Here is a 55,964-nt window from a genome sequence, read left to right as displayed (position 1 = left end):
ACCTCCAGGAAACGATCGATCTCGCCCTGCTCCAGCACACCGTCAGCGAGGGTGCGGAACTTGGCAACGTACTGCGCCCTTGCAAACGGCCGGGCGCCGAGCGGATGCGCATCCGCCACCGCGATCTCGTCGACGATGCGGGTTCCGTCGGCCAGTTCGATCTCGACCCGGCCGCCGAACGCCTTCTCGGCGGGGTCGATCGAGTGGTAGCGGCGGGTCCACTCCGCGTCCTCCTGCGTGGTGACCTTGTTCCAGAGGGCAACCGTGTCCGGCCGGCCGGCACGCTCGGGCGCGTAGGAGTCGACGTGGTGCCAGCTGCCGTCCTGCAGGGCGACGGTGAAGATGTACGGGATCGAGTGGTCCAGGGTCTCCCGGCTGGCCGTCGGGTCGTACTTCTGCGGGTCGTTCGCGCCGGAGCCGATCACGTAGTGGGTGTGATGGCTGGTGTGGATGACGATGCTCTTGACCGTGTCCGCGGTGAGGCCCGGGTGCTCCCGGTGCAACTTGCGGGCCAGGTCGATGAGCGCCTGCGCCTGGTACTCAGCCGAATGCTCCTTCGTGTAGGTGTCGAGGATCGCGCGGCGGGCCTCGCCGCGCTCCGGCAGCGGAACCTCGTAGTGCGCGTCCGGCCCGTCGAGCAGCCAGGCGATCACGCCGTCCTCGCCCTCGTAGATCGGGGTCGGGCTGGTCTGGCCGCGCATCGCCCGGTCGACCGCTTCGACAGCCATCTTTCCGGCGAAGGCCGGGGCGTGCGCCTTCCAGGTGGAGATCTCGCCCTTGCGCGACTGACGGGTAGCGGTGGTGGTGTGCAGCGCCTGCCCTACGGCCTGGAAGATCTTTTCAGTATCAAGTCCCAGCAAGGTGCCGATGCCGGCCGCCGCACTCGGACCGAGGTGGGCGACGTGGTCGATCTTGTGCTTGTGCAGGCTGATCGCCTTCACCAGGTCGACCTGGATCTCGTACCCGGTGACGATGCCGCGCAGCAGGTCTGAGCCATTCCGACCGACATGCTGGGCGACGGCGAGGATCGCCGGGATGTTGTCCCCAGGGTGCGAGTAGTCGGCAGCGAGGAAGGTGTCGTGGAAGTCGAGTTCGCGCACGGCGACGCCGTTCGCCCAGGCGGCCCACTCCGGGCTGACCCGGCCTTCGACGCCGAAGACCGTGGAGCCCGCCTGGTACGGATGTGCCAACGCCTGCGCCCGTGCTGCCACCACCGGCTCGCGGCTGAGCGACGCGGTTGCGACCGCAGCGTTGTCGATGACGCGGTTGATGACCATGTCGGCCACATCATCCGTCACCGCTACCGGTTCTGACGCGACCTCGGCGATCTTCCAGGCGAGCTGGTCCTGCTTCGCCAGGTTGTCCGAACTGGGGTGCACGCGCACGGGATGGAGCTTCATGGTGGTCCTTTCGAGGGGGTCAGGATGCGGTGAGCTGGTCGGCGAACCGGCCGGCCTTCGCGGCTTTCAGGGTGTTCTGCAGGCTTTGGTAGAGGTGGATGTGGGTGGCATGGGCGGCAAGCTCGGCGTCCCCAGCGACGATGGCGTCGACGATGAGCAGGTGCTCGGCCGCTGCGGCGATCAGGCGCTCGCGGTCGTCCTGGGCGAGGCGGCGGATGCGCACCAGGTGGGTGCGCAGGCCACGAAGGGCGGCCACCAGGTAGGGGCTGCGGCTCGCGTCATCCGTTGCCGCATCGATGCGGGCGACCAGGTCGTAGTAGGCGTGCGGGTCGTCGATGAGCGTGGCGGCTTCGCGTAACTCCTGCTGCAGCTGGGTGAAGACCGCCGGGTCGCGACGCTCTGCCGCCAGCGCCGCCGCGCGCTGCTCCAGTGCCTGACGCGCCTCGAACAACTCGGTGATGTTCTCGATCGAGATGGCGGTGACCACCAGGCCGCGTCCGGCCTGCGGCTCGACCAGTCCGTCCGCGGCGAGGCGGGAGAGCGCCTCGCGGATGGGCGTGCGGCTCACGCCGAGCCGCGTGGACTGCTCGACCTCGCCGAGCACGCTGCCCGGGAGCAGTTCCCAGCTGACGATCTCGTTTCGCAGGGCTCGATAGGCACGGTCGCTGGCGCGCATCATCCGCCCTCCCTGCCGAGTTGTGTATACACAGCCTAGTTCAACGAGCGAAACTTGCCAACAAATGCGACTGCTGGCGCCGTTCTGTATACATAGGTCAGGCCCATTGACGGCCTACTTGTTTTTTGCAAGTATGTCTTTCACCAACAATCGGGCCCGATCCCGTCACCTGAAACCACCACGAGGAGCCACCATGTCGACCGAGATCTTCGTCAACCTGACGACCACCGACCTGCCCCGCGCCAAGGAGTTCTACCAGGGCCTCGGCTGGAGCATCAACCCGCTGTTCAGCGATGAGAACGCAGCCTGCGTCGTCATCGACGAGCACATCTACCTGATGGTGCTCACCCGCGATTTCTTCGCCACCTTCACCCAGAAGCAGATCCCCGACCCGCACACCAACGCCATGGTGCAGACCGCGCTCAGCGCGGAGAGCCGGGAGGCCGTGGACGCCATGCTGGAGAAGGCGCTGGCCGCCGGCGGCTCCGAACCGAAGGAGGCGCAGGACTACGGCTTCATGTACTCGCGTGACTTCGAGGACCCGGACGGCAACGAGTTCAGCGTGCTGTGGATGGACCCGAAGGCCGCCGAGGAAGGACCCGAGGCGTTCATGGCTGCCCAGGGAGGGACAGCCTGATCTGAATGGCCGCCCGCAACTACGGCCAATATTGTGGCGTCACCACGGCCCTCGAGCTGGTCGGCGAACGATGGGCCCTGCTCATCGTTCGCGACCTGCTCGTCGGCCCGCGCCGCTATACCGACCTCAAGCAGGGCCTCCCCCGCATTCCCACCAACATCCTGAGCACCCGGCTCAAAGAGCTGCAGGATGCCGGCGTCGTGCGGCGGTTGCCGATGGCGCACGGGCTCGCCTACGACCTGACGGACTACGGGCGGGGCCTGGAAGACGTGGTGCTCGCGCTCGGCCGCTGGGGGTTCGCCTCAATGGGCGAACCGGCTGAGGGCGACGTGGTCACCTCCGACTCGCTGACGATGGCGTTACGCACGGCATTCCGGGCGGATGTCGCCGCCAGCCTCCCGACAACGGCCTACGAAATCCACCTGGCCGACATCGCCCTCGGCCTCCGCGTCGCTCCCGACGGGCTGAGCGTCGCCCCGCTGCGCGGGAGCTCCGGCACGCTTGCGCCCGCCGGGGTCGACCCGCTGGCGGGCGGCGTGGACTTCGCGTTCGAGACCGGTCCGGGCATCCGCTTGCTGATCTCCGGCCAGTTGACGCCTGCCGCTGCGATCGACGACGGCACGGTGAAGGTTCTCGCCGGTGAGCCGGCCCTGCTCGAGCGGTTCGCCGAAACGTTCCACCTCCCCGCGCACTGAGGCCGTCGTCTCAGCTGGTCGTCCGTTCCGGCCAGTAGTAGGAATCGGGCTGGGTGCGCGCTCCGAAGATCGCCTGGCCGACGCGTACCACGGTGGCACCTTCCTCGATCGCCACCTCGAAGTCCCCGGACATCCCCATCGACAGCTCATCCAGCGTGACACCATCCGGCGCCGTCTCCCGCAACTGTTCCCGCAGCTCGCGAAGGCGCCGGAAGCAGGAGCGCACCTGCTCGGTGTCGGAACTGAACACGGCCAGCGTCATCAAACCGCGAATACGCAGGGACTGGTAATTCGGCAACTCACGCACAAAGTCCCGGACCGCATCCGGATCCAGTCCGAACTTGCTGTCCTCGCCCGAGGTGTTCACCTGCACGAACACATCGATGGCGCGGCCGGATGCCTGCAGGCGGCGGTCCAGCGCTTCGGCCAGCCTCAGGCTGTCGAGCGCCTGGAACTCGGAAGCGAACTCCGCAACCAGCTTCGCCTTATTGGTCTGCAGGTGTCCGATCACCGACCACGCAACACCCGTGTCACGCAGTTCGTCCCACTTGCGGTACGCCTCCTGCACCTTGTTCTCGCCGAGCTCGACGCCTCCGGCTTCGATGGCTGGGCGGATTCGTTCGGCAGGCACTGTCTTACTGACGGGCAGCAGGCGCACGGCATCCGCTCGGCCTGCACGCTCGCGGGCCGCGTCTATCCGCCGGCGAACCGCCTCGAGGTTGCGCGCGAACTGCTCGACGGTTTCGGCGTGGGCCTCCGGAACCAGCTCGGCCCCTGCAAACTCCGGCACGGCTGCCTCCTTTGACGTGGTGTCTCTCGATTCTGCCACTGCGCTGAGCCGCAACCTTGACCCCACCGCCCTCTCCGCTGTCGCCAACGACGGATGCTCGGAGCAACCCGCAAACGGCGCCGCAACACGCCGGGCAGCAGCCCGAACATCCGTCCGAAGCGACATGGTGGTTGGCCGGCTTAGCGGAAGCGGCGCCCCTCGTTGCGGCGGAACAGCACGAGGGCGTTCGGGCCGAGCAGTCCGACGATACGACCGGAGTCGATGCGGAGGTGACGTCGTCGCGCGCGACAACATCGCCATACCGGCGGCTCACCTCATCAAGGTGGACGAGGTTGGTCATGTTGGTTCTCCCAGGAGTGATCTCAATGCTTCGGTGTAGTCCTCGAACGCGCGGCGGCCGCGCGTGGTCAGGGCCAGGTAGGTGATCGGGGTGCGGCCCTGATGGGCCTTGGTGACTTCGACATAGCCGGCATCCTCGAGCTTGCGCAGGTGGGTCGACAGGTTGCCTGCGGTCATGTCGAGCAGCTCCTGCAGGCGAGGAAATGCCATCCGGTCGCCCGTCGGCAGGGCGCCCAATGTCGCCGTGATGCGCAGCCGGGCGGCCGCATGGATGACCGGGTCGAGTTCATCCATCACCGCGTCTCCTGACGCAATCGCCACCAGAACCAGGCCGCGGCGACCAGGAACCCACCACCTCCACCGATGGCCATGACGAGGTTGTTCGTCGGCGCACCGAAGAACGGCGCGATCGAGCCGATCAACAGCAGCAGCACTCCGAGCACGAGTTGACTGCGCACGTTCCACAGGGCGGCGCCTGCCAGGTACATGACGCCGGCCATCAGCGCGTAGGCCGAGGGGAAATAGAGGGATGCGAGCTCCCCGGACATGCCGTTACTCACCAAGCCGACGCCCAGAGCGGCGAACGCGATTCCGTTCAGGCTCCACGAGATGCCGTAGACCGCACCCTGAAAGTCGGATGCCCCGCGCACCCCCTTCCCGATGCGGGTTCCGATCACGGCGCTGGCCGCGATCGACGCCGCGATGAGAACGCCGAACACGATGCCGGCGACCGGGAGCGGCACCGTGAACCACGGGTTGCCGCCCTCGTATCCAGACCACAGGAAGAAGAAGCCGACCAGCCAGGCGACGCCCCAGATCAGGAACATCCACGCCACCGGGTTCGCATAGCTGAGCCCAACGGCCCGCTGCTGGCGCTCAGCGAGGGCGAGCATCTCCGCCGGGTCGAGCGGTGCGTCGTCGACAACCGGGTCGTGGTCAGCGGGTCCGTTCCGGGGGTCGGTCACAGTGTCTTCTTTCTCGGGCATCAGGCGACGAACGGCACGATGAGTGCCGGCAGGCTGGTGAAGAGGTTGACGATCAGGTGGGCGATGATGAGCGGCATGAGCCTGCCCTGCTTCAGGTAGATGATCCCTGAGCCGAGACCCCAGACGAAGAAGGCGACGGCGAACACCAGCATCCCGGGCGCTGTGGCCGCGAAGAAGACGTGCTGCAGGCCGAAGCCGATGGCGGGGATGACCACGGCGAGCCACTTCGACTTCAGAGCTACCTGCAGGCCGCCCTGCGCGTAACCGCGATAGACCAGTTCCTCGGTGGGGGCGTTCAGCGGGGCGAAGGTCAGGACGACCACCACCGCGAAGACGACGGCCAGTGCCCGCGGCATGACGAGATAGCCACCCGCCGGCACGAACACCGTCTCGAAACTGGTGAACGCGTCACCGCCGTAGAGGAGGAACATGGTGCCGATGATCGCGCCCGCGAACGGCAGGTAGAGCACCATCAGCCAGAGCAGCCCCCAGAGGGTGTCGCGGCCGAGGCGGGCGCGGCCGAAGCCGATCAGGTCGCGAACCCGGCGGCCCTCGCGGTGCAGCGCCCAGCGGAGCAGCAACAGGCTGGCGACGTTGACCGGCGCCAGGTAGAGGGCCGAGAGCGTGCTGACCGGGAACGCCGCGGCGATCCCGGATGCCGCCAGCAGCCCGACGGTGACCAGCGCGGCGGCGGCCACCAGCGGTACGCGCAGAAATGCGAACGCGAGCGGGAGCACAGAGCCGGCCGGTGGCCAACCGGAGGCCGCCTGCTTGCCGCGAGCGGGGACATCCGCCTCGATGGCTGGTGAACGCATATAGACTTTGTAACACAAAGTACTCTGTCAACACAACTATTTTGTGAAGAGTCTGAACGTAGGATGGAGGGCTCATGATTCCCGCCGCCGTCACCGCCATCAACTACCCGCCGGAGCTGCCCGTCAGTCAGCGGCGGGAGGACATCGCGGCGAGCATCCGCGACCACCAGGTGATCATCGTGGCCGGCGAAACCGGCTCCGGCAAGACCACCCAGCTGCCCAAAATCCTGCTCGAACTCGGCTACCAGAGCATCGGGCACACGCAGCCGCGCCGCATCGCCGCCCGGACCATCGCCGAGCGCATTGCCGAAGAGCTGGGCGAGGAGGTCGGCGGGCTCGTCGGCTACCAGGTGCGCTTCACCGACCGCGTCGGCAAGGGGACCCGCATCAAGCTGATGACCGACGGCATCCTGCTGAATGAGATCCACCGCGACCGGATGCTCCGCAAGTACGACGCGATCATCATCGACGAGGCGCACGAACGCAGCCTCACCATCGACTTCCTGCTCGGGTATCTGGGGCAGCTGCTGCCGAAGCGTCCGGAGCTGAAGGTGATCATCACCTCGGCGACCATCGACCCGGAGAGCTTCGCAAAGCATTTCGCGGATGCCGCAGGCACGCCTGCCCCGATCGTCGAGGTCAGCGGACGCACCTACCCGGTCGAGATCCGATACCGGCCGCTGGCGCCGGATGCCGCCTCCGACGACCCCGACGACGATGACGAGTTCTCCGAAGCCTCCACCCCGCCCCGTCAACAGGATGGATTCGGTGGGCACGGCGCGGCGGATGCCCGGGGGCGGCGCGGCGGCAAGAACAACCTGTTGAAGGATGCGGCCGCGGGCGACGGAGCCGAGCCCATCGACCTGTTCGACGGCATCAACGCCGCCCTCGACGAGCTCGCCCGGGAGAGCAACGGCGACGTGCTCGTGTTCCTCAGCGGCGAGGCTGAGATCCGTGACGCGGAGGACGCGATCCGGGCTCGGGTCTCGACAAGCTCGACCAGCGGGGTTAGCACCGAGGTGCTCCCGCTCTACGGTCGCCTCAGCGCGGCCGACCAGCACAAGGTTTTCCGCACCTCCGCCCAGGCCGGAGTCCGACGCCGCATCGTGCTCGCCACCAACGTGGCTGAGACCAGCCTCACCGTGCCCGGCATCAAGTACGTGATCGATGCCGGCACCGCCCGCATCAGCCGCTACAGCGCTCGGGCGAAGATCCAGCGGCTGCCGATCGAGGCAATCTCGCAGGCATCCGCCAACCAGCGCTCAGGGCGGAGCGGGCGCACCAGCGACGGCATCGCCATCCGCCTGTACTCCGAGGACGACTTCCTGCGCCGCCCCGAGTACACCGAACCGGAGATCCTGCGCACCAACCTCGCCGCCGTCATCCTGCAGATGATTTCCCTCGGCCTGGGCGATATCGCCAAGTTCCCTTTCCTGCAGCCGCCGGACTCCCGGGGCATCAAGGACGGCCTCGACCTATTGAGAGAGCTCGGCGCGATCTCCGGCCCTGCCGGGGAGCCCACCATCACCAGGGTCGGCAAGCAGCTGTCACAGCTGCCGCTCGATCCACGCCTCGCCCGCATGGTGGTCGAATCGGCCAAGTACCAAACGACCCGCGAAGTCATGGCAATCGTGGCCGGCCTCAGCATCCAGGACCCGCGCGAACGCCCCCTCGAGAAGCGACCGCAGGCCGACACAGCCCACGCGCGCTTCACCGATCCCACCAGCGACTTCCTCACCCTGCTGAATCTCTGGAACTACCTGAAAGAGAAAGAGAAGGAGCTGTCGGGCAACCAATTCCGGCGGCTGTGCAAAGCGGAGTACCTGAACTTCCTCCGGGTGCGGGAGTGGGCGGATGTCTACCGGCAGCTGGAGCGGACGGCCAAACCACTCGGCCTTACCATCGGGCAGCCGAGCGTGAACCCGGTCGGCATCCACCGCTCCCTGCTTGCCGGCCTGCTGAGCCAGCTAGGCATCAAAGACGCAGCCTCAGACAAGAAACAGAAAACCAAGCAGGGCGACTACATCGGCGCCCGTCAGATCCGGTTCAGCATTTTCCCCGGGTCCGCCCTCGCCAGGAAGCAGCCCGCCGAGGTGATGAGCGCCGAGCTGGTTGAGACCAGTCGTCTGTTCGCCCGCATGAATGCGTCCATCGACCTCTCCTGGGCTGAACCGATCGCCGGCGACCTGGTCAAGCGCAGTTACGGTGAACCGCATTGGGAGAAGAAGCAGGGGGCCGCCGTCGCCTACGAGCGAGTGACGCTCTACGGCGTTCCGATTGTGGATCGCCGTAGGGTGCAGTTCTCCCGCATCGACCCGGAGCACGCGCGCGAGCTGTTCATCCGCCATGCGCTGGTGGAAGGCGATTGGGACCACGCCGCCCTTGATCAGCGAATGACATCCTTCGACCGCGCGAACCGCAAACTCCGCAAAGAGCTCGCACAGGTCGAAGAACGCACCAGGCGGCGGGACATCCTGCTGGACGACGAAGCGGTCTTCGAGTTCTATGACCGACGTATTCCCGCCGAGGTATGCACCCAGCGCGACTTCGAGAAATGGTGGAAGACCACCAGCAAAGAGCAGCCGGGCCTGCTGACGATGACCGCCGATGACCTGCTGGACGACGAGTCGTCCGCCCCGGTCGTCGAGCTGGTCGAGACGTCCTATCCGAAGCACTGGGAGCAGGGCGACCAGCGGCTGAAACTGAGCTACCGCTTCGAGCCGGGCGCCGAAGACGACGGCGTCACGGTTCACGTGCCCATCGCGCTGCTCGCCCGCCTGTCGCCGCAAGGGTTCGACTGGCAGGTGCCCGGCCTGCGCCTCGACCTGGTGACCGCGCTGATCAAGTCGCTGCCGAAGGCGATCCGCCGCAACGTGGTGCCGGCGGCCGACTGGGCGAAACGGCTGCTGCAGGACCTGCCGGTCGACGCCATGGAGGAGTTGTCGCTGACGGAATACCTCGCGGCGCAGATCCAACGGCAGACCTACACCCCCGTTGCCGCCGACGATTTCGACTTCGACCGGGTGCCGCCGCACCTGAAGGTCACGTTCGGGGTGGTCAACGAGCACGGCACGACTGTCGCCCGCGCCAAAGACCTCACCGCCCTGCAGTCCAAGCTGAAGGCTCGCGCGCGCGAGTCCGTCGCGAAGGTCGTCGTCAAGACTCCGAACGCGCTCGAGCGCGATGGCTTGACGACCTGGGATTTCGATATGCTGCCGAAGCTCATCGACACGAGGCAGGGTGGCAACACGGTTCGCGCCTACCCGGCGCTCGTCGATCGCGGCGCATCCGTCTCTCTGCAATTGATGAGCACACCCGCTGATCAGGCCCGTGCCATGAAGTCGGGACTCAGGCGGATGCTGCTGCTCGCCATCCCCTCCCCCACCTCTTATGTGCAGAACCACCTCACCGCCGCCGAGAAGTTGAGCCTCGGGGCGAGCCCCTACCCGAGCACCCAGGCGCTGTTCGAGGACTGCATGATGGCCTGCATCGACGCGGCGCTGGCCGACACGGAGGTGTGGACGCGTGCCGAGTTCGAGCGGGTTCGCGATCGGGTGTCCGCCACCATCATGGACGACTTGTTCTCGACGGTCTCGCTCGTGGCGAAGGCCCTCGCGGCCAGTCGGGACGCCCAGAAAGCGATCAGTTCAGCGAGCAGTCTGACTTTGCTGGCTCCTCTGGCGGATGCCCGCGAACAGCATGACGGCCTGGTCTTCCCGGGCTTCGTCTCGGCCACCGGCCTGGCGCACGTGCGAAGACTGCCGGTGTATCTGGCCGGTATCAGCCACCGGGTGGGCAAGCTCGCCGAGAACCTCGGCCGCGACCGCGTCTGGATGGGCGAGGTCGCCTCCGCCACCGAGAAGTTCGTTTCTGCCGGTGGCACGATCCCGCTGCCAACGGATGCCGCACCGCACCTGGTGCGCGCCCGCTGGCTGATCGAGGAGTTGCGTCTCAGCCTCTTCGCCCAGCACCTCGGCACGGCAGAGCCGGTCAGCCTGCAGCGCATCCAGAAGGTGCTCTCAGCCGGCAGTTGAGCCGTCAACACCGAGGTCCCGGGCCAGGGCGACGAGGTGGGCGCGGGACGCGGCCCCCAGCTTGCCCATCAGCAGGCTCACGTTGTTCTGCACGGTCTTGGTGGAGAGGAACAACGACGACGCGATGGCTGCGTTGTCTGCGCCGGAGGCGATGCCGGCCAGCAGCTCCAGTTCACGAGACGTGAGCCCGTGTATCGGCGACCGTTCCGGATTTCGGATCGCCTCACGGACCACGCGGCCCGCGCGTCCGGCGAATACCGCGTCGCCGTCGGCCACGCCCCGGATCGCCCGGACGATCGCACCATGCCCTGAACCCTTGAGCAGGTACCCGGCGGCGCCGGAACGGAGGGCACGCAGCAGTGTCGCGTCATCGTCGTGCATGGTGAGGATGAGAATGGCCGCGTCCGGCCACCGGGCGAGCAGGCGCCCGGTCGCGGCGATCCCGTCGAGTACCGGCATTTCCAGGTCGACGACGGCGACGTCGAATGGGGTGTTCTCGGCGAGCTCCAGAAGGGCAAGCCCGTTCGTTGCGGTGCCGACGACCTCGATGCCGTCGGTGGTCTCCAGCAGCAGCTTCAGTCCGTCAAGGAACACCGGGTGGTCATCCGCCATGATCACCCTGGTCGTCATGCGTCTACCACCGGAATCCATGCCGTCACCGTGGTGCCACGACCGCCCGGCCCGCCAGTCACCGAAAGCCGGCCCCCCGATTGTTCCACCCGCTCCCGCATCGCCCGCATGCCGACTCCTGGGCGGCCACCGCCCATCCCGCGCCCGTCATCATCCACTTGAACCACGACCGAATCCCCCTCGTAAGCAATCCGTACGGCGATGACTGTGGGCACCGCATGCCTGGTTGCGTTCAGTACAGCTTCCACGGTGACCCGGAAGATCGCCACCTCGGCATCCGGTGCCAGGCCAGTCAGCTGATCGGGCACGTTCAGGTCGAGACGGACCCCGGATGCGATTCGGCCGGCGGCCTCCTTGACGGACGCTCCCAGCCCCGCTGACCCCATGGACGCGGGGCGCAACCCCTCGATGATGTGCCGGACATCCTGAACAAGGGTTTCCGCATTCGAGCCGATACTCTCCAGCACCGCGTCCAACTGGGCGCTGCGTGCGCCCGGGGCGGCCGATGCCAGGTTGCGCGCCGCCTCCGACTGCATGACGATTCCGGCGAGGCTCGGTCCCAACTCGTCGTGCAGGTCCCGCTGGAGCCGAGCCCGCTCCTCTTCTCGCACCGTCGCCAGACGGGCGAAGGCGCTTCGGAGGTCGGTTGCCAGGCTCTCGGTGCGAACGGCCAGGCCGGCCTGCGTCGCCACCATCGCCAGCAGCCGATGGTCTTTCGCATCAAGCCCCTCCCCCGATGCCCGCTCGTGCGCGACCAGCCAGCCGGTCTCGACACCGTTCACCATCAGCGGGAGCCTGGCCGCCTCAGCGCCAGGCGTACCGGCGAACGCCAGCTGAGCACCGGCGGCATCCTCGAGAGCGACGAAGGGAAGGCGGAGCGAATCGGCGAGTTCGGTGACGACTGTCTGGGATAGCGACGGCGACTGGCGATGGAGCGACTCCGACAGCCGGGTGACAGTTCGTGAAGGGTCGCCGCGCTGGCCGAACAGGATTCGTTCGAGCATCCACTGAAAGAAGTTCTTCACCGGGAGTGCCAGGGCTGCGACGATGACTGCGGCGACGATCGGGGTCGTGGCACCGTCGATGACCAGGACGATGATGAGGTAGCAGCCCGCAAGCACTGCCGTGGCGCCTGCGTACACCAGGGATCGACGAACCACGCGACCGAGATCCCACAGGTTGTCCTGCAGAACGGCGACGGCCAGTGCCGCCGGCAGCAGCAGGTATCCGGCGGCCTCCGCCAGCTGCGGCACCTCGCCGAGACTGGCGAAAGGGGTCACAATCGCGAGGAACAGCGCTGCGGCCAGGATCCACTTCAATTGCTGACGCTCCACCGCGCTGCTCCGAAACCACCGCCAGAGCATGGCGCTGGCACACAGCACCGTGAGCACCGGAATGGCCAGGAAGGTGGGCGTCAGTGCCAGGTTCAGGAACTCGGATGCCGCGTCCCAGCCGAACGGGTTGTCCAGGTGCGCGAGACGGTCAGATCCCAGCGGACCGGGGAGCAGCGCAGTGACGATCATCGCCCACCCACACCAGCCGATGAGCAACACCTCGACGGCACGCCACCACCGGTTCGGCAGTCGACCGGTCGGGAAGCGCAACAGTAGTTCCAGCACCGCGAACTGTGCGGGAATCCACACCCAATTGCTCACCCAGATCATCTCGATCGGGGGCTCGGCACCACGCTGCACCAGCGCGACGATGCCCCCGAGAACCAGGTTGGATACCAGGTTGGCGAGCCCGGCTGCGATCAGCCACCAGCCCATCGGGTGGGCGGCGTCCTGCTGCAGGAGTGCGACCCCGCTGGTGGCGAGCGCCGTGGCTCCCACCACGAACGAGACAACGGCGATGCGGCTGAGCACCGTGTCACCACCGAGCGGGATGCCGATCGCCAGCCCGACGGCGAGAACGGAGATGACGAGACCGGCTACCAGGCTCCACAGCGGCAGCCGTGCCGCGAGCCCACCCCGGCGCATGGCCTCGATCGGGTGGGCTGCAGCACCGCTCATTCCGGCATCCTATCTACGCGAGTGCGCTGACGGGCTCACGCGCCACGCTCACCCGGCGTGACCATGCGGTCCAGGCGAGTGCACCGCCGACCAGGATGCTCCCGATCGCCCCGAAGATCGGAATGACCAGTGACCCGACGATCATGAGCAGGGCGGCCGGCACAGACATAACCTTGCGACGCCAGCCGATGATGGCGAATGTGGTGAGCGCCGCGATCCAGATGACCCAGATGGCGGACATAATGATGGCGAAAGCGCCGCCGTCCTCGGTGGTCAGCGCGACGGGCGCGACCTCGAGCAGGAATGGCGTGACAACGGCCTGGGAGAACAGCGTGCAGGCCTGGAGCGCTGCCGCAGCCGCCATCACCGGCACCAACCAGTGAGGAAGGCGACGACCTTCGCGCCCCACCCAGCTGGTCATCGTGGGCGCTGCGGCGATGAAGACGATCAACGCGGCGAGGTAGAGATAGTTGAACGCGACGTATCGCCAGTCAGCGACGCTGTCCAGGAAGGTGACCTCGGTGGGCGAGGTCCATTCGGAGATGAGCCAAGGGGCTCCGATCAACAGTCCGTTTGCGAGCATCACCACTCCGACAGCTGTCATGGCAGCAGTGCGTGATTTCATGAAGTTCCTCTTATCCCGGCCGGAGGTCGGCCGCCTGCCCTAACGCTAGGCAGCGGGCATTCCCGAGCATCAGGGGCCGCGGTCCCGATTCGCCCGGGAAACCCGAACCGTCTGTCGGCAGCGCATCCACAAGATGCTCAGTACTCGCTGATCCGCAGCACGGGCAATGGTTGTCGAGTAGGTCGCTCAGCGACCGCATCGAGACACAATAGAGTGTCGTCATGCATGCCACTGCCGGGCTCACCGATGTCGAACTCCGCGTCCTGGACGCGATCGATGAAGACACCCTCGTCACCTCCCTGGTCGACCTCATTCGTGTTCCCAGCACCACGGGCACCGACGCCGAGTCCGACCTGCAGAACTCCCAGGCCAGGGAACTCGACCAGCTCGGCCTGGCGGTCGACAGCTGGAAGTTCGACCTCGACGCACTGCGCTCCCACCCTCAGTACCCGGGCGAGGAGACCGATCGCACCGAGGGCTACGGGGTCGTCGGGGTGACCGGTGAAGGCACGCCGGCCCTCGTGCTTCAGGGCCACATCGACGTCGTGCCGGAGGGCGAGCTGGAGAAGTGGGACGGCCGCGATCCGTTTGCCGGCGACATCGTCGGACGGGTGCTGCACGGACGCGGCGCCTGCGATATGAAGGCCGGCGTCGCGGCGAACCTCGGGGTCGTCCGCGCGCTCCGAGCGGCCGGCGTCACCCTCGAGCGCCCGCTCGCCGTGCACTCGGTGATGAGCGAAGAGGATGGCGGACTCGGCGCCTTCGCCACTATGCTCCGCGGTCACCGCGGTGATGCCGCCGTGCTGACCGAGCCAACGACCGGGCGCATCGTCACGGCCTGCGCCGGCGCGCTGACATTCCGCATCGAGGTCGCCGGCAAGGCTGCTCACGGCAGCACCCGGATGAGCGGCGTGAGCGCCTTCGATTCCTTCCTCGGCATCGACGCAGCGATCAAGCAGCTGGAGGCGGAGCGAAACGCCAACCCCGATCCGCTGTTCCGCAACTACGAGCTGCCGTTCGGCATCTCGATCGGCAAACTGCAGGCAGGCAACTGGTCGTCCAGCGTGCCGGAGAGTCTCGTCGCCGAAGGGCGGATGGGCGTTCTGCTCGGTGAAGACCCGGCGGATGCCCGCGCGGCCTTCGAAGAACGCGTCGCCGTAGCGTGTGCGAAGAGCGCTTGGTTGACGGACAACCCGGCAATCGTCACCTGGCCGGGCGGCCAGTTCGCCAGCGGCAGCATCGACGCGCAGCACGAATTCATCGACGAGGTGTCAGCGTCGATCTCCGACCTCACCGGCGCAGCCCCGGAGCGCGCCGCAGCCCCCTACGGGAGCGACCTGCGGTTGTACGCCGGCATCGGTGGGATCCCCACACTGCACTTCGGCCCGGGCGATGTGAAGTTCGCGCACGCCGTGCGCGAGCAGGTCAACCTCGACGAACTCATCGCGGTGACCCGCTCGCTCGCGCTGCTCGCCGTGCGGCGCTGCGGCGCACACCTCTAGGAATCCGTTACAGGACTTTGGAGAGGAACGCCTGAGTCCGCTTGTGCTGCGGGTTGCTGAGCACCTCGGTCGGGTCACCGGACTCCACCACCACGCCGCCATCCATGAACACCAGCGAATCGGCGACTTCCCGCGCGAACCCCATCTCGTGCGTGACCACGATCATGGTCATGCCCGACTTGGCCAGGTCCTTCATCACCTCGAGCACTTCACCGACCAGTTCGGGGTCGAGCGCGGAGGTCGGCTCGTCGAACAGCATCAGCTTCGGGTCCATCGCCAGCGCGCGCGCGATCGCAACCCGCTGCTGCTGGCCGCCACTCAGGTGGGCGGGGTAGGCATCCGCTTTCTCACCAAGACCGACTCTCTCGAGCAGTTCGCGCGCCCGAGCCGTTGCTTTCGTCTTGGAGACCTTCTTCACCAGCATGGGTGCTTCCATGATGTTCTCGAGCGCAGTCATGTGCGGGAACAGGTTGAAGCGCTGGAACACCATGCCGATGTCCTGGCGCTGTTTGGCAGCAACGTGCGGCTTCAGCTCGTAGAGCAACCCGTCGCGCTCCTCGTACCCGACGAGCACGCCGTCAACGGTGAGACGGCCCGCGTTGACGCGCTCCAGGTGGTTGATGCAGCGCAGGAAGGTCGACTTGCCTGAGCCGCTGGGGCCCACCAGGCAGAGTACTTCACCGCGCTTCACCTCAAGGGTGATGCTCTTGAGAACCTGGTTGGAACCGAAGCTCTTGGAGACCTTCTCGGCACGCACCATAGGGACATTGGCCATGGGGATGTCGGTCATTTGTTGTGCTCCGAACCCTTGGAGTCGATGGGCCCCGTGTGGGTCTGGACGGCTCCGGTCACGGTCGCTGTTGAACCGGTCTCGGTGCCTTTCTTCTCGACGGCGCGCCCGATCCCCCGTGAGAACCGCTTCTCCAGGAAGTACTGCCCCACCATCAGGATCGAGGTGAACAGCAGGTACCAGGCGGATGCCACCAGCAGCAACGGGATAGGGTCGAAGATGACCGCAGAAATGTCCCGGGAGCGGCCGTAGAGGTCGAAACTGTACGGCACGGCCGTCACCAGCGAGGTGGTCTTCAGCATCGAGATGACCTCGTTGCCGGTCGGCGGGATGATGATGCGCATTGCCTGCGGGATCACGACGCGCCGCATGGTCTGAAGCCACGACATGCCGAGTGCCGTGGCGGCTTCATCCTGGCCCTTGTCGACTGAAAGGATGCCCGCTCTGACGATTTCGGCCATGTAGGCCGACTCGTTCAGTGCCAGCCCGATGACGGCGAGCCAGAACACGTCGATGACGTCATCCGTCTGCCAGCTGACCCACGGCTCCATGAAAGGAATGCCGATGTCGATCGTCGAGTAGATGGTGGCGACGAGGCCCCAGAACACCAGTTGCACGTACACCGGGGTTCCGCGGAAGATCCACAAATAGAGCCAGGCGACGCCTCGGACGACCGGATTGTTCGACAGCCGCATGACAGCGAGCGTGATGCCCAGCGCGATGGCGATGGCCATCGAGTAGATGGTGAGGAGCACCGTGTTGAGTGCTGCCTGGGAAATGCGCTGGTCGAAGATGTACTTCGCGAAGTTCTCCCAGCCGTAGGCCGGACGCTGCGCTGCGTCGATGATGAACAGTGCGAGGGCGACGACAAGGATGCCCGCGAAGATGTTGCGCCATGGGTGCCGCAACCTGATCGCCTGGATGGCCTCGGCCTGGTCGTCGGGGTTGGTGCTTGTCGCCGGAAGGTGGGAACGGTTCCGGGAGCGGGCGACACCGCCCGGCGAAGCATCACGCTTCGCCGGGCGGCCGCCGTCTGCTGAACTCATGTGCTGGCTACCTAGGAACCGGCGTTGATGGTGACCTTGTCGATCCCACCGGATGACACGCCCCACTCGTCGAGGATGTCACCGTAGGTGCCGTCATCGATCAGCGACTGCAGTGCGGCCTGGAGGGCCTTGCCGAGGTCGGTGGCGTCCTTGGCAATCGCGATTCCGTACGGCGCGACGTCGAACGACTCACCGGCGGCCTCGATCTTGTCGCTCACCTGGGAGATCGCATAGAGCGTGATCGGGGAGTCGGCGCTCATAGCGTCCGCACGACCGAGTGCGAGAGCGTTGGTCGCTTCGTCCTGCGAGTCGAACTTGAGGATGTTGATGGGCTCTTCACCGCCCGCGACGCACTCCTCCGACTTGGCGGGAAGCTCGTCGGTCTCTTCGTAGGTGGTCGCCTGCACCGATACTGTGAGGCCACAGGCGTGGTCCGGGTCTACATCCGAGCCGATGGGCTGCGCCCACTGGATGCCCGCGTTGTAGTAGTTGACGAAGTCGACCGACTTCTGGCGTTCTGCGTTGTCGGTGAACGACGAGTAGCCGATGTCGAAGGTGCCGCCGGTGACGCTGGGGATGATCTTGTCGAAGCTCGACGCGCGGTAGTCCACCGTGAGTCCGAGCTTCGCGGCCATCGCATCAGCGAGGTCGATGGACCAGCCGTCGGGGCTTCCGTCGGCCGCCTTGAACTCGTTGGGGGCGTAGGCGAGGTCGATTCCGGCGATCAGCACGCCGGCCTCCTTGATGTCGTCAGGGAGAAGCGCAACTGCGGCTTCGTCGACTCCGACTTCCGTGTTGCTCTCCGGGGCCTCCGGCTCGACAGTGTTGTCAACGCAGCCGGTGAGCGCAAGCGCTGCGACCAGGGCGATCGCAGAAATTCCATACTTCGTACGCATTACTTCTCCTCAAAAATGCGACCTCAGTCGCTTCAGCACTGGGAGCCTACTGCAGCCTCCACGCAACGTTTCACCACCGCACAGCGGAAAAGGTTCACGTGGGCTCTCCGATCGCGGGTTTCCCGCAACACTCAGCCTGCATCCGATTGCCGGTAATCCGCAACACGACGCGACCGGGGTACAGGCCGATATTCGGCCCGCTGGTCAGGTACCGGCGTTGATGGCGATGTCTTCGCGGCTGCCCGCTTCAACACCCCAGCCTTCCAGCACTGTGAGGTAGTTGCCGTCGGCGATCAACGACTTGATGGCCGCCTGGAATGCCTGCTCGAGTCCGGAGTCCTTACCGAACGCGATTCCGTACGGTGCCACGTCGAACGCTTCACCGGCTACCTCGATCTGGTCCTTGATCAGCGAGACCGCGTTGAGGGTGATCGGGGAGTCGGCGCTCATGGCATCCGCCTTCCCCAGCACGAGCGATGTGGTCGCCTCCGTCTGGGTGGCAACCGGCAGTATGGAGATGGCATCCTTGCCTGCGGCGAGGCAAGCTTCAGACTTCGCCGGGAGCTCGTCAGTCTCCTGGTAGGTGCCCGCCTGTACCGCGACGATCAGTCCGCAAGCATCGTCCGGGTTCACGTTGCCACCGACCACCTGTGCCCACTGGATGCCGGCGTCGTAGTAGCTGACAAAGTTGACCAGCTCCTGGCGTTCCGCATTGACGGTGAACGAGGAGAAGCCGACGTCGAACGTGCCGTCGGCAACGCCCGGAATGATCGAATCGAATCCGACCTCTTTGTACTCGAACGTCAGGTCGAGCTTTTGCGCGACGGCGTCGGCCAGGTCGACAGTCCAGCCGACCAGCTCACCCGCCTCGTCCTTGTACTCGTTGGGCTGGTATTCAGGGTTGATCGCGACGACCAGCGTTCCGCTGACACCATCCGGCAGGAGGGCGACGGCAGCGGCGTCCGGCTCGACGACGATCTTCTCCTCAAGGTGAGGCGTTTCCGGATCCGAGCATCCGGTCACAAGCAGGGCCGCAGCCACGACGATGGCAGCTGCTGCGTGTTTGACGTGCATTTGGTTTCCCCCGACCACTTACCCTCTGGTTATCAGGATTCTAGGGCAGCGGATGCCCGGGAATGGCCGTTGTGACGCCTTTTGGGGGGACCATTCGGGGTACAAGTTGGATGAACCCCGACTTTCGCCTAGTCCTTCGCTCGAACCGTCGCCTTCGCGTTCGCCTCATAGGACGTGTTGGTCGATTCGAAGAAGTTCACCAACTCGAGGGTGTCGTTGGCGGTGGCCATCCACTTGGCCGGGTTCGACACCTTGTAGTGCGGTTCGAAGCCCAGCTCCTCGAGGCGCCGGTCAGCCAGGTACTTGACGTACTGGTTGATGTAGTTGGCGTTGAGACCCAGAATGCCGCCAGGAAGGAGATCCCTGTTGTACTCCTCCTCCATCTCCACGGCGTCGAGGATCATCTGGCGGATCTCCTCGGCGAACTCCGGGGTCTGCAGGTCGGGGTTCTCGTCGAGCACCGTCAGGATCAGGTTGATGCCGAACTTGAGGTGCAGGCTCTCGTCGCGCACCACCCAGTCCATGAGGGAGCCGAAGTTGCGCAGTAGGTTCCGCTGGCGGAACGACAGCGCAACCATGAACCCGGAGTAGAACCAGATTCCCTCCAGGACCACGTTGTAGGCGACCAGGTTGCGCACGAAGTCCTGCTTGCCGGCGGTGGTGGTGATGTCGAGGGTCTCCTCGGTCATCCGCTTGATGAACTTGACCTGGAAGTCTTCCTTCTTCGCCATCGACGGGATGTCGACGTGCGCGGCGTAGGCAGCCACTCGATCGATGGGGAAGGTCTCCAGCACGTACTCGAATGACATCGAGTGGTTGGCTTCCTCCCACATCTGCTTCGCCAGGTACATGTGCGCCTCTGCGGCGTTCAGGTACGGGTAGACGCCGAACGCGAGCGCCTTGTTGACCAGCAGCTCGTTCGGGTTGAAGTAGCTCATCAGGAAGGTGACGGCGTGGCGTTCCTCGTCGGTCATCCGCTTGAAGTCCGCGATGTCCTCACCGAGCTGGATCTCGTTAGGGAACCAGGTGTTTGCCACCGCCTGGTCGTAGAGGTCCATGGCCCATTGGTACCTGATCGGCTTGAGGAGCAGGCCCTCCTGGATACCGGTGCCGAGAATTCCCATCAGTTAAGTCATCTTCTTTCTGTATTCGTTGATCGTGAGTGTCTCGACAAGCTCGACTGGTCTCGACGAGCTCGACCGCTGATCGTGTCAGAGCAAAGGTGGTCGAGTAGCGCCCGAGCGCAGCGAGGCCGCGCATCGAGACCTACTGGCAGCTATCGCACTGCAGCTCGTCCATCGGGTCGAGCGGTACGTAGTACTCGTCGTCCATCATTCACCCGCCTTCTGGGTCAGTCCGCCGAAGCCGAAGCCCTTGCGGGCGGACGCCGAGACGGCGGGCTCGGCTGCCGGGACCGCTGAGACGGCGGATGCGTCTGCCGGACTCACCGGGGACGCCGCACCGAAGCCGCGCTTGGCCCCGGCGTTGATCTCCTCCGCCTTGTTCACCTTGACGGTGGACTGTTCGGCCTGGTGGCGCGGTTTCATGTGCAGGTAGTACGTGGTCTTGACCCCGCGCTCCCACGCCGCATAGTAGATGTCCATCATGTCGCCGAGGTCGCGCGTCTCGAGGTACATGTTGCGGCTGATGGCCTGGTCGATCCACTTCTGGGCGCGAGCCGCGACCTCGAGGAACGCGTACGGCGACAGCTGGAAGCTGGTCTTGTAGACGGCCTTCACGTCATCCGGGATCGCGTCGATGCCCTGGATGTCGCCCTGGCTGCGCAGGATCGACTCGCGGGTGGTACCCCAGATGCCGAGCCGCTGCAGGTCGGTGACCAGGTTGCGGTTGACCTCCAGGAACTTGCCGTTCGAGGTGGAGCGGCTGAAGATCTGCGAGAACTGCGGGTCCAGGCCAGGGGTGGTTCCGGCGACCAGACCGATGGATGCTGTCGGCGCGATGGCCATCAGCGTCGCGTTGCGCATTCCGCCCTTGACCTTTTCACGCATGGCGTCCCAGTCGAGGCGGGTCTTGCGGTTGACCTTGATCGGGATGCCGCGGTCGGCCTCCGTGGTCGCGATGCTGTCGAGGGGAACCATGCCCTTCGACCATCCGGAGCCTTCGAAGTTCGCGTAGGCGCCACGCTCCTTCGCCAGGTTGGCGCTCTCGTCGATGGCCGCGTAGGAGACGTGCTCCATGATCTCGTCGATCAGGTCGTACGCTTCCTCGCTCTCGTAGCTGATGCCGAGCTTCTCGACGATGTCGGTGAAGCCCATAACGCCGAGGCCGACCGCACGGTTCTGCTCGTTCGAGAAGTCGGCTTCCTTCACCGAGGAACGGGTGATGTCGATCAGGTTGTCGAGCTGGCGCACCGCGATGCGGGCGCTCTCCTCCACCTTGGCGAAGTCGATGCTGAGCCCCGCCTCGGCCGAGCCGAGGAGGTGCTGGGACAGGTTGATCGAGGCCAGGTTGCAGACCGAGACGTTGTCGACATCCTGCGGCAGCGTGATCTCGGTGCACAGGTTGGACAGGTGGATCGTTCCGGTGTTGTTGTTCAGGGCACGGTTGTTGATCGTGTCCTTCCAGGTCAGCCACGGGTGGCTGCTGGTCTGGAGGGAGATCAGGATCGACTTGAACTGCTCGCGCGCCTTGATCTTCTTGTGCATGCGCATCTGGCCGGCATCAGCCATGGCGGCGTACTCGGTGTAGCGGGCGGAGAATTCCTTGCCGTACAGCTCGTTCAGGTCGGCGACCTCGAGCGGGTCGAATAGGTACCAGTCGTCGTCGTTCTGCACGCGCTTCATGAACTCGTCGCTGATCCACACGGCGGTGTTCGCGGTGCGAGTGCGGCGGTACGGGTCGCCGGAGTTCTGGCGGAGGTCGAGGAACTCGGGGAAGTCGAGGTGCCAGTTCTCCATGTAGAAGCACAGCGCACCGAACTTCTTACCGCCGCGGCTGACCGCGCGAAGAATCGAGTCGATCGTGTGCATGAACGGGATCGGCCCGGTCGAGGTGGTGTTGTTGGAGCGGATGGGGGAACCCTGCGACCGCAGCTTGGTCACCGAGAGGCCGATGCCGCCGGTGCCCTTGGTGAGCCACATCACGTCGCGCGTGGTCTTCGCGATGTGCTCCATGTCGTCCTGCATCTCCATGACGAAGCAGTTCGCCAGCTGCGGGTAGATGGTGCCGGCGTTGACCAGTGTCGAGCCGGCCGCGAGGTACTCGAGCTTCGACATCTTCTCGTAGAACTTCATTGCCTGCTCGGTCGGGTTCGCCTCGTTGAGCGACAGGCCCATCGCGATGCGCATCCAGAAGTACTGCGGAACCTCGAGGGCGTCGCCGTTGCGACCCTTGATGCCGTACCGGTTGTTGAGCGTCACGACGCCGATGTACTTGAGCAGTTCGTCGTGGGCCGGCTTCAGGGCGCCCGCCAGCACGTCGAGGTCGAAGAGTTCGGTCAGCCGCGGGTCGAGCAGGCCCTCTTCGACACCGCGGCGGATGTTCATGCCGAAGTGCTCGACGTGCAGCTGCTTGAGCTCGTCAGCACTCTCATAGTCGCCGAGAACCCGCTTGTAGATCGTCTTGAGCAGGAGTCGCGCGGCGACGACGTCGAATGCGGGGTCGTCCTTGACGTTCTGGAGGGCGACCTGGATGACAGCCTCGTCCAGCTGCTGGGTGGTGATGCCGTCGAAGAGGGTGAGTTCCAGCTCGCTGGCGATCTGCGTAACCCAGGTGATGTTCTCATCGAGCCCCGCACTGGCATCCTCGATCGCCAGGTTGATCTTGTTCGCGTCGTAAGGCTCCCGCTCGCCGTTGCGCTTGACTACCGTGATTGACACTGGTTGACCCACCCATTCCCGGACGTTTCGTCCGTCTGTTCATTTCCCGAAAAGAACGCTCCGACCAGCGCTTCATTACCCCAAAACACCGCTGCTCTCGCCGTTGACAGCACGTCGAGCGTTCCACGAATTCTGTGAACCGAGACCATCTCGCAAAAGATGCCTCCCGGTCGTCACATCACTATATAGCGGGTGTCTGTGGCCTGCCACATCCCATATCTAGTGGGCGTGTCATCCACAGATGTGCATAACTTGTGCGAGTTCTACACACCCTGTGCACTAATTCTGGGTGCCGCCACCGACATCCATTCAACCTGGTGGCGACCCTGGCCCCGACTGACGCCCCCACTAGACTTGAGCCCTTGTGAGCAGCTACCTGGAACTCTTGAAGACGCGCGGCGTCGGCCGGATCATGGGTGCTCAACTGGTCGCCAGGTTCCCGTCGGGGATGCTGTCGCTGGCCTTCCTGCTCCACGTCGAACGGGTGCACGACTCCTACGGCGCCGCCGGCCTGGTGCTGGCCGCCACCAGCGTCGGCCAGGCCATCGCCGGCCCGCTCACCAGCCGGTGGATGGGCGTCTGGGGAATGCGCAAGGTGATCATCATCACGATGGTCGTCAGCGCCACCGCTATCGGGACCATCGCGTTCACGGTGCTGCCGGTTCCGCTCTACATGGTCATCGGTTTCGTTGCCGGCCTCAGCTGGCCGCCGATCCAGCCTGCCGTCCGAACCATTTACCCGAAGATGGTGAACTCGAAGCAGCTCACCCCGCTCTTCTCGCTCGACGCATCCGCTCAGGAGATCATCTGGGTCGTCGGCCCGGTCGTCACCACGCTCGTCGCGACGCAGATCGGGACGATGCAGGCCATCGTGCTGGCGTTGGCATTCTTCGTCGGAGGAGGGGTGTGGTTCGTGCTGTCGCCGGAGCTCGGCCAGGTGCGCATCCCCCGCAGTCGCCGCAAGCTCGGTGTCGTGCTCGGCCGGCCGCCCGTCATGCTCGCGACGGTCGTCGGATTCCTGCTGGTGGGGGCTGCCGCCAGCGTTGAGGCTGGCGTCGTCGCAACCTTCGACCACGGTTCAGCCGATGCCGGAATCGTGCTGGCCATCTTCGCTGTCGGTTCCCTCGCCGGCGGACTCGCGCTCGGCCACCTGCAGATCGGGCCGTGGGCGCTGGCACGACGGATGTTCCTGGTCTTCGTCGGCCTGGCGCTCGCCGCGCTGTTCCTCGACTTCTGGTGGTTGTCCATCACGCTGTTCATCGCGGGGGTCGGCATTGCCCCGGCGCTGGCCGTGATGTTCTCGATCGTCTCATCGAGCGTCAAGTTCAGCGACACGGCCGAAGCCTATGGGTGGGTCGGCACCGGACAGCTCATCGGTGCTGCGCTCGGTTCGGCGGCAGCCGGGTTCCTCATCGACGCCAACGGCGCGGTCGGCGCTTTCTGGGTGGCTGGGGTGTTCGCGTTCGTCGGGTTCCTGGTTCCTGTGATCTTCCGCCGGGCGCACCCCGACCTGCGCGGACGCGACTCGAGCCCCATTCCCGACACGGAGCCGATCAGCACCATCCGCTGAGTGTCCCTCAGCTTGCGAGAGTCATCCGCCGTCGCGTCCCAGCCGAGCCTGACTCGTCGGCACGAAAGAAGGAGTATTCGCGAATCCTGCCGAAAAACTTCCCTCATTCGGTGCTGAAGCCGTAAAAGGTCTCTCAAATGCGACGGGTAGCGGGTGAGGGTGGCGGGTGAGGGTAACAGTGCGGGCGCGGCTCAGTAGGAGGTGGCGGTCCAGAGGTGGAACAGCGCGTAGGCGCGGTAGGGGCGCCACGCCTGCGACGCGGCTTCGGCCGCCGCGACGCTGATGCCGCCCAGGGACCGTCGCAGCACGAGGTCGCCGGCCGTGAACGCATCTCGGTCGCCGAGGGCTCGCACGGCCAGGTAGTCGGCGGTCCACGGCCCGATTCCGGGGAGCGCGAGGAGCGCGGCCCGCACCGCGATCGGGTCAGCGTCCGGGCTGAGGATCAGTCCGTCGTCGCAGGCCGCTGCCAGGCTGTGCACGGCGAGCGCGCGCATCCCGGTCAGGCCGAGAGCGGCCCGCAGGTCCGCCAGCGGCAGACCCGCGATGCTCCCCGCCGAGGGGAAGAGCCGCAGCCCTCCCGGACCCGGCTCGCCGAACGCCTCGACCAGCTTCCCGCCCAGCGCGCGAGCCCGCGCCAGCGACACCTGCTGGCCGAGCACCGTCATGACCGCCGTCTCGAACCCGTTCGGCGACCCGATCACCCTGAGTCCCGGGCGGGCACGCAGCAGCGGCCCGATCACCGGGTCTCCGCCGAGCACGGCCTCGACGCGCGACGGGTCGAGTTCCAGGTCGAACCAGCGGCGGATGATCGCGGTGACCGCCGCAACATCCGCCTGGTCGGTGCTGCCGATAATGGCGCTGATCGCATCCGCCGCCAGCGTGACCGCGACGGCGACCGGGCCGGACGGTGCGGTCACGATGCGGGTGATGGTGTCGCCGTCCAGCGCCTCAGCGCCGGCGATGAGGTGCGCCCGCAGGTTGCCGAGCACGGCACCGGCGGCGAACGGCGGGATGAACCCGAGCTCCACCCGCGATCGCCTGCTCGGAGCACGAGCCGTTCGCGAGGCGACAGCTCCCACTAGTGCCCGTTCCGGAGAGATGTGCCCCGCGGAACGGGTGCATTCATCCGGAACGGGCACTATCGCGGGGTGTTCCACGATTACCAGCGGGGGTGCACGGCAGCGCGGAAGTAGCGGTCGTACAGCTCGAGCACGCCGTCGGTGAAGCCGTCGCTGAGCTGCGGCACCTCCCCGGCGGCCGCGTTCGAGGCGGCCTGGCGCACGTTGCGAGCGCCCGGGATGACCGAGCTGACGCCGTCGAGCTGCGCCACCCAGGCGAGGGCGACCTGCGCGGTCGAGTAGTCGGATGCTCCCGGCTCGGCGGCGATGAGCGCGGCGAACTCCTGCGCTGCGGCGACGCCGGACTCGAAGTCGACCCCGGAGAACGTCTCGCCGACGTCGAACGCCTCGCCGTTCCGGTTGAAGGTGCGGTGGTCGTTCTCCGCAAACGTGGTGGTCGCCGTGTACTTGCCGCTGAGCAGGCCGGATGCCAGTGGCACCCTGGCGATGATCCCCACCCCCGTCTGACGTGCGGCCGGCAGGACGGCGTCGAGCGGCTTCAGGCGGAATGCGTTCAGGATGATCTGCACGGTTGCCACGCCGGGTCGCGCGATCGCGGCGAGTGCCTCATCCGCCGTCTCAACGCTCACCCCGTAGTTCGCGATGGCGCCATCGGCTACCAGGGTGTCGAGCGCGTCGTACACGGCATCGGAGGTGAACACGGGCGCGGGCGGGCAGTGCAGTTGTACCAGGTGGAGTGTGTCCATCCGCAGGTTCCGGCGCGAGCGGTCGGTCCACTCGCGGAACTTCTCCAGGGTGAAGTTGGCCGGATCCTGGGCTTCACGACGGCCCATCTTGGTTGCCACTGTCACGTCGACACCGGGGCTGGCCGCGAGGTAGTCGCCGATCAGGCGTTCGCTGCGGCCGTCACCGTAGACATCCGCCGTGTCGAAGAAGGTGACCCCACCCTGAACGGATCCGTCCAGCACCGCGTGGGCGTCCGCCTCGCTGACGTCCCCCCAGTCTGCGCCGAGCTGCCAGGTCCCGAGGCCGATGGCCGAGACTTCCCTGCCGGTGCGTCCGAGGATTCGAGTGTGCATGCGTCGACGCTACCCGATGACCTGCGCGACGACCCGGGCGAGCCGCTTTCGCACCAGGTGATCGTTCGCCTCCACCTGGTGCATGGTGACGTGGCGCAGTTTCTCGACGATGCGCAGCCCGCCCGGCACGATGAACTGGTCGAGCGTTCCGTAGACCACGTCGACCGGGGACTCGATGCCGGCGATGTCGCTGATGGTGGTCTGCGACTCGATGCAGTTCTGCAGGGACTTCACGAAGGCTTCCCAATTGCTTTCGGTCACCTCAAAGACATTCTTGATCGGCATGAGCCTTGAAATGATGGCGGCGTTGCGCAGCGTGAACTGCTTGTTCACCCGCAGGTACTCATACCCCTTCAGGTATGCGCCGAGAGCGGCTCGCTCGAAACGGTCGCCGACCTGTTCCGGTGAGATGTAGATCGGCGGGCTGACCAGCACTGTCCTGCACACTCGCGCCGGGTTCGTCCTGGCATACCGGCTGACCAGCATGGCTCCCAGCGAGTGGCCGACGATGACGAACGGTTCCCTGAGGCCGAGCCTCCGGATGGTGCGCTCCAGCCAGGCCACGTGCTCCTCGATGGTGTACTCGGCCTTCGGTGGGACGGGAGATCCGCCGTGCCCGAGGATGTCGATCGCGATCACGCGATGCTGCTCGGCCAGCAGCGGCACCAGGTTCTGGAAAGTCACCGATGATGACGCGATGCCGTGCACCAGGATGACGACCGGGCCGCTTCCCTGGTCCTCGGCGATGTGCAGCGTCGGCCGGCGAAGCACGGCCTCCCACCATTCGCCGAACCAGGATCGCACCCGCTCGACGACACCCATACCCGCGATTATCGCAGGAGCCGCCGACTGGGCTGACGCACGATAGGCGCAAAACGTTGGGTAGCGCTCATGATCGGCGCAAGGCTACCGTTCTTGCATGAGACTCAGACTGCTGCGGGGCACGGTACTTGTGACGGCACTAGTGCTGACCGGATGCTCGGCATCCGGTGCGTCACTGGTCGGGGCGTCATCGACGGATGTCGCACCGCAGTCCGGTCCGGAGTTCGCCGACTCCGTCGTCGGGTTCGAGGATCTCGGCGCGGTGGGCGCGGACTCGGCAGCCAGGCTGGTCGACGGCGATCAGAAGATGATCGTCACCGGCTACCTCGTGATGACGGTGGAGCGTCCGGCGGAGGCGGCTGCCGAGGTTGCCACCATCGTCGAGCGGGCCGGCGGCCGCGTCGACGCACGCAGCGAGACGGCTCCGGATGGCGAGGACAAGGGTCGGGCCGAGTTGACGGTGCGAATCCCGTCCGACCAGCTCACCCAGACACTCGCCTCCCTCAAGGAGCTCGGCACTGTCGAGCGGGTGGAGCAGGAGAAACAGAACGTCACCGCCCAGGTGCGCGATCTGGACTCACGGATCAAGGCGCTGCACGCATCCGTCGATCGCCTGATCGCGTTGATGGCGGATGCCGATACCACCGCCGACCTGATCAGCATCGAGTCCGCCCTGTCGGAGCGGCAGGCGAACCTGGAGTCGCTCGAATCGCAGAAGCGGTCGCTGGACGACCTGGTTGAGCTGTCGACCTACACGATCCAGTTGGGCACCGAAGAGGATGCGCCCGTCGACGAGCCGGACACCTTCCTGTCCGGGCTGGCCGCCGGCTGGGAGGCCTTCGTCGGGTTCTTCGGCTTCCTGCTGGTCGCGTTCGGTGTGTTGTTGCCGTGGCTTGCATTGGTCGGGCTGGCGACGATCGTGATCGTCGTGGTGGCCAGGCGGAGGGTGAAGACCACACCGGCTGACGTCGTCGAGGGCCTCTAGGCAACCGTTATTTGCGGCGGGACCGTACGACCAGATACCAGAACAGTCCGACCAGCACGACCGTGCCGATGACCGTGGCTGCCAGTGTGCTGGAGGTGCGGAGCGCGGTGTCCGATGGCGATTCGGCGGCCGGCGCAGCAGCGTCCGCCGTGATGCCCGTTGCAGCCGACGACGGCGTGGCGGTCGCGGTGGCCGGCAGTGCGAGCGGCCCCGCCGTCAACGCCACCAGCGCGAGTAGTAAGCCCAGATTTCGGCGGTGTGAACCAGCCCAGCCGTCGTGCTCCATGTGTCATCCCTGTCGATCTCAACCGTTCATCCGTGAACAGTTCCCAGTATCGACATAATGCGAACGTATTGATATATCGGCGTTCCCCCCAATACGGGGACGACGGATGCGCCGGTGCCATTAGCGCTAGATCCAGACACCCACGATCGACCCGATGCCGAAGGTGACTCCCATGGTCACGACGCCGACGACCACGTTGCGCAGCACCGCCCTGCCCTTCGGCGCGCCCCCCACCTGAGCGCTGATCAGGCCGGTGCCGACGAGGGCGAGGATGACCACCGTGAAGGTGAGGTAGACGCGCACAGCGGGCGGAGAAAGCGTGATTGCCAGGAGCGGTAGTGCAGCGCCGACCGCGAACGAGGCCGCAGAGCTGACGGCGGCGTGCCAGGGGTTGGTGAACTGGTCGGGGTCGATGCCCAGTTCGATCTCCGCGTGGGCGGCGAGGGCATCCTTCTCGTGCAATTGCACCGCCACCTGTCTGGCGAGTTCGGCTGACAGTCCCTTCTCCTCGTAGAGGCCGGCCAATTCGGCGAGTTCCTCGTCCGGCATGGTCGCGAGTTCCCAGCGTTCCTTGTCGAGCAGCGCCTTCTCGGTGTCGCGTTGCGAGCTGACCGAGACATATTCCCCACCGGCCATAGACAGTGCGCCGCTGACCAGGCCGGCGAGCCCGGCGATCAGTAGCGCGGTGTTGTCGAGGCTCGCACCGGCAACACCCACGACGATTCCTGCCGTGGAGATGATGCCGTCCTGACCGCCGAGGACGCCGGCGCGCAGGATGTTCAGCAGGGTGCCGACGCTCCGGCCGTGGAGTTCATCCGGGTGCTGGGCGGTGTCGGTCATGGGGGGAAGCTCCTTGTGGTCCGTGCGCACCACGTTAACCCACCACGGCAATGCACGGTGTGATGCGCGATCGGAACGTAGTCGTGGTATCAACGGAGGATGCCCTTTGGATCACGCCGCCGTCGAGCCAAGGCTGCTGCGCGCGAGGCCAGCAACAGCCGGCCGTTGCGCGTGCTGGCACGCGGCGGCCTGGTGGCCAGCGGGCTCATCCACGTGATGATCGGTGCCATCGCCGTCAGCGTGACTTATGGGCTGAACCAGCGGGCGGACCAGTCCGGCGCACTGAAGGCGGTCGCCGAGACGCCGGGCGGAGTGGTGCTGCTGTGGATCGCCGCAATCGCCCTGATCGGCCTCGCGATCTGGCAGTGGACCGGGCCGATGGCCTGGCGGCCGGAAGGAGTCGCGCCCAATCGCATCCGTGACCGGTTCAAGGCGGTCGGCTTCCTGGTGGTCGGGCTCGCTGCGGTCGTCTTCGCGGTGGGCGGCCGCGCCGACACCGCAAAAGCCACGAGGACCCTCAGTTCGATTCTCCTCGACATCCCCGGTGGCGTTTTCATCCTCATCGCGCTTGGGATCGGCGTCGGGGCCGTCGGCGGTGCGTTCGTCTTCCGCGGTGTGTCCCGCAACTTCCGGGAAGACATCTCGCCCCCGGACGGCGCGGCCGGGCTGGCTGTCATCACCCTCGGTGTCGTCGGCCACACCACCAAGGGGCTGGCGCTCATTCTCGTCGGCGCATTGTTCGTCGGCAGCGCACTGTTCACCGACACCAGTTGGGCATCCGGACTGGACGGCGCTGTGAGATTCCTGGCCAGCCTGCCGACCGGCGTGTGGCCGCTGTTCCTCATCGCCGGCGGCCTGATCGTGCACGGGTTGTACCTGGTGACCCGCGCCCGCTTCATGCGGCGCTGAGCTGGTCAGTCCTCCCGGGCGATGACAGCCTTTCCCTTGGCGTCGCCGCGGGCGAGCACCAGCGCGATGATCCCGGTCAGCAGCATGATGATGCCCAGCGGGTTGGCTACACCGATGGCGATGCTGAGACCCGGCTCATCCGGGCCGGTGAGAATCGTTTGGAGACCCAGCGCCGTGACATCCGGAATCATCAACCCGAGGAGGATTCCGCAGGCCCAGGAGGCGACCAGCATCGCGACAGTCGCCGGCCGTGTGCGGTGCCCGAGCTGGGCGGTGCGCGCCAGCGCTTCGGTGATGAAGGCGTGCAGTACGACGATGATCAGGCCCAGCGTGAAGGTGTAGAGCTGCGTGAGCTCACCGGCGATGCCGAAGAACAGCCGGCCGACGGACACCCAGGCTGCGATCACCAGCCCCACGAAGACGACGAGCAGGGCGGGGATGATCGAGCGAGGTTGCATGCCCTCTACCGTAGCCAAGCGCAGGCCGACGTTCAGGCGCCTGCGGTAGCCTGCACTCATCGGTACATTGCCGATGTCAGGGAAGACCGCTTCATTGCACGTTCGGGCCCACAGCCTGTGCCAACGGTCAGGTCGCCTCCTCTGGGTATTCAGAGGAGCCAGCATGTCGACGCCCATTTTCAGCCACGAAGCCGATACCGACGCGGATGCCGCCGGTCGCGACATCCTGCCGGGCTTCTCCGAGTATTCGGCGATCGTCTACTGCGACGGCCAATTCGGCGAGCAGGACGGCAAGACCGCCAACGGTTTGGTGCGCCATTCGGAGAAATTCGACATCCTCAGCGTGATCGACAGCCGGCAGGCGGGGGCGGATGCCGGAATGCACCTTGACGGGGTCCCCAACGGAATCCCGGTGCTGGCGAGCCTGGGCGAGGCGATCGCGCATGCCGGATTCGTTCCCGCCTACCTGATCTGCGGGCTCGCGCCGGCGGACGGGATGCTTTCTGAAGCTCAACGCATCGTGCTGCTCGACGGCATCGCCCGAGGCATGAACCTGATCAACGGCCTTCACGAGTTCCTGAACGAGGATGCCGAGTTCGTGGCGGCGAGCATCCTCGCCGGCGTGACGATCACCGACATCCGCCGCCCCAAGGACAAGAAGGACCTGCAGGTCTTCACCGGCCGGATCTTCGACGTGACCTGCCCACGGATCGCCGTGCTCGGCACGGATGGTGCGATCGGCAAGCGCACCACCTCGACCCTACTCGTGCAGGCGCTGGTCGCCAGGGGCATCCGCGCGGTGATGGTTGGCACCGGCCAGACATCGTTGATCCAGGGCGGGAAGTATGGCGTTGCCATGGATGCGATCGCCCCGCAGTTCTGCTCCGGAGAGCTGGAGGCGCAGGTCGTCGCCGCGTTCGAGAACGAGGATCCGGATGTCATCATCGTCGAAGGCCAGGGTGCGCTCAGCCATCCTGCCTACCTGACCTCCGCGTATATTCTGCGCGGCAGCCGACCGGCAGGGGTGATCGTGCAGCACGCCCCGGGGCGCGGCACGCTCGGCGACTACCCGATGATCGCCATGCCGACCGTCGCCAGCGAGGTCGCCCTGATCGAGGCGTTCGCGGACACCAAGGTGATCGGCGTCGCCATCAACCACGAGCACCTGGACGATGTCGAGGTCACTGCGGCGATCCTCGAGATTGAGCTGGAGAACGGCCTTCCCGCTACCGACCCTCTCACCCGGCCGCTGGACGACCTGGTCGACATGGTGTTGTTCGCGTTTCCCCAGCTCGCGGCATCCCTCACCGCGGGCGTTCGCTAGCCGAGGCCCGGCCGCCGAGGAGTAGCGTGAGCCTCAAAGCGAGGAGAACGCCATGGTAGAGGGCACGCTGGAATCGGCGTTGGAGCGCGAGCACCGCGCGATCGACGGCGGCATCGAGGAGTACAGCTCCGGCGACGGGGCGAGCGACGAACCGTTGCTGTGGTCGATGTTCGGCCTGCGCAGGCACATCTATCTTGAGGAGCGGTTCCTGTTCCCGCCGCTCCGCGATGCCGGCATGATGATGCCGGTGATGGTGATGCTGCGCGAGCACGGTGAGTTGTGGCGGTCGATGGATGCCCTGGACCGCCTCCTGGCGGATGACGCCGCCCACGCCACCGTGCTCACCGCCTGCCGCGAACTGCTGGCCCAGCTGGACAAGCACAACACGAAGGAGGAACCGATCCTCTATGCCCGAGCGGATGCCGTGCTCTCCCCTGCCGCGACCGCTGAACTCAGCGCATTCATCGACGAGGGGCGCCTGCCCGGAGGCTGGGTGTGCGAGGGCGCCTGAGTCTGACTCACTCGACCTTCGACAGTAGACCGGCGGCGCGCGCCGGCGCAGCGTACGCGACGGCGAGGCTGGCGATGGTGTCGTGGGCGTTGAGGCCGCTCGGGTTCGGGACGACCCAGAGTTCGGCATCCGCTATTCGTTCCGGCTGGCGACCGACTGTGGCGCGCGGCCTCACGAACGCTTGCCGGTATGCGGTGATCCCGACGATCGCAACAACGGCCGGAGACCAGGCAGCGACGTTCTCGGTCAGGTGCATCGCCCCGGCACGCAGTTCCTCTTTGGTCAGCTCGTCGGCCCGCACCGTCGCCCGGTTCACCAGGTTGCTGATGCCGATGCCCGCAGCCATCAGGTCGTGCCTCTCGTCGTCGCTGAGCCCGTCAGCGAACGACGGAATCCGCGGAATGATCCCCGCCGCGGCGAGCGCCGGGTAGAAGCGGTTGCCGGGGTGTGCGAACGGCGTTTGGGTGGCCGCGGTCCAGAGTCCGGGGTTGATGCCGACGAACAGCAGCTTCAGCCCTGGCCCGACCAGGGGCGTGATGCTGGCGTCGCGGTACGACTCCAGCTCCGCCCTGGTGAACTTCACTCCCCTATTATCGGGCGCCTTCGGACGGGCACGCTGCGCCCAGAAGGCCCGGCCCGGATCGATCACGTCGCCCGACAGGGCTCCAGCCATTGGTCGATTTCGCAACCTACCGAGATTTCTCCCTGAGGAACTCGGAGATGAGTGGCAACACATCGGCCCTGAGTTGCCACAGCAGACCATGCCCGCCACCGGGTATAAGTTCGACGCGAGTGTCTCGGATGTTGTCGGCGATGCGGGCACCTGCCGCGACCGGGTTGCCGAGTCGCGTTTCGGCTCCGAACAGTGCGAGCGTAGGAGCAGTGATCGCGCGAAGCTCATGGTCACTGAGTGGTGCGGGCCACGGCGTATGCCGCCGGTACTTCATCGAAGCGGTCGCCAGCGCTATGTCCTCGGGCGCGAGTGTGACGCCCGGCGATAGCCATTCGTTGAAGGAGTCCATGCGCTTCCTTGTCGGAAGGAACGCTGCGGCGAACATCCGTCGCAGCGCCTCCGGGGAGGGCTTGACGAGCGTCGTGATGCCCTCGCCCAGCGTCAGGCTCGCAATCCGATCCGAGCCGCGTGAGCCGAAGTGGGATGCGATGAGCGCCGCGTACCAGGCACCCTCCGAGTAGCCCAGCAGGTGAGCCCGCTTCAGACCCAGCCCTTCGAGGAGTTCGGCTCCCCACGCGCCGTAGTCAGCTGCCGACGAGATCGGCGCAGTCTGAACGCTGCGGCCGGCTACACCGACGTTGTCAGGCGCGTAGACGAGTCGGCCCCGACCGAGCTCCGCGACGACAGAGTGCCAGGACAACCCGCTTCCGGCCAGGCCGTGAATGAGTACCAGCGGAACGCCGTCCCCCTCACCGGACACGTGCACGTGAGTATGACCGAAGGAGGTCTCCACGTCACGGGTCCGTACCGGAGCGGGCCAGAGCTTCTCGGCTTCGTCGTACGCGCGAAGGTACGCTTCGCCCGCAGCTTGACTGGTGAATTTTCCGAGCTTGGCCATGGCGCCCCTCCTTTGATGGTACGAACATACCATTCAATTGTTATGGACGTACCATAACCTTGAAGGAAGGGAAGGGACCGGATGCCGAAACTCGTCGATCATGAGATTCGCCGTCGCGAAATCACCGATTCGGTGCGTCGGTTGATCGCCCGCCGTGGACTCGAGTCAGCGACCTTTCAATCGGTGGCAGCCGAGGCCGGCATCTCCGTGCGGCTCGTTCAGTACTACTTCGGGAACAAGCGGGCGTTACTGCTTGCGACTCAGAGCGCCGTAGTCGAAGATGCCGGCGCCCGCTTCGCGTCGCGCTGGGCAGCTCTCGGAGGCGACGTAGCACCGCGTGACGCCATTCGAGCGGTCATCGACGAGCTGCTCCCGTACGATCAATCGCGCCGTGACGACGCCATTGTACTCGCGCAGTTCCACGCGACCGTGCTCGCAGCACAACCCACCGACCTGGAACCGGCTGCAACCCTGACCGCTCCCCGCGCACTGGTTGCAGTAGTCGCATCGCTTCTCTCGCGCTTCGCAGACGAACACCCGGAGCGCGGAATCAAGCCGTCCACCGATGCCGAGCTCATCCTCATCGCATCCGCAGGCCTCTCCCAGGCCCTGCTGCCGGGACTGTACGAACGGGGCGAGGCCGACGACCTCGTAGAGAGGCTGCTCGACCGCGTATTGGGCCCGGCACTCCCCTAGTCAGACTCCGTCGACGTAGACCCATGCACCGGAGTGCCGCACGAAGCGACTCGTCTCGTGCTGGCTGCCCGCGGCATCCGCTGCCTTGTAGTGTGCGCGGAACTCGACCGTGCCATCCGTGTCGAGCATGCCGCCGCCGGACGTGGACAGGATGTCCAGCCGGTACCAGCGCAGCTCCGAGTCCAGCATCGTGAGTTCGCTGGGACGGGTGGCCGGATGCCAGGTGCGCAGGAGGTACGAAACGTCACCGACCGCATACGCGCTGTAGCGGGAGCGCATCAGGCGTTCAGCGGTCGGGGCAGCCGCGACTCCGGCGTGGAATGGACCACAGCACTCGTCGTAGGGCGAACCGCTCAGGCAGGGGCAGCGGCTGGCGGTCATGGCTCCATTGAATCACCGTGCGCCTTAATGGAAGAAGTCCCGCACCATGTGCGGGACTTCCAGTGGTGGACCTAAGGAGACTCCGTCGATCGGGCTCCGCCCTCACTCCTCCTCGAATCCCGCGCACAGTTAACGAGGTACGGCCCCACACTCCGTGCGGGGCCGTACCTCGTTGGTGGACCTAAGGAGATTCGAACTCCTGACCTCCTCGATGCGAACGAGGCGCGCTACCAACTGCGCCATAGGCCCGTACTGCGGTAGCTAGGTTATCACCTCAGTCGGCCACGATCATCCGTGCCATTCACAGCAATACTTCCGCTGAGGGGCGCCTTGTGGGGGTTCGCGAGGAGGATGAACCCCCACAAGGCACCCCTCACGAGAACGCGCCCGCTGCAGGAGGGCACTGGCTAGACGGCGCGACGGCGGCGCAGGACCTCGTCCAGGTCCGGGGTGCTCGACTCGTCGACCTCGACGATGCCCATGCGAGCGAAACGATTCGCCGGTGCGGCAGCCGGCTCTGGTCGGGAGATCGGCGTGGCCTGCTCCTGGGCCGCACGCAGCGCGCGTTCCGCCCGAGCTGCTGCTTCCTGTAACTGGGCGGCACTGTCTGCCTGCGCAGCGTCCCGTGCTGCGGGCGCGACCTCCGACCGCGACAGGTAGAGCGGCTTCGGCATCGGCATCGGCGTCCAGCTGGTGCGCACCGGTTGCTGCCGCGCCACCGGCCGCTCCGCCTCGAACACTTCCGCGGCGCGTGACGGCTGCAAGGTCTGGGCGAGCTGGGCGCGGGCGTGGCTCACCTGGTTGATCTGCACCAGCAGCGCCACCGCGCCGATCGCGACGACGGCCCCGGCGACGAGCAACACGGCACCGCCACCGACCACGGCCTGGCCGATGCCGAACCCGATCGCGATGAGGGCGGCGAGCAATGCCACTGTCGTCATCGCCCGGGAGCGCCTCAACCGGCGGGAGGCGAGCGAAGTGGGGGCGACGGATGCCGCAATGGCCGGCCCCGTCTCAGCGAGCTGGCGGGCGGCCGCGCGAGCGGCGGCGGCATCCTGCGCCCGGGCGATCGCCTGGGTGCGTTGCATTTCGCGCTGCAAGATCTTCTCCTGTGCTGCCACGTTTCGTGTTGTGGCCTCGATGCGCACCTGGTCCGGAACTTCAGCGGTCTCCGCCATGATGCGCAGCGTCTGCTGCAGGCGTACCGCGTTGCGCTCGGTGGAGAGGTACTCTCGGCGACGCAACCAGGTGGGGACGAGGTAGACGAGCCAGAGCACGGCGGCGAGCACGATCACCACGCTCGAGCTGAGCCCCTCTATTCCCATGCACCAACGGTACGAGTGCGGAGGCCACACGCTCCCCATTCACGGAGGTGTGTCTGACGGATGCCACGCGGTCCGGGGCCCTACTTCTGGGGTATGCGAAGGCATCCTCGCGGCGCGCCGGCCGCCAATAAACTTCAGCAGCCCCCCTCTGCGTCCTCGAAAGGCAGCCGCGTGTCCACTGCAGAATCTCCCGCAATCGTCGTGCCCGAAACATCCGCTGACCGCCCGGCCACTGGCCGCCTGACGTTCCTGTTCAGCAACTTCGAACTCGTCATCGTGGTGCTGCTCGGCCTGGTCTCGGTAGCCACCGCATACGCCTCCTTCCAGGCTGCGCTGTACGACAGCCAGATGGCGGGGGCATACACGAAGGGCCAGAACGCGAGAACGACGGCGGAGTCCCTCTACCTGGAGGCGAACCAGCAGTACATCCGCGACGTGGACGTCTGGAGCAGCCTGACCGACCTGTCGATCGACATGGACAACCCGGATGCCGCGCTCGCCCAGACCGCCAGCGACAAGTTCGACACCCTCTACTTCCAGTCGGTGGACGATGACCTCGCGGCCGCCATCACCTGGTCGGCCGAGCAGAACGACGCGACCCCGGACGAGTACGCGAGCCCGTTCGACTCGGAGGACTACCTCACCGCGCGCTTCGCCCCGTCCGAGGAGATGCTGGCCGAGGCGGATGCAATGGTCGCCGAGGGAGACGCGTACAACAGCTACAGCGACAGGTTGACGCTGAACACCGTGCTGATGGCCCTCAGCCTGTTCCTGCTCGGCATCGCAGCCGTGGTGCGCGGGGTGCGCTCCCAGTTGGTGCTGACCGTGGTCGCCACGACCATCTTCATCCTGTCGGTGGTTCTGACCACCATGATCCCGTTCATGGCGCTCTGAGCTGGCGCGGGGTGGTCATCGGCCTGGCGGCTGCCGCACGATCGGAGTCTGGGATGACGGCGTTCGTGGCGGGCACCTGCCCGTCGAGCCACCGACGCAGGATTCCGGTCGGAACCTCCTCCACGATCAGCGCGAAACAGTAGTGGTCGCGCCAGTCACCGTCGATGTGGATGAACCGCCGGCGCAGACCCTCATAACGGAAGCCGAGCTTCTCGACCACCCGCAGTGACGGCCCATTCTCGGGGCGGATGCAGATCTCCATCCGGTGCAGCCCCATTTCGAAGAAGCAGTAATCGGTGGCGAGCGCCACCGCAGTGGGCGTGAGCCCCTTGCCCGCGAACCGCTCGGACACCCAGTACCCGATGCTCGCCGACGCGAGCGAGCCGTAGGTGATGCCGGAAACGTTCAACTGCCCGGCGAACGTGCCCTGGTACTCGATGGCGAACGGCAGGCCGTGACCACTCCGCGCATTCCCCTGAAGGCTGCGGATGCTGTACCGGGTGTCGAACTCGCTCGGCCCATTCGGGCTGGTCGCCTCCCACTGCCGGAGCCAGGAGCGGTTCTCCATGAGCTCCCGCTCCAACTGCTTGGCGTCGCGCACCCGGATGGGGCGGATGGTGGTCTCGCCCTCGGTGAGCGTGGGCACGCTGGCGACCATGGTTCAGTCCAGGGTCCGGACGAAGTCTTTGATCCAGGGGCGCAGCTCGCTGCCCAGGTCCTCGCGATCCAGCGCGAGTTGGATGATCGCCTTGATGTAGTCGACCCGGTCGCCGGTGTCGTAGCGCCGGCCACGGAAAACGACCCCGTAGACGCCGCCGGTGGCATCCGGGGTCTCTGCCATGGTGAGCAGCGCATCCGTCAGCTGGATCTCGTTGCCCTTGCCCGGTGCTGTGTTCTCGAGGATGTCGAACACCTCCGGGCGCAGCACGTAGCGTCCGATCACGGCGAGGTTGGACGGGGCAGTCCCCTGCGCCGGCTTCTCGACCAGGCCGGTGATGCGCACCACGTCGTCGTCATCCGTCGCCTCAACGGTCGCGACGCCGTAAAGGTGGGCGGATGATGGATCCACCTCGAGCAGCGCGACGATACTGGCGTTGCGCTTGCCCTGCTCCTCGATCATGCGGGTCAGCAACACGTCACGGGAGTCGATGATGTCGTCACCCAGCAGGACGGCGAACGGCACGTTGCCGACATGCTGGCGAGCCCGCAACACCGCGTGGCCGAGACCCAGCGGGTCGCCCTGGCGCACGTAGTGCACGTCGGCGAGATCGGTCGACTCGTTCACCTTCTCCAGGCGTTCGATGTCCCCCTTCCGCCGGAGCACGTCCTCAAGTTCGCCCACCCGGTCGAAGTGGTTCTCGAGGGCGCCCTTGTTGCGGCCGGTGATCATCAGGATGTCCCTCAGCCCGGCCGCCACTGCCTCTTCGACGACGTACTGGATGGCCGGCTTGTCGACGACCGGCAGCATCTCCTTCGGCATCGCCTTCGTCGCAGGCAGGAAGCGCGTACCCAGGCCGGCGGCGGGGATGACGGCTTTCGTGATGGTTGGTGACATAGGGCACAGGTTACCTTTTCCCTAGGATGGCTGCATGACCGCTGACCCGAGCAACGCGAAGCGCGCCCTCCGCGCAGAACTGCGCGAGCGACGTCGAAACCTGACAACGCTCGAGCGCGAAGGGGCCACCGCCGCCTTCACCCAGCACCTGATCGACCTCACCACACGTTTGGGGGCACGCTCGGTTTCGGCCTACCTTCCGAACACAGACGAGCCGAACATCCGGGAGTACATCAACTGGGCGCTCGAGCAGGGCGTGCGAGTGCTCCTGCCGATTTCGCGGGATGACGGCCTGCTCGACTGGGTGGTCGCCGACGGTGAGCACGAGACGGAGGGACCGTTCGGGTGGCCCGAACCAGTCGGCGAACTTCTGGGGCCGATCGCGATCAATGATGTCGACCTCATCATCGTGCCGGCGGCATCCGTCGACCGGTCAGGCATGCGGATGGGGTGGGGTCGCGGCTACATCGACCGGACCATCGGGTCAATGGAGCAGTCCCCGCCGGTTTATGCTGTTGTCTTCGACAACGAATTCTTAGAGGCCGTGCCGACGGAGTTGCACGACAAGCCGGTCAACGGTGTCGTGACCCCCAGCGGGGTCGTCGCCTTCTAGGATTTTCTGAATACGCAGAGGTTCCACTTGCCCACCTACTCTTACGCTTGCACCTCCTGCGGACACGACTTCGAGCAGTACCAGTCGTTCACCGACGAGACCCTGACGGTGTGTCCATCGTGTGGAAAACCCACGTTGCGCAAGGTTTTCAGCAACATCGGCGTTAGCTTTAACGGGTCTGGTTTTTACCGCACGGATTCGCGGTCGGAATCGGGTGCGAAAGCGGAGAAGGCGCCGGCTTCTGCTCCAGCGAAGAAGTCGACCGACTCCTCCCCGAGCACACCGGCGCCCGCCGCGGCACCGAGCACGACCAGCACTTCCAGTTCGTAACAAGACGTAAGGGAGTACAGCTCATGCTCAAGGGATTCAAAGAATTCATCATGCGCGGCAACGTGATCGATCTCGCGGTCGCATTCGTCGTTGGCCTCGCATTCACCGCCGTGGTCAACGCGCTCGTCGAACAATTGATCAACCCGCTCATCGGGGCGCTGTTCAGTGCCGACAACCTCAAGGACACCTTGATCGTGACGATCCCGACCCTGGCCGGTGGCGAGGCAAAGCTGTACTTCGGGGCGGTCATCGCCGCCATCATCCAGTTCCTGCTGGTGGCGGCGGCCGTCTACTTCGCGCTGGTCATGCCGATGAACTACCTGAAGCGCCGCGCCGAGGAGAAGAGGGCAGCCGGGGCCTCGGAGGAGGAAGTTCCGCCGACCGAACTGGACCTGCTGGCGGAGATCCGCGACCTCCTCGCGAAGACCGAGAGCGGTCCAGGCGAGCGCGGCACCCACGCGGCCCAGTAACTTTAGTGAGGCGTGTCAGCCCCAGTGGGGCGGCACGTCACGCTTGAGCTGGTCGTCGTTCTCGCCGGAGGCGTGGCGGCGCGGCTCCGGGGCGGGATGCGGATCCGTTCCGGGGGCCGGTTCCGTTCTCACACGGCGACGGATGCGACGGCGCGGCTTCCGAGCATCCGCTTCGCCGTCGGGGGTCGGCTCGCTGTCGGGCTGGTTTCGCGTATCCACCTCAGGAAGCCTGGGTGATGACCGGGATCGGCTCGGTGACCGGGCCGGGGGTCGCGCCGAGCATCCCGACAATACGGTCCGCGACCGTGTCGGGGTTACTGAACAGCTCGAAGGCGTGCACCCGAAGGTAATGCCAGCCGAGACGGCGCAGCAGCTCGGGCCTCAGCCGCAGCGACTCGCGCAGGCTGGACGACAGCAGCACCGAATCGGTCTCGATGGTGAGGCACATGCCACCGTGGGAGGTGACCAGCCCGAGCTTGCCGCGGTGGCCGAGCGCCACCCGAAGTCCGCGGGCCTCGAGGCGCTTGGCCAGGTCGACCAGCATCGGCTCGCTGTCGTCTGGCAGGTTCTCGTGCGCGTGCCTTGCCGTGGCATCCGCCAGCACCTCGGCGAGCGCGATGGCGCCGTACTGCATCCGGCTCTCATCGATGTCATCCGGCTCGAAACAGGTGACGATGACCATGCCGCGGCGGGCGCGGGTCATCGCGACGGCCAGCAGGCGTTCGCCGCCCGGTTTGCCGAGGGCGCCGAAGTCGGACAGCACGCGACCGTGCGGGGTGCGTCCGTACCCGATGGAGAAGATCACCCGGTCGCGGCTCTGCGCCACGGCGTGCTCGATGGTGGTGATCATGAACGGCTCGGACCGGTCGCTCAGCACGAACTCGCTCAACTCCGCCCGGCCGGCCAGCGCCCCCAGCACTGCACGCTCCAGGCGCACGGCGTGCTTATGGCTCGCAGTGATGACCATGAGGGATTCGGCCGGTCGCTTGGCGGCGTGCTCCATTACCAATTCGACGACGCGATCGACTTCGGCATCGACACTCTCTACCGCGCCGGAGTCGGCGTCCGGCATGCCGCTGCCGCCCTCCACGTAGTCGAGGCGGAGGCTGCCGTGCCCGAGGAAGCTGCCAGCCCACGGGAAGGACTCGATCTTGCCGGCGTAGAAGCGACGGTTCACCAACTCGGCGAGGTCCTCACCGCCGGCGCGATAGCTGCGCGTGAGCGCCAGCGTCGGCAGGAGGGTGCCGAGGCGTGCCAGCGCGGAGTCGGCGTGCAGGGCATCCAGCTCCTCGGAATCGGGGTGCAGCTCTGTCGGTTCCTCTTCGATGCGGGTACTGAACGCGGCGGGGGTCTGGGTGACCGGGTCACCGAACGCGACCGTCTGCCTGGCGCGGCGGATGGCGCCCACCGTCTCGGCGAGGGTGACCGCGCCGGCATCCACGATGATGACGGTGTCGAAGTGCATTGCGTCCGAGATCAGGTCGACCTCGTACGGCGAGGCCAGCCACACCGGCGCGAGCGTCCTGGACAGGTGCGGTGCCGCGGCATGCAGCTGGTGCGACGTGACGTCGGCGCGGCGCAGTGCACGCTTAAGCTGGCTGGCCTCGTCCGGCCAGTCGACCAGCCCGATCTTCCAGTTCTCGGCCAGCTGCCAGGCGAGCAGTTGGGAGCTGCCGGCCGCATGGGCCTCGTCGACCAGCCGGAAGTCGGCCTCCAGCCGGTCGAGCACGGTGGTGTTCGCTCCGAGCAGCGCCCGGTCGGCCTCCAGCAGGGATTCGAGAGCGGACTGCCACCAGGCGAGCTCGAGTTCGGCGGCGACCTGGTCCTGCGCAACGTGGCGCGACGAGAGGTCTTCGATCAGCGGCTCGATCTGCAGGTCGTTCAGTGTCGCACGCAGCTGCGTGCGCTCCTGGAGGTTCGCCAGGGCATCCGACTCGACGGCCAGCCCGGCCAGCCAGCCGGTCAGCTCGGTGATGGACTGGTTCGCCAGCCGGCGATCGCCGGTCAGGCCGAGCGGCGCATCCAGCGACTGCAGGTCTTGCGTGATCTGCTGGTGCAGCACCTGCACCGAAGCGATGCCGACGGGCACCTGCGGCGTGATCCCGGCCGGGGCGAACCGCTGCCAGAGCAGTCGCTGCTGCTGGATGCGCACCAGCGACTCGTTCATGTCGCTCACGTGCACGCCGGGGCGCAGGTACTCCTTGGCCAGCTTCTTCAGGCGACGGCGGTTCGCGCCGGACATCTGCGACGACTCGCGGCGAGACGAGGTCGCCGCAATCAACTCGCCCAGGGAACGGTCGTAGACGACCGGCAGGAACTTGTCGAGGGTGTCGCGGATGTCGGTCAGCAGGCGCAGGTAGGCACCCAGCTCGTCGATGCTCTGGTACGGCCGCATGTGGGTGCCGTCGATGAGTTCGTTCGCTCGGACCAGCAGTCGCGGCACGTCTTCTTCGTGCAGGCGCCGTGCCAGCAGGTGGGCGCTCTCAGCGGCCTGGCTGCTCGGGAAGTCCGCGCCGTACCAGGGAGAATCGCCCGGGCCGTACTTGAATTCGCCGAGGGTTGCGGCCTGCACCATGGCCTCGGCAGCCCGATCGCGGTTCTCAGCCAGCCGTTCCACGCTGGTGCGGGAGAGCCGCGCCGTGGTCGACGGCGGGTTCGGGAGGAGGGCCAGCCGCGACAGCTCGGTGAGGCAGTCCAGCACCGAGATACCGATGACCGGATCCCGGCGGGCGATGGCTGCCCGGTAGTCGAGGAGCACCTTGCGCAGGCGCACCATGGCGTCGTCGACATCGGTGAGCGACGCCGGACGCGCCTTCTCGTTGCGACCGATCGAGCGGATGAGGTCTCGCCTGAGCGTGGACGGCGACACCGCGAAACCGGGCAGGCCGATCTCGCCGAGACGCTGGCCGATGCCGGCGAGCGTCGAACGGCGTGGGCTGACCACCAGGACGCGCTTATTCTGGTTCACCAGGCATCCGAGGGCATTCACGATGGTCTGGGTTCCACCAGTACCCGGCAGCGTCTTGACCACGACGGAGTTGCCTGCCGCGATCTGCGCGATCACGTTCTCCTGCTCGGCGTCCGCATCCAGGAGGAGGGTGTCGGTTTCGGGGGCGCGGTCATCCGGATGCTGCGGCTCCACCGGCGCGTAACTCTCCCCGACCGCCCACTTGGCCGCCGGGTTGCCGGCCAGGGCATCGAGAACCGGATGCTCCAGCTCGGCGGCGTCAACCTGCATCCTTCTCGAGACGTCCACGAAGGAGGAGCCGACCAGGCGCGGCTGCACGTTGAACCACTCGAGGTGCGAGGTGAGCCCGCGCAGCCGGTCGATGACCTTGTTCGGCTTGAACGAGCCGTCTTCCTCCGCCAGCGCGACAAACGCATCCGCATCGAGGGTGATGCCGAACTGCTCGGTCAGGGCGTGCGCGAGTTCCGGGTTCAGGAACGGGAGACCGCGAAGACGGAGTTCGAAGTCCTTGCCGTAGCGCCGGATCGCCAGTGGGCGCAGGAGGACCGGTGCCCGGAAGTCCTCGCCCTCGTACTGCCATTCGGCGATACCGATGCCGAGGTGCACGGCGTCCAGGGCACGGGCGGTGGCAAGCTCGAGGCTCTTGGTGGCGAGCTGGGCTGCGGCCAGCTTCGCGCTGCGCAGGGCCAGGTCGTCGCGGATCAGGTTGGACAGCAGCGTCGACTTGCCGGTGATGAACTGGGCAAGGCCGCCCGGATGCGTGGTGCTGAGCTCGATGCGCGTGCGCGGCGCGTCGATGAAGTGCAGCAGCGGTGACGGGCCGCCAACCTCGCGCAGCTGGTCGCGCCATCCGGCCCAGGTCGGCTCGGCCACGTTCGCGGCGGAGTACCTCGGGTCGCCGAGGCTGAGGGCGTGGGGGGCGGTCACCTGGCGCTCCGCGCGCGCCGGTTCGCTGATCGAGTCAGACCCGTAGTCGTCATCATCCAGTTTTCTGTCGGCATGCCACACACCGCAACCTTAAGGTGCCCCCGCGCGCTTTCCGTGGATGCTGGGGGGAGTTTCGCACAGAATACGCCCCTAAACTGTGGCCCATGGGTGACGCGGATGGTCTGATTCGGGCCGCCTGGACGGTGGCAATCACGCTCACCGTGATCTTCGTCGTCGCGGTGGGCGTCGGCTTCTGGCTGCTGCGCCGGCGGCACGCCCGCACCCCGCAGCAGCCCGGGCCCCGACCGGTGAAGCAGCGCGCGAACATCCAGCTGGTGCGGCTCGACGACGCGGTCACCACCGGCGAGGAGGAGCTCGCCTTCGCCATCGCCCAGTTCGGGGTGGAGGCCACCGGCGATTACGCCAGGGTGCTGGCATCCGCCCGCTCCAGCCTGACCGAGGCATTCACCCTGCAGCAGCGCCTCGACGACGCCCACCCGGACACCGCTGCACAACAGCGCGACTGGACGGCGCGCATCCTGCACCTGTGCGAGACGGCGCTGGCCGCGCTCACCGCCGAGCAGGCGCGCTTCGACGACCTTCGCGGGCTGGAGAAGAATGCTCCGGCCAACCTGGAGTCGGCACGCGCGCTCATCGCATCGTTGATCGAACGGCGCCAGGCCGGCTCCGACCGGCTCGCGCAGCTGCGCAAGACCTATTCGGCGAGCGCCGTCGCCCCGGTGGCGGACAACCTTCAGCGGGCGGATGATGCGCTCGCCGCCGCGCAGGAGTCTGCCGACACCGCATCCGCCGCCCTCGGAACCACCTCGACGACTGCCGCGGTCGACGCCGTTCGCGCAGCAACCGACAGCGCGCACCAAGCCATGCAGCTGCTTGACGCGATCGACTCGCTGGCCGGCGAGTTGAAGAAGGCGACGGATGCCGTGGGCAGCCTGGCCGCGTCAACGCGCGCCAGCCTGGAGGAGGCGAAGGCGGTGCGGGACGATCCGCCGGACCCGGCGACCGGGGCGGCCGTCGGCGCAGCGATCGAGAAGGTGGCCGGCATCCTTTCTGCGTTGCCTGAGGACGACCCCATCCGCGCCCTCGACGAACTTCGGGAGGTCGGGGCGACCCTCGACTTCAGCCTGGCCGGGGCACGCAATCAGCGGCAGCGGCTCGACGGCGCGAAGGCGGCTCTTGCCGGCGCGCTGGTCGCGGCCAGGAGTCAGCTGTCCGTCACCCGCGACTTCGTCGCCGCACGGCGTGGACGGGTGGGAGCGGAGGCCCGCACCCGGCTGGCCGAGGCGGAGCGCCTGCTCACCCTCGCCGAGGCGGAGGCCGACCCGGTGCTGGCGCTGGACACCGCGCGCAGCTCGGTAACCTACTCCCGCGACGCGGACGCCCTCGCCCGCTACGACGTGCGCTGACCTGTCAGCCCAGGCCGCATCCCACCGCCTCGCCCAACCGACCACGAGCCGGTTTGTTGACCAAGAGGACAAATATGCGGACTCGCGGTCAACAAACCGGCTCGTGGTTAAGCGGGTCCAGCTTTAGCGCTACCCGCCGATCAGGGCCTCGACCGGGCCACGGGCGAAGTAGATGGCGAAGCCGACCGCGGTGATCCAGAGCAGCGGCGACACCGTCTTCGCCTTGCCCGACAGCGCCTGCAGTACGACCCAGGCGATGAAGCCCGCGCCGATGCCGTTCGCGATCGAGTAGGTCAGCGGCATCACCAGCACGGTGAGGAACACGGGCAGCGCAACAGCGAAGTCGGTCCAGACGATGTCCTTGATCTGCGACATCATCATCGCGCCGACAATGACCAGCACCGCGGCAGCCACCTCGCTCGGAACGATGGTGGTGAGCGGGGTGAGGAACATGGCGAGCAGGAACAGCACACCGGTGACCAGGTTGGCCAGGCCGGTACGCGCGCCCTCGCCGATGCCGGCTCCGGACTCGATGAAGACCGTGTTGGACGACCCGGAGGTCAGGCCACCGGCGACGGCGCCTACGCCTTCGACGATGAGCGCCGACTTGATGTTCGGGAAGTTTCCCTTGTCATCCGCCAGTCCGGCCTCCTTGGAGAGCCCGGTCATGGTGCCCATGGCGTCGAAGAAGTTGGTGAAGACGAGCGTGAACACCAGCATGATCGCGGCGAGGGCACCGATGCGTTCGAAGCTTCCGAAGCTGACAGCGCCGATCAGGCTGAGGTCCGGCAGGCTCACCCACTGCTCAGGCAGCACCGGAATGGTGAGGCTCCAGCCGCCGGCGTTCTCGACGCCGCTGCCCAGCTTCGCGAAGGTCTCGACGATTACCGCGATGACGGTGCTGACCAGGATGCCGATGAGCAGTGCACCGCGAACCTTGCGGGCGACCAGAACACCGGTGAGCAGTAGCGTGAAGACGAACAGCAGGGTCGGAATGGTGGCAACCGAGCCGTCGACTCCGAGACCGACGGGCGGGGAGCCGAAACCGGTCGAGGTGACGAACCCGGCGTTCACCAGGCCGATGAACGCGATGAACAGGCCGATGCCGACGGTGATCGCGATCTTGAGCTGGATCGGTACGGCGTCGAAGATCAGGCGGCGCATGTTGGTCGCTGACAGCAGCACGATGATGAGGCCGTTGATGACGACGAGCCCCATCGCCTCCGGCCAGCTGACCTGCCCGACGACGCTCACCGCGAGGAACGAGTTGATTCCAAGGCCGGCCGCGAACGCGAACGGCAGCCGCGAGATGAGCCCGAACAGGATGGTCATGACGCCCGAGGTCAGCGCGGTCACGGCTGCGACCTGGGTGAACCCCAGGGAGTTGCCATCGACATCCGGACTTCCGCTGAGGATGATCGGGTTCAGGATGACGATGTACGCCATGGCCACGAAGGTGACAATGCCACCGCGGATTTCCCGGCTGTAGTTCGACCCCCTCTTGGTGATCGAGAAGAACGTGTCGACTCGGGTGCGGAATGTGGGCGCGGGGGTGGCAGTCTTGGTCACGGGTTCACTGTATTGCCAGCACATACTCAGGCACCAGTCGCCACGCGTGCGGAATGTCGCGCTATCGCTAACCGCTCGACCACCAGTAGTGTTCGGGCAACCTCAATGAATGGAGTGCACTATGGCATTGCCCTGGAAACTGCATGGTGACGGCAAAGATGTCTCGTCCGATGCGATCATCCTCCCCGAGGAACGCCTCACCTGGTGGCGCACCATCGGATTCGGTGGACAGCACGTCGTCGCCATGTTCGGCGCCACCTTCCTCGTCCCGATCATCACCGGATTCCCGCCAGCAACGACGCTGCTCTTCTCCGGTATCGGAACACTGCTGTTCCTGATCATCACGCAGAACAAGCTCCCCAGCTACGTCGGGTCGTCGTTCGCGTTCATCGCCCCGATCCTGGCTGCGACAGCATCCGGCGGCCAGGGCGTCGCGCTCGGCGGCATCATCGTCACAGGCGCGGTGCTTGCCATCGTCGGCATCATCGTGCACGTCTCGGGAACCGGCTGGATCAACGTGCTGCTGCCCGCAGTGGTCAGCGGGGCGATCGTCGCCCTGATCGGGTTCGCGCTGGCCCCGGTGGCGAAGACCAACTTCGAGGCCTCCCCCTGGGTCGCCCTGATCACGTTGTTCGCGGTCATCCTCTGCGCCGTCGTGTTCAAGGGATTCATCGGCAGGCTGTCGATCCTGGTCGGCGTCGTGGTCGGCTACATCGCGGCAGTGGTCGCCGGCGAGGTCGACTTCTCCAAGATCGAGGAGGCGGCCTGGATCGGACTGCCGGAGTTCATCACCCCGGTCTTCGACATGGCGTACCTGCCCATCTATCTGATGTTCCTGCCGGTCGTGCTGGCGCTCGTTGCCGAGAACGTGGGTCACATCAAGGGTGTCGGCCAGCTGATCGAACGCGACCTCGACCCGCTTACCGGGCGCGCGCTGTTCGCGGATGGTTTCGCAACGGTGATCGCCGGCTTCGGCGGAGGCTCCCCCACCACCACCTACGGCGAGAACATCGGCGTGATGGCCGCGACCCGCATCTTCTCGACAGCGGCCTACTGGGTTGCCGGCATCACGGCGATCCTGCTGGGCCTCTCCCCCAAGGTCGGCGCCATCATCAACACCATCCCGCCGGGGGTCATCGGCGGAGTGACCACGGCGCTGTACGGCCTGATCGGTGTCATCGGCATCCGCATCTGGGTAGAGAACAAGGTCGACTTCTCTCGTCCGAAGAACCAGATGACCGCTGGTGTCGCCCTCGTCATGGGCATCGCCAACTACACCCTCGCGTTCGGCGAGGTGAAGTTCGAGGGCATCATCCTCGGTACGGTCGCGGCTGTCGTGATCTACCACCTGATGAACGCGCTCGGCAAGTGGCGTGGGACGGATGCTCCGGCGACGATCAAGAAGGAGTCGGAGTTGGTCGGCTGACCTTCGCAACAACAACAAACGGTGGGTGCGTCGCGAAGCTGCGACGCACCCACTGTGTTGTCCATTGTCTGTGCTGTCCGCTCTCTGGGCTGTCCGTACCTTGGGGGACGGATGCAGTACCCCCGTTCTGGGATGATGCGCGAACGATATATTGGGCGCAGGCTTGTCTATGAGAAGCTCCCACCTACCCAGGCGAGCCGCTCACCCGCAACACAATTGATCGATCCACCCGAAGGATTATCGTGAGTTCCGCACCCGAAGGCTGGTACGTCGACCCATCGACGGGAACCAACCTGCGCCTGTGGAACGGCACCACCTGGACCGACGAGGTCGCTCCGATGCCGTACGAGCCGACGCACTCCGGCGAAGTCGACCTGCTGGCGACGACCGCACCCGCCGAAAAATCGGCGGAAATCACGGAGACGCCTGCGGAGCGTGCCACCGAAGACGCGCCCGGCGACGAGGCCGTCAGCCCAGACCTCGACCCGGAGATCGAGCAAACCATGCTCACCCGCCGGGAGCTCCGCGCGCGCCGAGGAGCCGACACCGAGGTTGACGACTTCCCCAAACACCTGCCACCGATCGCCCCTCCGACGGCTGTTTCCGTCGGAGAGTGGCAGGAGCCGGTGGAAGAGTTCGAGATCCCCGCCGTGCCGGTCGCCGTCCAGGCCGAACCTGAACCGGCGGATGGCCCGCTGCAACGCCGTCGTCGAATCATCCGGATGTCAGTTCTCCTCGGAGTCCTTGCCGTGGTATCGAGCGTCGCGGTACTCACGGCTGGGACGCTGTAGGTCAGCGATTCCCCGCTTGCCGCCGATCAGGACAAGGCCGTAGACAATGTCAGTGGCACCGGTTACCGTCACTGAGTGGCATTCGTCGAAGCGACCGGACTGACCAAGATCTACACGCCCAAGGGGGCAGATCCCGTGCACGCCCTCGACGGGCTCGACCTCGCCGTCCCGCAGGGCACTGTGACTGCCCTGCTCGGGCCCAACGGGGCCGGCAAGACCACCACGGTCAAGGTGCTCACCACGCTGGTCAAACCGGATGCCGGCACCGCGGTCATCGACGGAATCGACGTGCTGCAGCACCCGGACCGGATTCGCCCCATCATCGGCGTTTCCGGGCAATACGCCGCCGTCGACGAGAATCTGACCGGCTTCGAGAACCTCGACATGGTCGGCAGGCTCTACCACCTGGGCGCCAAGGCGTCGCGTGCCAGGGCGCGGGAGCTGGGCGACATCTTCGACCTGACCGAGGCCATGAACAGGCCGGTCAAGGGGTTCTCCGGCGGTATGCGGCGACGCATCGACCTCGCCGGTGCACTGGTCACCCGCCCCAAAGTGTTGTTCCTCGACGAGCCGACAACCGGACTTGACCCGCGCAGCAGGCTCGGCATGTGGGACCTCATCACCACGCTGGTCGGTGAAGGCACCACGGTGTTGCTGACCACCCAGTATCTGGAGGAAGCCGACCGGCTGGCCGACAGCATCTCGGTGATCGACGAAGGCAGGGTCATCGCCCGCGGCACGGCGGACGAGCTGAAGGCCTCCATCGGAGGGCAGCGCGTGGAAATCAACCTCGTGTCGGCTGACGACAGCGCGGTGGCGCGACAGGTACTCGCCAGGTTCGGCAGCTCCGAACCCAGCGTGGAAGCAGAAGGGCGAGCGCTCGCGGTCAGCGCCGAGGACGCCCCCGACGCATTGCAGGGGATCCTCGCCGAACTCGGCTCCCGTGGCATCCGTCTGTATGACGCAGGAATGCGCAGGCCGACCCTCGACGACGTGTTCATGAAGCTGACCGGGCACGCGGCGACCGAGGAACCGGAAGAGGCTGCGGCGGAAGGTGCGAAGAAATGAACTCGCGCGCTTCTCATTGGTTCAGTGACGGCTGGATCACCACCAGACGCAACCTGATCAAGATCAAGCGGGTGCCGGACATCCTGGTGTTCACCACGCTTCAGCCGATCATGTTCGTTCTGCTGTTCACCTATATCTACGCCGGTGTGATCGACATCCCCGGCAGCAGCTACAAGGAATTCATCATGGCCGGGATCTTCGCCCAGACGGTGGTTTTCGGCTCGACGTATTCCGGTTCGGCGATGGCCCAGGACCTGAAAGACGGCATCATCGACCGTTTCCGCACCCTGCCGATGAGTCCATCGGCGGTGCTGATCGGGCGTACCAACGGCGACCTGCTCATCAATGCGATCTCCATGATCGTGATGATGACGACCGGGTTCATCGTCGGGTGGCGCATCCGTTCCAGCCTCTTCGAAGCGATCGCCGGCGTTGCGCTGCTTCTGCTGTTCGCCTATGCCCTGTCCTGGATGATGGCCTATCTGGGCATGCTGGTGCGCAGCCCCGAGGTCATCAACAACGTCTCGTTCCTTGTGTTGTTTCCCCTCACCTTCATCTCCAATGCGTTCGTGCCGAGCGAAACGCTCCCTACCCCGCTGCGGGTGTTCGCCGAATACAATCCGGTTTCGGCACTGGTGCAGGCAGCGCGTGAACTGTTCGGCAATGTGCCGCCTCAAGCGGTGCAGTCAGATGTCTGGAGCCAGCAGAACCCCGTGCTCACGGTGTTGATCGGCATCGTCGTGGTGCTGCTGATCTTCGTTCCGTTGGCAACCAGGCGATTCGACCAGATCTCATCCCGCTAGGAGGAGCTGTCAAGGCTTGACTGTTGGCGCCGTCGGCGTACCGTCGAAGCATGGATACCGTCAGCTCCCGCGAGTACGAGCCGAACCTCGATGACGAACGCGAAGAAGACCTCTCTGACGAGCCCGAGAAGATGCCGCCTCCAACGATCGACCCCGACGAACGGATCGAAGCGGAGGACGAGGAGGACGACGATGGAGAGCGCCACGACGAGCAGCTCTGAGAGGCCTCAGTCGGCGCTGGGTCACGAGGCTGTGGGAGAGAACCGGTAATCGTCCTGTGCGATCCAGCGGACACCCCGATTGTGGCTGAGCAGCACACCGCGCACTTCGAGCTGCTCCAGGTCGAACGCCTCATGGATGCCCCGAGCCCAGGCGACATCCGCCGGCGTCAACGCCGATGACGCGTAGCGCTCGATGACGACGATGATCGATCCGGCGCCCGCGGCCTCCATCGCCTGGCCCATTGCCCGAGCGAGGTCGTGAACCGAGCCGTCGGGCACACTCGGCAGGTCGTCGAGCGGGATCATCAACGGCAGCTGAACCTGGTTGTCGTCGAGGAACAGAAACCACAATTGGTGGCGGCAGGCCCGGCCGATGAGCGCGCGCACGCGTTCCTCGATCAGCACCTGCGAGGTGAGCGGCCCGGTCTTGGCGTCGTGGTAGCTGGGAGTTCTCATCGCCCCATGCTCGCGGCGCAGCATCCGTCAGTTCCCGGGATCCCACGATTGGTGGCAACCAGATGCGGGCCGGCGCGGGGAAGGACTACTACGGCACCAGCGCCCGAGACGCCAGCACGGCCGCCTCGGTGCGCGTGGCGGCGCCGAGTTTCCGCAAGATGGCCGACACGTGCACCGACGCCGTCTTGGAGCTGATGAACAGCCGCTCGCCGATCTGCCGGTTGCTGAGGCCCTCTTCGACCAGTTCGAGTACCTGGCGTTCCCTGGCCGTCAGCTGAAGCCCGGCGGATGCCCGCACCGGCTGCTGGTCTGCGAGGACCAGCCCCGCACGTTCCGCGAACGCGGTAGCCCGGTCGACGATGAGGCCGGCTCCCAGCTCCCTGGCCGCAGCGACCGCCGCACGCAGGGAGTCCTGGCCGGCCGTCCTGTTCCCAGCCGTCGTCTGCGCCTGGCCCAGACGGAACAGCGAGTACGGCACCAACCAGGCCGTGCCGTCGGGTGCGCGCTCCGCCGCGAGCGCCCAGGCCTCGACCTGGTGTTCGGTCGCCAGTTCAGCCTCGAACTGGCTGTTCCAGACCGGCCAGGTCGGCCAGGATCGCATCGACTCCATGAGCGCACGTAGCCGCGACTCGCCAGTGGCGAATTCGGGCGGCAGGGCGGCGCCCGAATCTCGGCAGGCAGCCAGCACCCGGGCGGCGACTGCCAGCAACGGCACCCCGTAGGCCGGCAGCGGGCGGTGCCTGGTGTCCAGCAGGAACGCGACTTGTTCCAGTGCGCCATCCAGGTCACCGCACTCGAGCAGGAGTTCCGCGAGGACGCGCGCGTTTCCGAAGCGGTTCTGCGTCTCAGCCTGGCCACCCCTGATCAGCGCCTGCCGCCACTCCCGGTATTGCGCGTAAGCCGCTTCGACGTGCCCCCGCCGCAACAGCATCGACAACTTCGATTGCTGCAGGAACAGCTTGAATCCCGCGGACGGCGCCAAGGCGAGCATCCGGTCGGTGAGCTGTTCTGCGCGGTCCCAGCGACCCAATGCGATAAGTGGTTCGATGGCATTGGCTGCGAGGATCACCCCGGACACCCGTTCCACACCGAGTTCGCGGGCACGCTGCATGCCCTTCTCGGCGATCGCCAGCGCCCATTCGTACTGTCCGAGGTGAAAGCGCAGGTCTGACGCGTTCACTCGGTACCGCAGCATCGCGCCCGGGTCGCCCTGGGCGAGCGGGCGCGCACTGTCCAATTGGGCGAGTCCCTCCTCGACGCGGCCGAGATGGGCCTTGCAGAGGCCGGCCACGTTGGCGGCGACGGATGCCTGGGCCGGCACGTCGAGGGTCGCCGCCAGTTCGGCGGCCTGGGTGGCGGCGTCCAGCGCCCGCCCCAGGTCGCCCTCAAGCATCAAGCGCCCGGCCAGCGCGTTCAGCAGGCTGACGCGAAGCCGCTCGTTGACACCCGGCGGAACAAGTTCCAGCGCGCGCTCGAGCAGGAGCACAGAACCTGCCTGCGCGATCTGCCCGAGATAGTTGGCCTTGTCCCGCAGCAGTCGCGCCAGGGTGACACCGTCAGAGTCATACTCGTCAATGGCGACGTCCACCATGGCCAGTGCGCGTTCGCCGTCGCCTGCATTGCGGAGCGCGGACGCGGTCTTGGCGAGCAGGTCGACCCGGGTGCGGCCGGCCACCTCCTCGGCATCCGGAACCTGGTCCCAGAGGGAGAGTGCACGCTCCCCCAGCTGTGCCGCTGTCGCGTAGGCATAGGCGTGCTTGGCATCAGTCATCGCCGTCAGCGCAGAAGGGAATGCCCTGGCCGGATTGCCCGCGGCAAACCAGTGCTGGGCCACTTCTGACGAGGAGCAATCACCGGCCGCCTCCAGCGCTTCAGCAAACCCGGTGTGGAACCTGGCGCGCTCGCCCGGTAGCAAGTCGGCCTCGATCGCCTCGCGCACCAGGGCGTGCCGGAAGGTGTAGCTGTCCTCCTCCGTCTCCAGGACGTTTGCCGATACCGCTTCCCGCGCGGCGGCATCCAGGTCACTCGGGGTTCGCCCCGGCGTCGGCTGCTCGAAGACTGCTGCGAGCAGCCGGTGCGACACTCTCATCCCGCCGGCCGACAGCATCCGGAGCAGGTATTGCGCGGCGTCGCTCAACCGGTCATAGCGCGCCAGCAGCAGGTCGCGCAGGGTGTCGGGCAGCCCGACGCAGTCCCGGTCGACCAGCTCTTCGACAAAGAACGGCACCCCCTCGCTGCGCTCGAACACCCCAGCGAGGGTGTCCGGGTCTGGCTGCGTGCCGAGAATCCCGCGCGCCTGCGCCTCCACCTCGGCAAAGCCCAAACGACCCAATTGGATGCGCGTCAGAACCCGCGCACGCTCCGCGTTCGAGAGGAACGCCCGCAACGGATGCCCGCGGCTGACGTCGTCGCTGCGATAGCTGAGCAACAGCATGATGCGCCCAGCGGTGACAGCGTTCAGCAGGAATTGCAGTGCCGTGAGGCTGGCACTGTCGACCCAGTGCAGGTCTTCGATCACCACCACGATCGGCTGGTCGCGAGCAAAGGTCTCCAGGATCACAGCAACCATCTCGTGCAACCGCTCCAGCCCGGCGGCGGCCCGATCGGCTGGGCGGACGGTCAGCTCGGGGAGCAGCAGGGTGAGCGCCTCCCGGCCCGGTCCCGCAGCGGCGAGCACGGCATCCGCTCCCGCCTGCTGCACCAGGGAACGCAACACCGAGATGATCGGAGCGTAGGGAACGCCGGCCGCACCGAGGTCAACGCACTGCCCGACGAGAATGCGGGCGGACGCACTCGCCTGTACCTGGAATTCGGCGAGCAGCCGTGTCTTGCCGATTCCGGCCTCGCCGGCTACCACGACGGCACGCGGAACACCCTCGAGTGCTTCAGCGAGCACAGCGAGCAACTGCCGCAGTTCGCGGTCTCGCCCGATCATTGTCGGGCTTGCCACGGGCGATCTCACCCTTCCATCGTGCCACGGTCCTCCGACGGCGATGGAACCGTTTCCAGGCTCCGCTGCTGCGGACGAGTTGATCATTGGTGGTAGGCCGGCTCACGCTCCGGCTCCGCCACCGCTTCTCTTCCGGTTGCTTGCGACGACCGGCTCGTTCCGCGCCGAATTGCGCGGAGCGCGGCCACCAGTTGGCCCGCGCGCCACGCTGTGCGGCGCGTAGTGCGCTCGGCACGGGCGGCTCGGCGGTTCGTGCGCTCCTCGGCCACCCGCTCAGCCCCTCGCTCGGCCATGACCCGGGCCCGCTCCAACTCGCGCGGCATGCTCTCCTCGCGCTGCCGCCACTGGGTGTACTGCATGTAGTCCGACATCTGCTCTCCTTGATCGATGTCTCCATCGTGATTTCTAAGGAGGACCCGGCGGATCGGGCGGTTGCCCTATCTTCTGCGAACAGGGCCTTAGGCGGATGAGCTACTTCTCGTGCGTGGCGATCAACATCTCGGCGACGCTCTTGGTTCGACGGGCGGCGTCGGCGTCCCCCATCATGGCCGCGATGATGGCGCCCTTCATCAGGATCTGGAAGGTGTGGCCGAAGTTGACCGGGTCCCGCAGCGAGGCATCCTCCGCCATCTGCTGCACCGACTTGCGCACATCGCCCAGGTGCTCGATGCTCGCCTTGCCGAGCGGATGCTCCGGGCCCATCTCGATCAGCACGTTGACGAAGGAGTCGCCCTCGAAGTCGTCCCGCCGGAACCACTCGTCGAAAATGTCGAAGATCGCGAGCAGCCTGGTGCGCGGATCTCCTGTCCTCCGCCTCGATTCGGCTACCACCGCATCCGTGCTCCACACCTCCGCCCGAAGCGTCAGGAAGTCT

General features: G+C 66.3%; 54 protein-coding genes, 1 tRNA gene and 1 pseudogene (2 of these 56 cut by a window edge). 20 read left to right on the top strand and 36 right to left on the bottom strand.

The window, feature by feature from the left end:
• A protein-coding gene (locus ACX3PH_RS12135; RefSeq protein WP_459092854.1) for an MmgE/PrpD family protein crosses the window boundary here: on the bottom strand, positions 1–1,400 show its 5' portion. It extends 94 nt beyond the left edge of the window; the window shows 1,400 of its 1,494 coding nt (coding positions 1–1,400); its start codon is at positions 1,398–1,400; its stop codon lies beyond the left edge, outside the window.
• A gap of 19 nt (positions 1,401–1,419) precedes the next feature.
• Complete coding sequence (locus tag ACX3PH_RS12130) at positions 1,420–2,076, bottom strand: GntR family transcriptional regulator (RefSeq protein ID WP_459092884.1); 657 nt, start codon at positions 2,074–2,076, stop codon at positions 1,420–1,422.
• A gap of 193 nt (positions 2,077–2,269) precedes the next feature.
• Between ACX3PH_RS12130 and ACX3PH_RS12125 the strand changes: the two genes are divergently transcribed.
• Positions 2,270–2,713, top strand: a complete 444-nt coding sequence (locus ACX3PH_RS12125) for a VOC family protein (RefSeq protein WP_459092852.1) — start codon at positions 2,270–2,272, stop codon at positions 2,711–2,713.
• Between the two features lie 5 nt (positions 2,714–2,718).
• Positions 2,719–3,408 (top strand): winged helix-turn-helix transcriptional regulator, encoded by a 690-nt coding sequence (locus tag ACX3PH_RS12120; RefSeq protein WP_459092850.1) that lies wholly within the window; start codon positions 2,719–2,721, stop codon positions 3,406–3,408.
• A 10-nt stretch (positions 3,409–3,418) separates the two neighbouring features.
• Here the strand turns inward: ACX3PH_RS12120 and ACX3PH_RS12115 are convergent, their stop codons facing one another.
• The 4 genes from ACX3PH_RS12115 to ACX3PH_RS12100 form a co-directional block, all read right to left on the bottom strand.
• Positions 3,419–4,198, bottom strand: coding sequence for a YggS family pyridoxal phosphate-dependent enzyme (locus ACX3PH_RS12115; RefSeq protein ID WP_459092848.1), 780 nt, complete (start codon positions 4,196–4,198; stop codon positions 3,419–3,421).
• Between the two features lie 336 nt (positions 4,199–4,534).
• Entirely contained in the window at positions 4,535–4,831 is a 297-nt protein-coding gene (locus ACX3PH_RS12110; protein WP_459092846.1) for a transcriptional regulator, read from the bottom strand.
• A complete protein-coding gene (locus ACX3PH_RS12105) occupies positions 4,831–5,502 on the bottom strand; it encodes a hypothetical protein (RefSeq protein ID WP_459092844.1) in 672 nt (223 codons plus the stop codon). The genes ACX3PH_RS12110 and ACX3PH_RS12105 overlap by 1 nt, the downstream gene beginning before the upstream one ends.
• Positions 5,503–5,522: 20 nt before the next feature.
• Positions 5,523–6,338 (bottom strand): CPBP family intramembrane glutamic endopeptidase, encoded by an 816-nt coding sequence (locus ACX3PH_RS12100; protein ID WP_459092842.1) that lies wholly within the window; start codon positions 6,336–6,338, stop codon positions 5,523–5,525.
• 74 nt (positions 6,339–6,412) lie between these two features.
• Between ACX3PH_RS12100 and hrpA the strand changes: the two genes are divergently transcribed.
• Positions 6,413–10,372, top strand: a complete 3,960-nt coding sequence (hrpA, locus tag ACX3PH_RS12095; protein WP_459092840.1) for an ATP-dependent RNA helicase HrpA — start codon at positions 6,413–6,415, stop codon at positions 10,370–10,372.
• Here the strand turns inward: hrpA and ACX3PH_RS12090 are convergent.
• Genes ACX3PH_RS12090 through ACX3PH_RS12080 form a run of 3 tightly spaced genes read right to left on the bottom strand, consistent with a single transcriptional unit; the run spans position 10,358 to position 13,639 of the window.
• Positions 10,358–11,002, bottom strand: a complete 645-nt coding sequence (locus ACX3PH_RS12090) for a response regulator transcription factor (protein WP_459092838.1) — start codon at positions 11,000–11,002, stop codon at positions 10,358–10,360. The genes hrpA and ACX3PH_RS12090 overlap by 15 nt on opposite strands.
• Positions 10,999–13,014, bottom strand: coding sequence for a sensor histidine kinase (locus ACX3PH_RS12085; RefSeq protein ID WP_459092836.1), 2,016 nt, complete (start codon positions 13,012–13,014; stop codon positions 10,999–11,001). The genes ACX3PH_RS12090 and ACX3PH_RS12085 overlap by 4 nt, the downstream gene beginning before the upstream one ends.
• A 13-nt stretch (positions 13,015–13,027) precedes the next feature.
• Positions 13,028–13,639 (bottom strand): hypothetical protein, encoded by a 612-nt coding sequence (locus ACX3PH_RS12080; protein ID WP_459092834.1) that lies wholly within the window; start codon positions 13,637–13,639, stop codon positions 13,028–13,030.
• Positions 13,640–13,860: 221 nt separating this feature from the next.
• Here ACX3PH_RS12080 and ACX3PH_RS12075 point away from each other — a divergent pair, with 221 nt between their 5' ends.
• Positions 13,861–15,141 (top strand): ArgE/DapE family deacylase, encoded by a 1,281-nt coding sequence (locus tag ACX3PH_RS12075; RefSeq protein WP_459092832.1) that lies wholly within the window; start codon positions 13,861–13,863, stop codon positions 15,139–15,141.
• Positions 15,142–15,148: 7 nt separating this feature from the next.
• Here ACX3PH_RS12075 and ACX3PH_RS12070 read toward each other — a convergent pair whose 3' ends face one another.
• The 6 genes from ACX3PH_RS12070 to ACX3PH_RS12045 all read right to left on the bottom strand — a co-directional run bounded on the left by ACX3PH_RS12070 (position 15,149) and on the right by ACX3PH_RS12045 (position 22,786).
• Positions 15,149–15,931: an amino acid ABC transporter ATP-binding protein gene (locus ACX3PH_RS12070; protein WP_459092830.1), complete on the bottom strand. Its 783-nt coding sequence runs from the start codon at positions 15,929–15,931 to the stop codon at positions 15,149–15,151.
• Positions 15,928–16,977, bottom strand: coding sequence for an amino acid ABC transporter permease (locus ACX3PH_RS12065; protein WP_459092828.1), 1,050 nt, complete (start codon positions 16,975–16,977; stop codon positions 15,928–15,930). Before ACX3PH_RS12065 ends, ACX3PH_RS12070 begins: the two co-directional genes overlap by 4 nt.
• An 11-nt stretch (positions 16,978–16,988) precedes the next feature.
• Positions 16,989–17,873, bottom strand: coding sequence for an ABC transporter substrate-binding protein (locus ACX3PH_RS12060; RefSeq protein WP_459092826.1), 885 nt, complete (start codon positions 17,871–17,873; stop codon positions 16,989–16,991).
• 204 nt (positions 17,874–18,077) lie between these two features.
• The gene (locus ACX3PH_RS12055) at positions 18,078–18,947 is read right to left on the bottom strand and encodes an ABC transporter substrate-binding protein (protein WP_459092824.1); all 870 of its coding nucleotides are present in this window, start codon (positions 18,945–18,947) and stop codon (positions 18,078–18,080) included.
• Positions 18,948–19,075: 128 nt separating this feature from the next.
• Entirely contained in the window at positions 19,076–20,071 is a 996-nt protein-coding gene (locus ACX3PH_RS12050) for a ribonucleotide-diphosphate reductase subunit beta (protein ID WP_459092822.1), read from the bottom strand.
• A 207-nt stretch (positions 20,072–20,278) separates the two neighbouring features.
• Positions 20,279–22,786: a ribonucleoside-diphosphate reductase subunit alpha gene (locus ACX3PH_RS12045; RefSeq protein WP_459092820.1), complete on the bottom strand. Its 2,508-nt coding sequence runs from the start codon at positions 22,784–22,786 to the stop codon at positions 20,279–20,281.
• Between the two features lie 364 nt (positions 22,787–23,150).
• Here ACX3PH_RS12045 and ACX3PH_RS12040 point away from each other — a divergent pair, with 364 nt between their 5' ends.
• A complete protein-coding gene (locus ACX3PH_RS12040) occupies positions 23,151–24,356 on the top strand; it encodes an MFS transporter (protein WP_459092818.1) in 1,206 nt (401 codons plus the stop codon).
• A 191-nt stretch (positions 24,357–24,547) separates the two neighbouring features.
• Here ACX3PH_RS12040 and ACX3PH_RS12035 read toward each other — a convergent pair whose 3' ends face one another.
• From ACX3PH_RS12035 to ACX3PH_RS12025, 3 genes are all read right to left on the bottom strand, one after another.
• Complete coding sequence (locus ACX3PH_RS12035) at positions 24,548–25,384, bottom strand: DNA-3-methyladenine glycosylase family protein (protein ID WP_459092816.1); 837 nt, start codon at positions 25,382–25,384, stop codon at positions 24,548–24,550.
• Between the two features lie 131 nt (positions 25,385–25,515).
• Complete coding sequence (locus tag ACX3PH_RS12030) at positions 25,516–26,514, bottom strand: aldo/keto reductase (protein WP_459092814.1); 999 nt, start codon at positions 26,512–26,514, stop codon at positions 25,516–25,518.
• Positions 26,515–26,523: 9 nt separating this feature from the next.
• Positions 26,524–27,336, bottom strand: a complete 813-nt coding sequence (locus ACX3PH_RS12025; RefSeq protein ID WP_459092812.1) for an alpha/beta fold hydrolase — start codon at positions 27,334–27,336, stop codon at positions 26,524–26,526.
• Between the two features lie 97 nt (positions 27,337–27,433).
• Between ACX3PH_RS12025 and ACX3PH_RS12020 the strand changes: the two genes are divergently transcribed.
• Complete coding sequence (locus ACX3PH_RS12020; protein WP_459092810.1) at positions 27,434–28,321, top strand: DUF4349 domain-containing protein; 888 nt, start codon at positions 27,434–27,436, stop codon at positions 28,319–28,321.
• A 7-nt stretch (positions 28,322–28,328) separates the two neighbouring features.
• Here ACX3PH_RS12020 and ACX3PH_RS12015 read toward each other — a convergent pair whose 3' ends face one another.
• Together ACX3PH_RS12015 and ACX3PH_RS12010 are read right to left on the bottom strand one after the other, a co-directional pair.
• Positions 28,329–28,607, bottom strand: coding sequence for a hypothetical protein (locus ACX3PH_RS12015; RefSeq protein ID WP_459092808.1), 279 nt, complete (start codon positions 28,605–28,607; stop codon positions 28,329–28,331).
• Between the two features lie 126 nt (positions 28,608–28,733).
• Entirely contained in the window at positions 28,734–29,447 is a 714-nt protein-coding gene (locus tag ACX3PH_RS12010) for a VIT1/CCC1 transporter family protein (protein WP_459092806.1), read from the bottom strand.
• Between the two features lie 99 nt (positions 29,448–29,546).
• On the opposite strand from ACX3PH_RS12010, the gene ACX3PH_RS12005 reads away from it, so the two are divergent.
• Positions 29,547–30,356: a DUF1206 domain-containing protein gene (locus ACX3PH_RS12005; RefSeq protein WP_459092804.1), complete on the top strand. Its 810-nt coding sequence runs from the start codon at positions 29,547–29,549 to the stop codon at positions 30,354–30,356.
• A gap of 5 nt (positions 30,357–30,361) precedes the next feature.
• Here ACX3PH_RS12005 and ACX3PH_RS12000 read toward each other — a convergent pair whose 3' ends face one another.
• Complete coding sequence (locus tag ACX3PH_RS12000; RefSeq protein ID WP_459092802.1) at positions 30,362–30,814, bottom strand: hypothetical protein; 453 nt, start codon at positions 30,812–30,814, stop codon at positions 30,362–30,364.
• Between the two features lie 163 nt (positions 30,815–30,977).
• Between ACX3PH_RS12000 and ACX3PH_RS11995 the strand changes: the two genes are divergently transcribed.
• Together ACX3PH_RS11995 and ACX3PH_RS11990 are read left to right on the top strand one after the other, a co-directional pair.
• Positions 30,978–32,138, top strand: coding sequence for a DUF1611 domain-containing protein (locus tag ACX3PH_RS11995; protein ID WP_459092800.1), 1,161 nt, complete (start codon positions 30,978–30,980; stop codon positions 32,136–32,138).
• A gap of 52 nt (positions 32,139–32,190) precedes the next feature.
• The gene (locus tag ACX3PH_RS11990; RefSeq protein ID WP_459092798.1) at positions 32,191–32,649 is read left to right on the top strand and encodes a hemerythrin domain-containing protein; all 459 of its coding nucleotides are present in this window, start codon (positions 32,191–32,193) and stop codon (positions 32,647–32,649) included.
• Between the two features lie 7 nt (positions 32,650–32,656).
• On the opposite strand, the gene ACX3PH_RS11985 is transcribed toward ACX3PH_RS11990, so the two are convergent.
• Both ACX3PH_RS11985 and ACX3PH_RS11980 read right to left on the bottom strand, forming a co-directional pair.
• Positions 32,657–33,232, bottom strand: a complete 576-nt coding sequence (locus tag ACX3PH_RS11985; RefSeq protein ID WP_459092882.1) for a mismatch-specific DNA-glycosylase — start codon at positions 33,230–33,232, stop codon at positions 32,657–32,659.
• A gap of 106 nt (positions 33,233–33,338) precedes the next feature.
• Positions 33,339–34,220, bottom strand: coding sequence for an alpha/beta fold hydrolase (locus ACX3PH_RS11980; RefSeq protein ID WP_459092796.1), 882 nt, complete (start codon positions 34,218–34,220; stop codon positions 33,339–33,341).
• 81 nt (positions 34,221–34,301) lie between these two features.
• Between ACX3PH_RS11980 and ACX3PH_RS11975 the strand changes: the two genes are divergently transcribed.
• The gene (locus ACX3PH_RS11975) at positions 34,302–34,916 is read left to right on the top strand and encodes a TetR/AcrR family transcriptional regulator (RefSeq protein ID WP_459092794.1); all 615 of its coding nucleotides are present in this window, start codon (positions 34,302–34,304) and stop codon (positions 34,914–34,916) included.
• On the opposite strand, the gene ACX3PH_RS11970 is transcribed toward ACX3PH_RS11975, so the two are convergent.
• The 3 genes from ACX3PH_RS11970 to ACX3PH_RS11960 all read right to left on the bottom strand — a co-directional run bounded on the left by ACX3PH_RS11970 (position 34,917) and on the right by ACX3PH_RS11960 (position 36,622).
• On the bottom strand, positions 34,917–35,297 hold the full coding sequence (locus ACX3PH_RS11970; protein WP_459092792.1) for a YchJ family protein: 381 nt from the start codon (positions 35,295–35,297) through the stop codon (positions 34,917–34,919).
• A gap of 173 nt (positions 35,298–35,470) precedes the next feature.
• Positions 35,471–35,546 (bottom strand) — tRNA-Ala (locus tag ACX3PH_RS11965).
• 158 nt (positions 35,547–35,704) lie between these two features.
• The gene (locus tag ACX3PH_RS11960; RefSeq protein ID WP_459092790.1) at positions 35,705–36,622 is read right to left on the bottom strand and encodes a phage holin family protein; all 918 of its coding nucleotides are present in this window, start codon (positions 36,620–36,622) and stop codon (positions 35,705–35,707) included.
• A 171-nt stretch (positions 36,623–36,793) separates the two neighbouring features.
• Between ACX3PH_RS11960 and ACX3PH_RS11955 the strand changes: the two genes are divergently transcribed.
• A complete protein-coding gene (locus ACX3PH_RS11955) occupies positions 36,794–37,516 on the top strand; it encodes a hypothetical protein (RefSeq protein WP_459092788.1) in 723 nt (240 codons plus the stop codon).
• Here ACX3PH_RS11955 and ACX3PH_RS11950 read toward each other — a convergent pair.
• Both ACX3PH_RS11950 and galU read right to left on the bottom strand, forming a co-directional pair.
• A complete protein-coding gene (locus ACX3PH_RS11950) occupies positions 37,503–38,174 on the bottom strand; it encodes a GNAT family N-acetyltransferase (RefSeq protein WP_459092786.1) in 672 nt (223 codons plus the stop codon). The genes ACX3PH_RS11955 and ACX3PH_RS11950 overlap by 14 nt on opposite strands.
• Positions 38,175–38,177: 3 nt before the next feature.
• Positions 38,178–39,071 carry a UTP--glucose-1-phosphate uridylyltransferase GalU gene (gene galU / locus ACX3PH_RS11945; RefSeq protein WP_459092784.1) on the bottom strand — a complete coding sequence of 298 codons (894 nt, stop codon included), beginning with the start codon at positions 39,069–39,071 and terminating at the stop codon, positions 38,178–38,180.
• Between the two features lie 34 nt (positions 39,072–39,105).
• On the opposite strand from galU, the gene ACX3PH_RS11940 reads away from it, so the two are divergent.
• Both ACX3PH_RS11940 and ACX3PH_RS11935 read left to right on the top strand, forming a co-directional pair.
• Positions 39,106–39,684, top strand: coding sequence for a 5-formyltetrahydrofolate cyclo-ligase (locus ACX3PH_RS11940; RefSeq protein WP_459092782.1), 579 nt, complete (start codon positions 39,106–39,108; stop codon positions 39,682–39,684).
• A gap of 27 nt (positions 39,685–39,711) precedes the next feature.
• Positions 39,712–39,807, top strand: a pseudogene (locus ACX3PH_RS11935) (FmdB family zinc ribbon protein); the annotation flags it as partial.
• Between the two features lie 62 nt (positions 39,808–39,869).
• Here ACX3PH_RS11935 and ACX3PH_RS11930 read toward each other — a convergent pair.
• Positions 39,870–40,001, bottom strand: a complete 132-nt coding sequence (locus ACX3PH_RS11930; protein ID WP_459092888.1) for a hypothetical protein — start codon at positions 39,999–40,001, stop codon at positions 39,870–39,872.
• Positions 40,002–40,037: 36 nt separating this feature from the next.
• On the opposite strand from ACX3PH_RS11930, the gene mscL reads away from it, so the two are divergent.
• Positions 40,038–40,484, top strand: coding sequence for a large conductance mechanosensitive channel protein MscL (mscL, locus tag ACX3PH_RS11925; RefSeq protein WP_459092780.1), 447 nt, complete (start codon positions 40,038–40,040; stop codon positions 40,482–40,484).
• Between the two features lie 15 nt (positions 40,485–40,499).
• On the opposite strand, the gene ACX3PH_RS11920 is transcribed toward mscL, so the two are convergent.
• Together ACX3PH_RS11920 and ACX3PH_RS11915 are read right to left on the bottom strand one after the other, a co-directional pair.
• Complete coding sequence (locus tag ACX3PH_RS11920) at positions 40,500–40,703, bottom strand: hypothetical protein (RefSeq protein WP_459092778.1); 204 nt, start codon at positions 40,701–40,703, stop codon at positions 40,500–40,502.
• A gap of 1 nt (position 40,704) precedes the next feature.
• Positions 40,705–44,460, bottom strand: coding sequence for a DEAD/DEAH box helicase (locus ACX3PH_RS11915; protein WP_459092776.1), 3,756 nt, complete (start codon positions 44,458–44,460; stop codon positions 40,705–40,707).
• 83 nt (positions 44,461–44,543) lie between these two features.
• Between ACX3PH_RS11915 and ACX3PH_RS11910 the strand changes: the two genes are divergently transcribed.
• A complete protein-coding gene (locus tag ACX3PH_RS11910) occupies positions 44,544–45,806 on the top strand; it encodes a hypothetical protein (protein ID WP_459092774.1) in 1,263 nt (420 codons plus the stop codon).
• A gap of 129 nt (positions 45,807–45,935) precedes the next feature.
• On the opposite strand, the gene ACX3PH_RS11905 is transcribed toward ACX3PH_RS11910, so the two are convergent.
• Entirely contained in the window at positions 45,936–47,399 is a 1,464-nt protein-coding gene (locus tag ACX3PH_RS11905; RefSeq protein ID WP_459092772.1) for an NCS2 family permease, read from the bottom strand.
• Positions 47,400–47,496: 97 nt separating this feature from the next.
• On the opposite strand from ACX3PH_RS11905, the gene ACX3PH_RS11900 reads away from it, so the two are divergent.
• The 5 genes from ACX3PH_RS11900 to ACX3PH_RS11880 all read left to right on the top strand — a co-directional run bounded on the left by ACX3PH_RS11900 (position 47,497) and on the right by ACX3PH_RS11880 (position 51,684).
• The gene (locus ACX3PH_RS11900) at positions 47,497–48,801 is read left to right on the top strand and encodes a uracil-xanthine permease family protein (RefSeq protein WP_459092770.1); all 1,305 of its coding nucleotides are present in this window, start codon (positions 47,497–47,499) and stop codon (positions 48,799–48,801) included.
• Positions 48,802–49,043: 242 nt separating this feature from the next.
• Positions 49,044–49,592, top strand: coding sequence for a DUF2510 domain-containing protein (locus tag ACX3PH_RS11895; RefSeq protein WP_459092768.1), 549 nt, complete (start codon positions 49,044–49,046; stop codon positions 49,590–49,592).
• A gap of 75 nt (positions 49,593–49,667) precedes the next feature.
• Positions 49,668–50,660, top strand: a complete 993-nt coding sequence (locus ACX3PH_RS11890) for an ATP-binding cassette domain-containing protein (protein ID WP_459092766.1) — start codon at positions 49,668–49,670, stop codon at positions 50,658–50,660.
• The gene (locus tag ACX3PH_RS11885; RefSeq protein ID WP_459092764.1) at positions 50,657–51,463 is read left to right on the top strand and encodes an ABC transporter permease; all 807 of its coding nucleotides are present in this window, start codon (positions 50,657–50,659) and stop codon (positions 51,461–51,463) included. The genes ACX3PH_RS11890 and ACX3PH_RS11885 overlap by 4 nt, the downstream gene beginning before the upstream one ends.
• 50 nt (positions 51,464–51,513) lie before the next feature.
• A complete protein-coding gene (locus ACX3PH_RS11880; protein WP_459092762.1) occupies positions 51,514–51,684 on the top strand; it encodes a hypothetical protein in 171 nt (56 codons plus the stop codon).
• Between the two features lie 21 nt (positions 51,685–51,705).
• Here the strand turns inward: ACX3PH_RS11880 and ACX3PH_RS11875 are convergent, their stop codons facing one another.
• The 4 genes from ACX3PH_RS11875 to ACX3PH_RS11860 all read right to left on the bottom strand — a co-directional run.
• Entirely contained in the window at positions 51,706–52,140 is a 435-nt protein-coding gene (locus ACX3PH_RS11875; RefSeq protein ID WP_459092760.1) for a hypothetical protein, read from the bottom strand.
• An 88-nt stretch (positions 52,141–52,228) separates the two neighbouring features.
• The gene (locus ACX3PH_RS11870) at positions 52,229–55,090 is read right to left on the bottom strand and encodes a helix-turn-helix transcriptional regulator (protein WP_459092758.1); all 2,862 of its coding nucleotides are present in this window, start codon (positions 55,088–55,090) and stop codon (positions 52,229–52,231) included.
• An 83-nt stretch (positions 55,091–55,173) separates the two neighbouring features.
• Positions 55,174–55,461, bottom strand: a complete 288-nt coding sequence (locus ACX3PH_RS11865; protein ID WP_459092756.1) for a hypothetical protein — start codon at positions 55,459–55,461, stop codon at positions 55,174–55,176.
• Between the two features lie 100 nt (positions 55,462–55,561).
• On the bottom strand, positions 55,562–55,964 hold the 3' portion of the coding sequence (locus ACX3PH_RS11860) for a TetR/AcrR family transcriptional regulator (protein ID WP_459092754.1). The gene runs 170 nt beyond the window's last position; 403 of the gene's 573 nt are visible here — the last part of the coding sequence; its start codon lies beyond the right edge, outside the window; its stop codon occupies positions 55,562–55,564.

This window comes from Homoserinimonas sp. A520, assembly GCF_054489245.1.
The sequence above is the reverse complement of the archived record's forward strand: the minus strand, read 5'-3'. Positions and strand labels throughout refer to the sequence as shown.

Bases quoted from the DNA above. Each gene is read 5' to 3' on its own strand.
- ACX3PH_RS11865 (WP_459092756.1), bottom strand. From the start codon at position 55,461: ATGTCGGACTACATGCAGTACACCCAGTGGCGGCAGCGCGAGGAGAGC.
- ACX3PH_RS11900 (WP_459092770.1), top strand. From the start codon at position 47,497: ATGGCATTGCCCTGGAAACTGCATGGTGACGGCAAAGATGTCTCGTCC.
- ACX3PH_RS12100 (WP_459092842.1), bottom strand. From the start codon at position 6,338: ATGCGTTCACCAGCCATCGAGGCGGATGTCCCCGCTCGCGGCAAGCAG.
- ACX3PH_RS12060 (WP_459092826.1), bottom strand. From the start codon at position 17,873: ATGCGTACGAAGTATGGAATTTCTGCGATCGCCCTGGTCGCAGCGCTT.
- ACX3PH_RS11940 (WP_459092782.1), top strand. From the start codon at position 39,106: ATGACCGCTGACCCGAGCAACGCGAAGCGCGCCCTCCGCGCAGAACTG.
- ACX3PH_RS11880 (WP_459092762.1), top strand. From the start codon at position 51,514: ATGGATACCGTCAGCTCCCGCGAGTACGAGCCGAACCTCGATGACGAA.
- ACX3PH_RS12025 (WP_459092812.1), bottom strand. From the start codon at position 27,336: ATGGGTGTCGTCGAGCGGGTGCGATCCTGGTTCGGCGAATGGTGGGAG.
- ACX3PH_RS11990 (WP_459092798.1), top strand. From the start codon at position 32,191: ATGGTAGAGGGCACGCTGGAATCGGCGTTGGAGCGCGAGCACCGCGCG.
- ACX3PH_RS12010 (WP_459092806.1), bottom strand. From the start codon at position 29,447: ATGACCGACACCGCCCAGCACCCGGATGAACTCCACGGCCGGAGCGTC.
- ACX3PH_RS12070 (WP_459092830.1), bottom strand. From the start codon at position 15,931: ATGACCGACATCCCCATGGCCAATGTCCCTATGGTGCGTGCCGAGAAG.
- ACX3PH_RS12015 (WP_459092808.1), bottom strand. From the start codon at position 28,607: ATGGAGCACGACGGCTGGGCTGGTTCACACCGCCGAAATCTGGGCTTA.
- mscL (WP_459092780.1), top strand. From the start codon at position 40,038: ATGCTCAAGGGATTCAAAGAATTCATCATGCGCGGCAACGTGATCGAT.
- ACX3PH_RS12130 (WP_459092884.1), bottom strand. From the start codon at position 2,076: ATGCGCGCCAGCGACCGTGCCTATCGAGCCCTGCGAAACGAGATCGTC.
- ACX3PH_RS11970 (WP_459092792.1), bottom strand. From the start codon at position 35,297: ATGACCGCCAGCCGCTGCCCCTGCCTGAGCGGTTCGCCCTACGACGAG.
- ACX3PH_RS11995 (WP_459092800.1), top strand. From the start codon at position 30,978: ATGTCGACGCCCATTTTCAGCCACGAAGCCGATACCGACGCGGATGCC.
- ACX3PH_RS12110 (WP_459092846.1), bottom strand. From the start codon at position 4,831: ATGGATGAACTCGACCCGGTCATCCATGCGGCCGCCCGGCTGCGCATC.
- ACX3PH_RS11950 (WP_459092786.1), bottom strand. From the start codon at position 38,174: ATGGTCGCCAGCGTGCCCACGCTCACCGAGGGCGAGACCACCATCCGC.
- ACX3PH_RS11905 (WP_459092772.1), bottom strand. From the start codon at position 47,399: ATGTGCTGGCAATACAGTGAACCCGTGACCAAGACTGCCACCCCCGCG.
- ACX3PH_RS12085 (WP_459092836.1), bottom strand. From the start codon at position 13,014: ATGAGCGGTGCTGCAGCCCACCCGATCGAGGCCATGCGCCGGGGTGGG.
- ACX3PH_RS12125 (WP_459092852.1), top strand. From the start codon at position 2,270: ATGTCGACCGAGATCTTCGTCAACCTGACGACCACCGACCTGCCCCGC.
- ACX3PH_RS11975 (WP_459092794.1), top strand. From the start codon at position 34,302: ATGCCGAAACTCGTCGATCATGAGATTCGCCGTCGCGAAATCACCGAT.
- ACX3PH_RS12075 (WP_459092832.1), top strand. From the start codon at position 13,861: ATGCATGCCACTGCCGGGCTCACCGATGTCGAACTCCGCGTCCTGGAC.
- ACX3PH_RS12000 (WP_459092802.1), bottom strand. From the start codon at position 30,814: ATGCAACCTCGCTCGATCATCCCCGCCCTGCTCGTCGTCTTCGTGGGG.
- ACX3PH_RS11885 (WP_459092764.1), top strand. From the start codon at position 50,657: ATGAACTCGCGCGCTTCTCATTGGTTCAGTGACGGCTGGATCACCACC.
- galU (WP_459092784.1), bottom strand. From the start codon at position 39,071: ATGTCACCAACCATCACGAAAGCCGTCATCCCCGCCGCCGGCCTGGGT.
- ACX3PH_RS12120 (WP_459092850.1), top strand. From the start codon at position 2,719: ATGGCCGCCCGCAACTACGGCCAATATTGTGGCGTCACCACGGCCCTC.
- ACX3PH_RS12080 (WP_459092834.1), bottom strand. From the start codon at position 13,639: ATGAAATCACGCACTGCTGCCATGACAGCTGTCGGAGTGGTGATGCTC.
- ACX3PH_RS12030 (WP_459092814.1), bottom strand. From the start codon at position 26,514: ATGCACACTCGAATCCTCGGACGCACCGGCAGGGAAGTCTCGGCCATC.
- ACX3PH_RS11875 (WP_459092760.1), bottom strand. From the start codon at position 52,140: ATGAGAACTCCCAGCTACCACGACGCCAAGACCGGGCCGCTCACCTCG.
- ACX3PH_RS12090 (WP_459092838.1), bottom strand. From the start codon at position 11,002: ATGACGACCAGGGTGATCATGGCGGATGACCACCCGGTGTTCCTTGAC.
- ACX3PH_RS11910 (WP_459092774.1), top strand. From the start codon at position 44,544: ATGGGTGACGCGGATGGTCTGATTCGGGCCGCCTGGACGGTGGCAATC.
- hrpA (WP_459092840.1), top strand. From the start codon at position 6,413: ATGATTCCCGCCGCCGTCACCGCCATCAACTACCCGCCGGAGCTGCCC.
- ACX3PH_RS12050 (WP_459092822.1), bottom strand. From the start codon at position 20,071: ATGGGAATTCTCGGCACCGGTATCCAGGAGGGCCTGCTCCTCAAGCCG.
- ACX3PH_RS12055 (WP_459092824.1), bottom strand. From the start codon at position 18,947: ATGCACGTCAAACACGCAGCAGCTGCCATCGTCGTGGCTGCGGCCCTG.
- ACX3PH_RS12020 (WP_459092810.1), top strand. From the start codon at position 27,434: ATGAGACTCAGACTGCTGCGGGGCACGGTACTTGTGACGGCACTAGTG.
- ACX3PH_RS12065 (WP_459092828.1), bottom strand. From the start codon at position 16,977: ATGAGTTCAGCAGACGGCGGCCGCCCGGCGAAGCGTGATGCTTCGCCG.
- ACX3PH_RS12005 (WP_459092804.1), top strand. From the start codon at position 29,547: ATGCCCTTTGGATCACGCCGCCGTCGAGCCAAGGCTGCTGCGCGCGAG.
- ACX3PH_RS11960 (WP_459092790.1), bottom strand. From the start codon at position 36,622: ATGGGAATAGAGGGGCTCAGCTCGAGCGTGGTGATCGTGCTCGCCGCC.
- ACX3PH_RS11980 (WP_459092796.1), bottom strand. From the start codon at position 34,220: ATGGCCAAGCTCGGAAAATTCACCAGTCAAGCTGCGGGCGAAGCGTAC.